This window comes from Pseudomonas sp. ASL9, assembly GCF_056680335.1.
The window spans coordinates 57672-115342 of sequence record NZ_CM155277.1; the positions used below are offsets into that span (position 1 = coordinate 57672).

Genomic DNA, 57671 nt, shown 5'->3' on the forward strand with positions numbered 1-57671 from the left:
GACTAAACCCCAGGGCGGTCAATTCTGCGCGCAAACGTGTTTCGAACACGGGCCAGGGACCGAACAGGCTGAGGCTGGACCCGACTTCCATCATCAGTACCCGGGGGTATTTCAAGCTCACCTGGGAACTGAATCGGTAAGCCCAGGCCGCCAATAAACGATGCCAGCGTTCGACTTCCGCCGGATCGTATTCGACCATCGCAAACTGGCGCACCAGCGCGTGTGCTGCCGTGAGCGATTGACCGGGACGCAGACCGAGGGCGCGTGCCGCCGGGTTGACTGTCTGCAGCACACGCCGTTGTGCCGTGCCCGTCAGCAACGCCAAGGGTTCATCGGAATCGGGGCGACGGCGCATGACGCCATCGAGCGCCAATTGCGGCAGAACTACACAGGCCCAGAGCATACGAACCTCACGACCATGATGAAAACGGGATCGGTGCCGACGGTGCCAGACCACCCCGGCACTTGAGCACGCGCAACTGGCGGGGGCGCATATCGATGGCGATACGCAGCGCCGCAGGTGAAGGATTGATCGCCGCTTGCGCGGGTCGGCAGGCGAAGGCCAGGGTCTGGCCGGTTTCGGCGGCCACTTGCAAACGACGCAAGGCGCGGTCATCCACGTGTTTTGGCCAGCACAGCACGGCGCCACAACTGCCTGAGCGCAAACACTGCTCGGTCGCCCACAACGCATCGCGAGCATTGGCATCGACCATCAACAGCCAACGCAGGTCGATACCCGCAGCCTGCCAGGCGTGCGGGTAAGGAATGTAAGGGGGTGCGACCAGAACGATGCGTTCACCCCTGTCAGCCAAACGCGCCAAGGTCGGCCAGAGCAATTGCAACTCACCACAGCCGTCGGCAGCCATCAGGATTTCACTCAATGCCGACGCCGGCCAGCCCCCGGTTGGAAGTACCGCATCCAGTGCCGCATGCCCGGTGGGTTGTGCGCTGACGGGCTGGGCCGCTGGCCGACCTTTCCAGACGCGCCGCTCGTTGAACAGCGCGTCCAGGCTGACGACCGCGCCCATCATCCGCGCCTGACCAAACCACAGAAGACACCTTCGATGGCAAAGTCCTGATCGGGATGAACGATGATCGGCGCATAAGCCGGATTGCGTGGCAACAGACGGAATTCGCCAGGCCGGGTTTCCAGACGCTTGATGGTGACCTCGCCGTCCAGGCGCGCGACGACGATTTGCCCGTCGTTGGCCTCGGCGCTGCGCAGTACACCCACCAGATCACCGTCGAGAATGCCGTCTTCGATCATTGAATCGCCCTGCACTCGCAGCAGGTAATCCGGCGCTCGGGAGAAAATTGCGCGGTCCAGTACCAAGGTGTCGTGCAGACCGATATCCGGACCAATCGGCGCACCCGCCGCAACGCGCCCCAGCACGGGGATTTCCAGCATCTCGGGACGTTGGCGGCTGCCATGGTAATGAGTGACCAGACGAATGCCACGCGCCTGATTCGGTGTCACCTCGATCAGACCGGCCTCGGTCAACGCCAGAATGTGTTTACGCGCCACACTGCGCGAAGCAAAACCAAAGGCCTCAGCGATTTCAGCCAGGCTTGGGGACAGCCCCTGCTGCACGATACGGTCGCGGATGAAGGTCAGGATAGCGGTACGTCGGGGGCTTAATGTGCTCATGGAGTACATTTGTACTCCTTTCGTGATTTCCTGACCAGAGCCTCTTATCGGGCTTGACTGATAGGAGGTGCCGCCCCGTCTTCGACGCCGCGCTGTCGCGCAGCAAACACGGCCTGTGTAGGAGCGCGTATTGGCCGTGTTGGGAAAATTAAGCGACGGTGTGCTGGCGGGTCTGGAAAGACGCTGCCTTGTCTGGCGCGACACGTTTACCGGTCAAGGTCGGGAAGAGTGAATGATGGCTGAACTGTCGTTGGATATTTACGTCGAGCGCAAGACGTTCGCCGCCACTACCGTGTTGCAAAACGTAAGGCTGCAACTGCATGCACGGGAAGTCGTCAGCCTGCTTGGCCCAAGCGGCTGCGGGAAAAGTACCTTGCTGCGAATCTTTGCGGGGCTGGAAAAGGATTTTCAAGGCACGTTGCAGCGCACGGCTGGTGACGTAGCGTTCGTGTTTCAGGAGCCGCGACTGATGCCTTGGCTGACCGTCGAGCAAAATATCGGCTTCAGCGACGACCGACATTACGATAAAGCCTGGGTCGCGCAATTAATTGAAGAAGTTGGCCTCAGCGGCTTTGCTCAGGCCTTGCCCAAAGCGCTGTCCGGCGGCATGGCGCAGCGGGTCGCTATCGCCCGAGGCCTGTACTCCCGGCCACAAACGTTGTTACTCGATGAGCCGTTCAGTGCGGTGGATGCTTTCACCCGCATGAAGCTGCAAGACCTGCTGCTGCAGTTGGCAGAACACCATGCCATTGCCTTGCTCCTGGTTACTCACGATGTCGACGAGGCGCTTTATCTGAGTGATCGAGTCACGGTGATGGACAATCGGCCGAGTAGCATTCGTCAGGAACTGCGTGTCGATATTGACCGTCCCCGAGACAGACGCGACCCCGCCTTGGCATTGCTGAAAGCCCAGGCATTAACCGAGCTGCATTTGGCTCACGTGATCTAACTGCTCAGCGTTCGCTACGACCTGCACCGACACTCATCTCCACCGCTCACGCCATCGGAGGTTGACGAATGCAACGTTTTGGTGTCTTCTGAAACCGATTTCAGAGTCTCCACCTCAGCACCTGCTGATAACCCCTATAACTATAATCAGGGTCCAGGTCGTGAATAGTTTCCCTACTCCTATGCGTCCCCGCGTGACGATGAATGATGTTGCCACACTGGCTAGAGTGTCCAAGGCCAGCGTATCGCGCTTCATTGGCGAAGATCGGCAACTGCTTTCGGACGCCATCGCACTGCGTATCGAACACGCCATCGACACCCTCGGTTATCGCCCCAATCAAATGGCGCGCGGGCTCAAGCGTGGTCGTACCCGCCTGATCGGCATGTTGGTCGCTGATATCCGTAACCCCTATTCAGTGGCGGTCATGCACGGCGTCGAAACCGCCTGCCGCCTGCATGGCTACAGCCTGGTGGTGTGCAACACTGATCGGGACGACGAGCAGGAACGCGTGCACCTGGCAGCGCTGCGCTCCTACAACATCGAAGGCCTGATTGTGAATACGCTAGGCCATCATCTGGATGAACTGCGCCAATTGCATCAAGAACTACCGATGGTGCTGGTCGATCGCAAGGTCGAACAGCTGCGCAGCGATCTGGTCGGATTGAACAATGCTGACGCGGTGCGGCAAGCCATCGATCACCTTGATGAGCGCGGCTATCGTGACATCCTGTTGGTCAGTGAACAGCAGGACGGCACCAGTTCTCGTCTCGAACGTGTAGCCGCGTTCAATAGCCTGATCGCCGAGCGCACGCATCTGCGAGGACAGGTTCTGGAAACCAGCGATCTGCTTGGCTCACAATTGCAGGCTTTTCTCGCCGCGCCCGGCCCTGGGCCCAAAGCGTTGTTCACCGGGAATGGCATAGCGACCCTGATCTGCACACGCTTGCTGCGTGAACTGGGCTGCCAGTTGTTCGATGATATAGGTCTGATCGCGCTCGATGAGCTGGACTGGTATCCCTTGGTGGGAAGCGGTATTACCTCACTCGCCCAACCCACCCATGACATCGGCGTCACCGCGTTCGAATGCCTGCTCAACCGCTTGCGCGGCGACCAGGAGCCGCCACGGTTGTTCGATTTTCCGGCGAAGCTGATCGTGCGTGGTTCGACCCGACCCCGATCCTGACACCCTCCTCTTGAATGGCTGGCACCACAGCCGTGATGGCTGCTCTTTTTGCATCAAAATGAAACCGGTTTCAGAGGATGATAATAATGAACCTTTACCCTGTATCCATCAGCCTTTCCAGCTACGGTGCCGACCTGGTCCGTGAGCGTGGCCAGGCCAGCTTTATTCCGTTGCTGGCCAGTGCCGGCGCTTCGCGCATTGAGTTGCGCGAAGAGTTGTTTACCGTAGAAAACCACGAGGCGTTGTCGCTGGCCATCGAGTCACAGGGCCTGGAGTGTTTGTACTCATCACCGCTGGAGCTGTGGAGTGAAGGCCAGACTCAACCGAACGCCAAACTTGAGGCCACGCTGCTGCGGGCTGCGGCCTGCGGTGCGATGTGGCTCAAAGTATCCCTTGGCCAGTTCAACCAAAACTGTGACATGAGCGCGCTTGCCAGTTGTCTGACGCGGCATGCGGTGCGTTTGCTGATCGAGAATGACCAGACCGTTCAGGGTGGCCGGATTGAGCCGCTGAGCCGCTTCTTCGCCCGCGTCCAGGCGTTGGGTTTGCCGGTGGGTATGACCTTCGATATCGGCAATTGGCAATGGCAGGAGCAATCGGCGATCAGCGCGGCCAAGCAATTGGGCCGTTATGTCGAGTACGTGCACTGCAAGGCGGTGGCACGCAATGCCCAGGGCAAGCTGATTGCAACGCCACCAGGGCTGAGCGACCTTCATCTGTGGGAACAGCTGTTGCGCCAGATCATGCCAGGGGTGCCGCGCGCCATTGAATACCCGCTGCAAGGTGATGATTTGCTGGCACTCAGTCAACAACACATCAGCACCCTCGCCCACCTCGGTCAGCCACGGGAGGCGCTCAGCCATGCGTAAGATCGACATCCTTTCGTTCGGTGAAACCATGGCGATGTTCGTCGCCGAACACCCTGGCGAGCTGGCGCAGGTCAGTCACTTTGAAAAACACATCGCGGGTGCCGACAGCAATGTCGCTATCGGCTTGGCGCGACTTGGCTTCAACGTTGCGTGGCTGAGTCGAGTCGGCGATGACTCGCTGGGGCGCTTCGTGATCGACAGCCTGCAACGCGAAGGCGTGGACTGCCGGCATGTGGCCGTCGATCCGGCGTATCCCACGGGTTTTCAGCTCAAGTCCCGCGAACTCGACGGCAGCGACCCCCGTGTGGAGTATTTTCGCCGCGGTTCGGCGGCCAGTCGCTTGTCGGTGGCCGACGTCAGTCCTGAATTGCTAAGCGCTCGTCATCTGCACGCCACAGGTATTCCGGCGGCGTTGTCGCTCAATGCCCGGGAGCTGTCCTGGCACCTGATGACGGCCATGCGTGAGGCGGGGCGCAGCGTGTCGTTCGACCCCAACTTGCGTCCGTCGCTATGGTCAAACCAGACGCAGATGATCAGTGAAATCAACCGCCTTGCCGTGCTTGCTCACTGGGTCATGCCGGGGCTGGCCGAAGGCGCGTTGCTCACCGGCTACGAAGACCCGGACGACATTGCCGCATTCTATCTGGACCAAGGTGTTGAAGCGGTGGTGATCAAGCTCGGTGCCAAGGGCGCGTATTACCGCACCCATCTGGATCAAGGGTTTATCGCGGGGGTGCCGGTCACCCACGTGGTCGATACCGTGGGTGCCGGAGATGGTTTTGCCGTCGGCGTGATCAGTGCGCTGTTGGAAAACCAGGGCTTTGCCCAAGCGGTGGCTCGCGGCAACTGGATCGGCAGCCGCGCCGTACAAAGCCGAGGTGACATGGAGGGCTTGCCGTTGCGTGCGCAGCTGCTTGCAGCGTTACCCATCGATGAGCAACGACGACAACCCGCCTGACTGTTTCATCCGAATGACACACCCGTTACCTGCTGCGACAAAAACAACAAGATCAGGAGCATCGATATGGAAAAGGCACTCGACATGACAAAGCGGCTCATCAACCGTCGCTGGCTGTACATCATGCCCATCGTTTTTATCACCTACAGCCTGGCCTACCTGGACCGCGCCAATTATGGATTCGCCGCCGCCGCGGGGATGGCTGAGGACTTGCACATCACACCGGGCCTGTCCTCATTGCTGGGCGCGCTGTTTTTCCTCGGTTACTTCTTCTTTCAGGTGCCGGGCGCGATCTATGCGCAGAAGAACAGTGTCAAAAAACTGATTTTCGTCAGCCTGATCCTATGGGGTGGGTTGGCGACGCTGACCGGGATAGTCTCCAACGCCTACATGCTGATCGGCATCCGCTTCATGTTGGGTGTGGTCGAAGCAGCGGTTATGCCCGCGATGCTGGTCTATCTGTGCCATTGGTTCACCCGTGCCGAACGCTCCCGGGCCAATACCTTCCTGATCCTCGGCAACCCGGTGACCATGCTCTGGATGTCCGTGGTGTCAGGCTATCTGGTGTCGCACTTTAGCTGGCGCTGGATGTTCATCATCGAAGGCCTGCCCGCAATCATCTGGGCGTTTATCTGGTGGCGGCTGGCCGATGAAAAACCGACACAGGCCACCTGGATGAGCGAAGAAGACAAAATCGACCTGCAAAGGACGCTGGATGCCGAGCAGGTAGGGATCAAACCGGTGAAGAACTACGCCGAAGCCTTCCGTTCACCCAAGGTGATCATCCTGGCGCTGCAGTTCTTCTGCTGGAGCATTGGTGTCTACGGCTTTGTGCTGTGGCTGCCGTCGATCCTCAAACAAGGTGCCCACCTGAACATGGTCGAGGCGGGTTGGTTGTCTGCGTTGCCCTATCTGGCCGCCGTGATCGCCATGCTGGCAGTGTCCTGGGGGTCTGACCGAATCCAGCGCCGCAAGCGCTTTGTCTGGCCGCCACTGCTGGTCGCCGCCCTGGCGTTCTATGGTTCCTATGCGTTGGGCAGCGAGCATTTCTGGTGGTCTTACTCCCTGCTGGTGCTGGCCGGGGCCTGCATGTATGCGCCTTACGGGCCGTTTTTTGCGATTGTTCCGGAGATCCTGCCGTCCAACGTTGCCGGTGGTGCGATGGCGTTGATCAATAGCATGGGTGCGCTGGGTTCTTTTGCCGGGTCGTATCTGGTCGGCTACCTCAATGGCGTCACGGGCAATCCCGGCGCGTCCTACTTGTTGATGAGCGGTGCGCTGTTGGTTTCGGTGGTACTGACGCTCTTTCTCAATCCACGCAACGATTCAATTCCCGCGCGTACTCCACGTCGCCTGCGCCGAGTCGCGGTGCACCATTGATCACTCAGGGTGAATACAATGAAAAAACAAGTCGTTTTGTATAAAAAGCTATCGCCAACGTTGATGAGCCGCTTGCAACAGCATACGGATGTCACGTTGATCGACGAACCGAACCGCGATGGCCTGGCGCGCTTGCGTGCCGCCCTGCCCCACGCCCATGGTTTGCTCGGGGCCAGCCTAAAACTGGATGCGCCGTTGCTGGATCTGGCGCCGCACCTTGAGGCGGTGTCGAGCGTCTCGGTGGGCGTCGATAACTATGATCTGGACTACCTTGATCGGCGCGGCATTCTATTGAGCAACACCCCCGACGTACTGACCGAAACCACGGCCGACACCGGTTTTGCGTTGATCCTTGCCACCGCACGGCGGGTGGTCGAGTTGGCCAATATGGTCCGCGCCGGGCAGTGGAAGAGCAGCCTCGGCCCGCTGCATTTTGGCAACGATGTGCATGGCAAAACCCTGGGTATTATCGGCATGGGCCGGATTGGTGAAGCGCTGGCACAACGCGGGCATTTTGGGTTTGGCATGCCCGTGCTGTATCACAGCCACTCGCCCAAGCCCGCCGTGGAGGCGCGTTTCAATGCGGGTTATCGAAGCCTTGAGGCACTGTTGCAGGAAGCTGACTTCATCTGCCTGACCTTACCGCTGACCGCCGAAACCCAAGGTTTGATCGGTGCCAGGCAGTTCGCGTTGATGCGTCCGCAGAGTATTTTCATCAACATTTCGCGAGGCAAGGTGGTCGATGAGTCGGCCCTGATTGACGCCTTGCAAAAGCACCAGATCCGCGCCGCGGGGCTGGATGTGTTCGAGCGCGAGCCGCTGGCCCATAACTCGCCGTTGCTGCACCTGAACAACGTGGTCGCCACCCCGCACATGGGTTCGGCAACCCACGAAACCCGCGAAGCCATGGCGCAATGCGCCGTCGATAACCTGCTGAGTGCGTTGGCGGGAGAGCGACCGGTGAATCTGGTGAATCCCAAGGCGTGGGGGGTGCGGGTGTCAGGTTGACCGCTTTGGTCCATTCGCGAATAAATTCGCACACACAGGCTGTGTGAAATGCCTGACACACCGCCTGGTGCTTAAATCACAAACCGCGCCACCATCGCGCTCAGGTCTACCGCCAGGCGTGACAATTCATGACTGGCAACGCTGGTCTGATTGGCGCCGGCAGCGGATTGGGTGGACAGGTCGCGGATGTTCACCAGATTACGATCCACCTCGCGAGATACCTGGGCCTGCTCTTCAGACGCGCTGGCAATGACGAGATTGCGCTCGTTGATTTTTGAAATAGCCGCCGTGATCTGTTCCAGCGCCACGCCTGCCGATCGAGCCAATTCCAGGGTGGTTTGTGTGCGGTTGGTGCTCAACTGCATCGACTGCACCGCTTCACCGGTACCGTTTTGAATGCCCGCGACCATTTGCTCGATCTCTTGTGTCGACTGCGCGGTGCGATGAGCTAACGCGCGCACTTCATCTGCGACCACAGCAAACCCTCTGCCAGCCTCGCCAGCACGTGCTGCTTCGATCGCCGCGTTCAAGGCCAACAAGTTGGTCTGTTCGGCGATGGAGCGAATAACGTCCAGCACTTTGCCAATATCACGACCTTGCACCGCCAGGCCTTCGACCAGCGTCGACGTGGTTTGCACGTCCTTAGTCATGGCCTGAATGGCCGAAACAGTCTCGACCACCCGATCACGCCCCTCACGCGCGGCCTGGTTGGATTGTTGCGACTCTTCGGAAGTGGACACTGCGTTACGCGCGACCTCTTCCACTGCAGCGGTCATTTCGTTGACTGCGGTGGCCGCCTGTTCGATTTCATTGTTCTGCTTTTGCAGACCGCTGGACGCTACTTCGGTGGCCACACTCAGCTCTTCCGCTGCGTAAGCCAACTGTGTAGCCGAGCCGGAGATCTGCTCGATAGTTTTGCGCAGGTTCTGCCGCATGACCGCGAGTGCTTCGAGCAGACGTGCCGGTTCGTCTTTGCCATCGACCTGGATGAGTTTGGTCAGATCGCCGCCCGAGATGTCTTGCGCGGCACGTAGCGCAAGGGCCAGTGGCGTGACAATACTGCGAATAAGCAGCCAGGCGAGTAGAACCGTGAGCAATACAGCACTTGCTGCCACGCCAATGATCATTATATTGGCGTTTTCATATTGATCCCCGGCAATTTTTGACGCGTCAGCTGCGCCCTTTTTGTTAATGGCAACCAGTTGCCTGAGTTGATCGCCCATTCGGTCTGAATCGGGCTTCATGCGCGAGTTGATCACGTTACGCATGTCTTCGACTTTATTTTGGCGTGACAGCTCAAGCATCTGGGTTTGAGCGCTCAGGTAACTTTCAAATGTGGCACTGAATGTTTTATAGACCTGCGCTTCTTCTGTGGTTGCCGGCAACGCAGCATAGCTGGCTCTTGCCTGTTGTACCTTGCCAAGCAGTTCCCGGATGCGCCTATCGCTTTCCTCCAGTTCTGCCGGTTCACGGTTGACCATCACGCGGAAAGAAAGAATACGCAAACGCAGGACATTCTCGGTCACGTCGCCTAGAAAGCCGACGCTTGGAAGCATGTGGGCGTCCACCTCGGTGGCAGCCTGGCGGATGATGGACATACGATTCAGGGCAAAGATACCCAAGCCAACAACCAGCAAGGCGATAAATGCAAAACCGAGAAAGGCGCGCGGCGCAATATTCATGTTTCTTAGCGACATGGAATGGCTCTCATCAGGTAGGGAACTGCAAACGTTCATGTAATCGGGCAGTGTGGTGAATGCGTACCCCCGTTGCCAGGTTTACGTACTTAATACCTATATCGGCAAAACTTCAGGTTTTACTTGTCCTGATGCGAAATATATTTAGGGATCATGAAATACGTCCCCATACGAAGCTAACCACAAAAATAAGAGACGTGACCTACATCAAGGAAACGTAAAAGTTTTGTCAGGTGGGCAGAAAGTCGTTCCTGCTGATCGCGACTGGGTGCTACTTTTAATGCCTCGAAGGGTCAATGCAACTGATCCGTCCCCTTCCCATTGGAGCTGATGCTAGCGCTCAATTGAATAAGGTGGCCGCATGAGTAAAGTCACGTTCCCCAACGCTTGCCAGCTGATGCGCTGGCACTTTCACCCCGTTGGTTTCGAAGCCAGCATGGACGCACCCTGCAGTATGATTGCCCGTCTGTTCGATCGAGCCAGTGGTGAAACGGTCATCGCTATCGCCGGTATCCCTTGCGCGACGGTAATGAATGCGACAGATGTCGAGCGAATCATCGAGGCGATCGAGGCTGAGCTGGAGTCGTTCATTCCACCGCGTGTGTTGGGCTTTTTGTAACACCTCGCCCGCGTCTATCTTCGAAAAATGGCTTGTCTCCTGCGATCCGGTCGGATGCCTTGGGAATCGTCGCGTTTTCGTTGCCATTGTTGTCGATGTACCAATAACAGTGACGCACCGCCCGGGTGATAGCCACATAAGCCAGGCGCAGGATTTCGTCTTTTTGTGCAGTGTCGAACGGGGCTGCATCACCCTCCTTGCCCAACCCGGCCATGCGATACACTTGGTTTTTATAGGGAGACTGGGTCAAGTGCTGGCAATCCCCAAGCAGAAACACTGCGTCGGCTTGCAAGCCTTTGGAGCTGTGATAGGTCAGTTGCTTGAAGCGTCTGGACTCGGGTGGCAGTCCAGAATCGTAATTAACCAACACCTGTAACTGCTCGGAAAATCTGGCTTTTTCACTGCTCTTGCGATACAGCAACAGGATGGAATCACCATCGTTGTAGTGCTGAATCAAGCGCTCGGTCAACTCATCATCGTCGCGATCCTGCACGGTGACCGGCAGCAGTTCTTGAACAGCCCCGGCAGCTTTGGCCTTCTTGCCCGCAATCGACGGCGCGGCGCGGACGATATGCTCGGCCGCATCAATGATGTGCTGATGGCTACGGAAGTTGTCGCTGAGCATCACCTTGGTGGTGGACGGCGATGAGAACTCTTTGGTGAACTCCATGAAGTATTTCGGTGAGCTACCGCGCCACCCATAGATGGACTGCCAATCATCACCGACACACAACAAGGAAGATCGCTGCGCGTTACGCCCGACGTGCATTGATGGGCCACGGCTGCGAATCTCCCGCAGACTGGCGCGAATCCAGGAGACGATTTGCGGAGAAACGTCCTGGAATTCGTCGATCATCAGGTGCGACAGCGGCCTGAGCAGTTCATCGCTGACGAGCTTGAGGTTCTCCGGTGAAGTCTCCCCAAACAGCGCAAACATCCTGTTGTACGTCATCACCGGTGGGGTCTGAGCGAGCAGGTGCGTTTCGAAGGCTTTCCAGAACAGACTCAAGGCTTCAAAGAAAAAGCGGTCAGGGTCGTTGTCGGCGAAACTCATCTGCGCGACGGCGGCAGGAACGTCCAGCCCCAGGTTTTCGATGAAGCTGGCAGCCGTAACGAAACCATCCAGCACAGGCGCGGCGCTCAGCTCGCCCTTCACCTTGTAATCGAAACCTGGGCCTGCGACCGCTGACCCTGCCAATGACTGTAAAACCCGTTTCGCGGCTTCATAGTTCTCCAGCCAAATCACAGGCTTGCGACAGAAAGCTTGAAACAGGGTGCGCTTGATCACCCATTCGGCCCAGATCGGCAACTTGGCCGCTGAACGCTTCATCTGTTGGTTTTCCGAGGGATCGAAACCCAGTACAACCCAGGCATCCAGCTCGGCAATGTAGCCATGAAAATGAAAGGGAAAACCATTGATTTCAACGGTTTGCCGCATGGGCTCAATGCCCTTTATAGGCCATGCTTTGGCACGAAACCACAGGTCCTCCAGGGTGTCGCACAGCTCTTCATCGCGCTTGGCCGACAACTCGGTCACAGTCATGCGTTTTTGCACGTCGGGATGATCGCGGTCCAGCTCTTTGAGCTGCAACGCATGGCGATACAACGGCGCCATGACCTCGCGAAACCGCTCGTTACTCGCATACAGATCGCGATAGCAGAGATTCAGTTGCTGACGTTGCGCGTCGTTGATTCGCAAATCGAACGGATTGCTGTCTGCGCCGTCTTCCACCCCACCCACTGCTGCTTGATTGCTCAGGTTCTCGAAGGCACGTAACTGGCTGAAACCCGGCAGGCTGCGTACCAGCGGCAGGATGCGCGAATGAAAGGTGCGCACCAGGTCGCGGCCTTCTTTGAGGCTCAGGCTATGGCCCCATAGCGCCATGATCTGGATGAGCTTGTTAATGAAGTCCTTGCGCGACTCGCGCGTGAACGTCACCACCGTCATGGAACTGAGTTCAAAACCAAGGTAATGGCTCAGCAGCAGAATACGCAGCACCAGCGATGTGGACTTACCCGCACCGGCTCCGGCGATGACATAAGTAGAGGGCGTGTCACTGAAAATCATCTTCCATTGTGCGGCGCTGGGCTGGGCGTGGCTGGGCAGTTTCAAAGCGACATCGGCTTTGATACGCTTTTTAAGGTCTGCAGTGAGCGCCAGGCGCCAGTCATCGAACAGATGATCGTCGATGCGCGGGCCACGGTGCTCGGTGGGGCGGGTGTCACGAATCAGCAACACCTGCTGACTGTCCTCTGCCGCGTCGAGCCGACCTTCTGCGTAACCTTCGTTCATGCCTTCAGCGTGACCAATGAGGTAGCCATCGGCATGCCCTTGTAACCAGGACGGCACGTGCTGCGAGCGCAAGCCCGTCAGACCGCGGCCAATGAGGCGTGCCAGCAGGCGTTTGAGAAAGGGTAATTGTTCCGGCGATGACAGATCGGCAGGCAGTTTATGCGGCACGCAGGCTCCAGGTGTCAGCTTGTGAGCGAAGAAGCACCTATGGTGGCCGGATTCGCTGGTGAGTTCTAGTGAAATGCTTTGCCATCAGCGCGTTAGCCGATCAACTGCAGGTGCAATCGAAATAAAAGCCAATGAAGCAGGGATTTTATTTATCTAATAAATAGATTGTTTTGGTGCGATTTTTCCGCTTATTTTCGATGAATAATTGATAGATGATGCTCGCCATCACCCATTGATCTATCGTTCAGCAGTACTGATGCGAACAGCCCGGTTCTGCTTTGGAGGCCACAATCATGCTCGAATTAAGACCCTTTGACACGTTGGGCGGCGCAAACCATGGCTGGCTGAACGCTCATCATCACTTCTCGTTCGCTGAGTATTACGACCCTAAACGGATGAACTGGGGTCAATTGCGGGTATGGAACGATGACGTGATCGCATCAGGGACCGGTTTTCCGAAGCACCCTCACCGAGACATGGAAATCATCACGTACGTTCGTGAAGGCGCAATCACCCACGAAGATAATCTGGGTAACAAAGGTCGCACTGAGGCGGGTGATGTTCAAGTCATGAGCGCCGGGACCGGTATCGCCCACAGTGAATACAACATGGAGTCGACCGAGACCAAGATCTTTCAGATCTGGATTGTGCCTGATGAGACTGGTTCTGCGCCTTCCTGGGGTGCCAAACCTTTCCCGAAAGGCCAGCGCGAAGGCTTTATCACCCTTGCCAGCGGCAAGGCCGACGATGACCAAAGCCTGCGAATCCGCACCAATGCACGTCTGGTAGCGGCCAATCTGAAGGCGGGTGAAACTGCGGAGTACCGTTTGGACGCGGGTCGCCGCGCCTATCTGGTTCCGGCCACCGGGGTCATTGAGGTCAACGGTTTACGTGCATCGGCGCGTGATGGCGTTGCTGTTGAGGATGAGCGCGTGCTGCGCGTTACGGCCATTGAGGACAGCGAAGTTATCCTGGTGGACGTGGCCTGATCTAATACAGCGGTAACAAAAAAGGGACGGCAAATGCCGTCCCTTTTTTTTGCGCGGTGGGTCGCCTATCCCTTTGGGAGGCCTCGCCCGCGTCTTCGACGCTGCGCTGTCGCGCAGAAAACCGGGTTGCGATTTGTGTGTGTCGTGATCAGTGATGGCGTGCCAGATAAGACGCCTTCGTGAATAAATTCACTCCCACGGGGATCTTGATTTACCTTTGGTTTTTGAGTGAATTGACTGCCGAATTACGGCAAGGCCCCTTTTCCAGAAGGCCGAGCGCAGGGGGTAACGAGGCAGGACGCCGAGTTAGCCGCACGGGGCCAGGGATGGCCCCTTGCGGCGACCCCCGGAGCAACGCCGGAGCGAGGGAAATCTGAGCTTTAGCGAGGATCCGTATGGTGGGGCAAGCGTTTTGGCGGGACCTTTTTGCGGTTCGGCGTCCCGACGTTTGAAAAAGGTTCCTCGCTGTAAGAGCGAAACCATAAGTCCAGCGACCATACATGCCGGATATTCACACGAAGCTATGCGCCAAATCATTGTTTTTAAATAATTAAAAAACAGTTGGGTGAGAGCAGGCTTGCAACTACGCGTCCCGCTGCGAAGGCGGTAGGTCAGACACAGGTGGGTTGAACTCAATGGCCTCTTCGCAGGCAAGCCTGCTCCCACAGTTACCTGTGGAAGCAGGCCATGCATCAGCGCGGTGCGATGGCCGCGTCTACCAACACTTGCGCTTCTGCCACCAGACGCTTGAGGTGGTCTTCACCGATAAAGCTCTCAGCGTAGATCTTGTAAATGTCTTCAGTGCCCGAAGGGCGTGCTGCGAACCAGCCGTTCTCGGTCATGACCTTCAAGCCACCAATGGCCTGATCGTTGCCCGGCGCATGGCTGAGAATGCTCTGGATCGTTTCACCCGCCAATTCAGTGGATTTCACTTGGTCGGGCGACAATTTGCTCAGCAGTGCTTTTTGCTCAGGGTTGGCTTTGGCTTCCACGCGGGTAGAGAACGGCTCGCCCAATTCCTGGGTCAGGGCTTGATAGATTTCGCTGGGGTCACGACCTTTACGGGCGGTGATCTCAGCGGCGAGCAAGGCAGGGATCAGGCCGTCCTTGTCGGTGGTCCAGACGCTGCCATCCCGACGCAGGAATGAGGCGCCGGCACTTTCTTCACCGCCAAACCCCAAGGAGCCATCGAACAAGCCGTCGGCGAACCACTTGAAACCCACGGGCACTTCATACAGACGTCGGCCCAGGCGTTTGGCCACGCGGTCGATCATGCCGCTGCTGACCACGGTTTTACCAATGGCGGCGTCAGCGCGCCAGTCGGGACGGTTCTGGAACAGGTAGTCGATGGACACTGCCAGATAGTTGTTGGGTGCCAGCAACCCACCCGTCGGCGTGACGATGCCATGGCGGTCGTGATCCGGGTCGCATGCGAACGCGACTTGGAAACGATCCTTAAGGCCAATCAGGCCCTGCATGGCGAAATTCGAGGACGGGTCCATGCGAATGCGACCATCCCAATCCACGCACATGAAGCGGAACGTTGGATCGACTTGCTGATTGACCACTTCCAGGTTCAGACCGTAGTGCTCGCCGATCGCCGACCAGTAGTGCACCCCTGCTCCGCCCAGCGGGTCCACGCCCAGCCGCAGGTTGGAATCACGGATAGCGTCCATGTCGATGACGTTTTTCAGGTCAGCGACATAGGTGTTGAGGTAGTCGTGGCGGTGAGTGGTGTCTGCACGCAGAGCTTTTTCGTAGCTCATGCGAGTGACGCCCAGCACCTTTTCGGCCAACAGTTCGTTGGCCTTGGCCTCGATCCATTTGGTGATGTGGGTATCTGCCGGACCACCATTGGGCGGGTTGTATTTAAAGCCGCCACTTTCCGGCGGGTTGTGCGATGGGGTGATGACGATACCGTCAGCCAGCCCTGAAGTACGGCCACGGTTGTAGCAAATAATGGCGTGGGAAATCGCCGGAGTCGGTGTGTATTCGTCATTTTCGGCGATCATGACCTGCACGCCGTTGGCCGCCAACACTTCCAGTGCGGTGACACTGGCCGGCGTCGACAAGGCATGGGTATCGGCGCCAAGGAACAGCGGACCATCGATGCCGTTGATTTGACGGTACAGGCAGATAGCCTGACTGATGGCCAGAACATGCCATTCGTTGAAGCTCAGTTCAAAAGAACTGCCGCGGTGGCCAGACGTGCCAAACGCAACGCGCTGGGTGGAAACCGATGCGTCAGGTTGGCCGGTGTAATAGGCCGTCACCAGTCGCGGAAGATCGACCAAGAGTTCTGCTGGCGCTGGTTTGCCGGCAAATGGACTGAGACTCATACGAAACCTCCATGGATGGAAGAAAACAAAAAAGGAACAGGTTCTGTGTGTAACACCCCCGACAGAGGCAGGGGCGCCATGAGGCGGCAGTTTACTGGCAGTTGGACCGCGACGCGATGCTATCTATCCGTAAGGCCTTGAACGTTTTAAAGCTGCCACCAGGTGGGTAGCAGGTTTTGTACCTTGCGCTCGGCGAAACGGTCATCGATCAGCATCACCACCCCACGATCGTCTTGACCACGAATCACCCGGCCAGCGGCTTGTACAACTTTTTGCAGACCGGGATATAGATAGGTGTAGTCGTATCCAGCACCGAACAGCGTGGCCATTCGCTGTTTGAGTTGTTCATTCACCGGGTTCATCTGGGCCAAACCCAGCGTGGCGATGAATGCACCGATCAATCGCGCGCCCGGCAGGTCAATGCCTTCGCCAAAAGCCCCGCCCAGCACCGCAAATCCGATGCCCTGGCTGCTCAAGGTGAATTGATCGAGGAACGCCTGCCGCTCGCTTTCAGGCATGCCGCGCGATTGCTGCCACAGCCGGATCTGCGGATGCCGTTTGTACATCAGCTCAGCAACCTGTTGCAGATAGTCGAAGCTGCTGAAGAAGGCCAGGTAATTGCCCGGCCGCGCCTGAAATTGCTCGGTCATCAACTCGACGATGGGCGCCAGTGACGCCTGTCGATGGGTGAATCGGGTGGATATCTGACTGACGATACGCACGTCCAGCTGTTCCCGGGAGAACGGCGACTCAACATCAACCCACGCGGTATTGCCTGGCAGACCGAGCAGGTCAGCGTAGTAACGGCGAGGATTCAAGGTCGCGGAAAACAGCACAGTGCTGCGCGCCGCCGTGAGACGCGGGCGAATGAAGCCTGCTGGCACTACGTTGCGCAGGCTAAGACACGACAGGCTGCGTTTGCCATCCCGTTCGCGCTTGCTGATATCGAACACAAAATGCTCATCAAACAACTCGGCTATCCGCGCAAACTGGATCGCGTCGAAATAAAAGCTCTGCAAGGCGCCATCGACGGCGTGGGGATGCTCATTGAAGTAGTCGCCTATAGCGGCCACACATAGGCTCAGACTTTGCAGAAACCGGGCGGGGGTAACGGGATAGGCCTGATAACCCAGCGTCTGATCCTTGTGCAACGCATTCCACTCTCGATTGAGCCGTTGCAGGGATTTCTTCAGCACCTCAGGTGCAGCGTTGCGAATAGCGTTCATGCTTTGTTGATCAAGGCTGGCGCTGTACATCTGTCGCGTGCGCTCGACCATGTTGTGCGCCTCGTCCACCAACACGGCCACGCGCCACTGGTTGAGCTGACTGAGGCCGAACAGCAAGGCGCTGAGATCGAAATAATAGTTGTAGTCTGCGACCACCACGTCTGCCCAGCGCGCCAGCTCCTGACTCAAGTAATACGGGCAAACCTGGTGCTGACGGGCGACTTCACGCACGCCGGCTTGATCGAACCATGGATTGTCCATTGCGGCGCTGCGTGCTGCCGGCAATCGATCATAGAAGCCCTTGGCCAGAGGACAGGAATCGCCGTTGCACGCCTTGTCCGGGTATTCACAGGCTTTTTCCCGGGCCACCATTTCCAGCACACGCAGCGTCAGAGTTGGCGCGCTGTGGCGAATGACGCTCAAGGCGTCCAATGCCAGCTTGCGCCCTGGGGTCTTGGCCGTCAGGAAGAACACTTTGTCGAGTTTTTGCCCGGGGGCCGCCTTGAGCATCGGAAACAAGGTACCTACCGTCTTGCCGATGCCAGTGGGTGCCTGGGCCATCAGACAACAGCCCGTGCTGACCGCTTTGTAGACCGACTCCGCCAACACCCGTTGGCCGGTACGAAAGCCCGCATGCGGGAACTGCAGCGCGTTCAAGGCTTTGTTGCGGGCGTGAGTATGGGTCATTTCCTGCTGGGCCCATTGCAGGAAAATCGCGCATTGCTCGTTGAAGAACCCTTGGAGCGTGGTCGCCGTATAGCGTTCGCGAAACAGGGTTTCCTGCTCGCTGACGATATTGAAATAGACCAACGCCAGCGTGACGTCACCCAGCTTCATCTGCTGGCAGAGTAGCCAGCCATAGATTTTTGCTTGCGCCCAGTGCAGTTGCCGGTGGTTCGCCGGCATGGCGCTCAAGTCACCTCGGTAGGTTTTTACTTCTTCAAGTTGATTGAGCAGCGGATCGTAACCGTCCGCCCTGCCCCGGACCTTCAGTCGTAGATAATCACCACTGAGTGCCACTTCAGCTTGATAAGCCTCACCGCGACGGGCAACCACCGTACGGTGACCGGCCATGCCTTCCAGTGCTGTGGGCGATGGCGTAAACCGCAAGTCGAGGTCGCCCACCTTGGCCGTGAACTCGCACAGGGCGCGCACGGCCACCCCGTAGCTTGGATCATCATGGAGAGAATCATGGACAGGATCGAGGGTCACTGGAGAGGCCAAGCCGTTTTAGCGCCGGTACTGGATGGGCGTACAGATACCAGCTATGGCCCAACTCTGGCAAACACAATTGGATCAGTGGCCCGCCCGACGGCTATAGGATTACAGCCGCTCTTGGCGTAACACGTCATCCAGCGTGTCCAGCGCCGTGCCAATATCCTGATTCCAATCAAAGGCGAAGCTGATCCGCAGGTTTTGCTGATGCAGGCCTTGCAGGCTGAATATCTCGCCAGGCGCGATAAATATCCGTTTTTTGAGCAGCCGGTCGAACACCCGGCGCATGTCCACCGGCCGCACGCATTCGGCCCAGATTGCAGCGCCGCCTCCGGGCAGGTTGAAACGCAGGCTTGCCCCCGCACGCTGCTGCAGCATACCGGCCAGGGTGAGCATGCGATCCTTCAAAAGGCGGCGCAGCCCGGTAATGTGTTGATCAATGCGTCCTGAGCTGTAAAGGCGCGCAATGGCTTTCTGGCGAATGGGCGGCAGGCAGAAGGAGCGCACCAGAAAATGTCGTTGCAACTCGGCACTGAAATGCTTGCACAGCAGATACCCATAAGGCGCTTCAGGGCCGATGATCTTGTCGAAGGCGGAAAACACCAACAAGCGTTCCGGGTCGATCCAGTCCCGCAATCGGCTCGCCGGTTGCTCGAAACACAGCTCGCCATGGGTGTCATTTTCCAGCACCCAGGTGCCGCCAAGGTTCAGTCGATCCGCCAGCCGCTTGCGGTTATCCAATTGCATCAGGCTGCCTTGCGTCGAGCTAACGACTGACGCCAGGACTGCCAGGCCGATGTCCTCCTGAAACAGTATTTGCTCGAGCCAAGGCAGATCCACGCAACCGTCATTGTCTAGCGGCATCTCGATCACGCGGATATCGAACGATTGCAGCAAGCGCAATATCGTCCAGGAGCAAGGCGATTCCACCAGCACCGTACCGCCCCGAAGCCCAAGTGCATCAAGGACTATTTTCAGCACCCCACGCAGATCCGCCCCGACATAGACGTTGTCTGGATGCCAGCAATGCTGTGCACACGTGGTGTAGCGCGCGGCCAATACCGTGCGTAACTCGAGTTCACCGAAGGGCTGGAACTGTAGATTTGGCTGGCGTGGGTAGTGACGAATCAATTCGCGTTCGAGCATCAACAATCGGTTCTCAAGCGACAACAGTATCGTCGGCTCATCATTGCTGAGTACGAACATGCCCGGGCGGTGGGCATTGGCGTAGAGCTTTTCAACCAGATCTTCATCATTGCAGGCCAGTTGTCCACTGGGGCATGACGTCAGACAGGGCAATGCGAAGTAGCCTGATTTGGGAACGGAGCGGACTCGGCCCTCTTTTTCCAACAAGCAATAGGCGTACTGAACGGTTGATATGGATACCTTCAAGCGCCTGGCCAAGTCCCGCAATGACGGTAGCTTGGTTGTGTACCCGCTGTGTACCTCGCCGATCAGCCGGTTGAGGTAGCGATACACTGCCTGATAAGCAAAGCTGGAGGTGCTGTCTTTCATAAGCTGTAACCCATCCATGCGTGAACGCCGACCCAGGGAATATGCGCGAGCCCATAGCAACTGCCGCTCAATCTCTGGCAGCAGCTATGAGCAGAAGGATCACGCTTAGCGCCCAGACACTATTTCGGCCATGGGCTGGCCCGTCATTGGGTCGATGGTCATGATGCGATGCTTGTCCGGGTCGCTGGCGCGAACCTTGGCGATCAGTGATGTCTGATCGTCGAAATTCACCCTTTTTTTGCGGTAAAGGTTTTGCAGCCCGACTTTGTTCAACCCACTGATATCGATCAACCATTGCATGACTTGTTCTGGGACTTGCAGCCCCATTAATGCCTTGTGCAGATCAGGCAGTGCGACCAGCATCCCAGGATGGCAACGGCGCAGGAACGCTTCCAGGCTACGGCCCGAATCCACGAATGGGGCGAACAACAGGCACACCAACTGCGTGTCGTTCAGACCAAATGCTTCCTGTGCGTACGCCGATGAAAGTACGCGACGCCTCTCGATGTTTTCGCTGCCGTCGTAGGCAGCCATGGCTCGTTCGATCAATCGTTCGGGCATTTTTTTCTTGTGCATCAACCCTTTTGCCAGCTCCAGATACTCGGTGATTCCTTCCTGGTAGCTACCACCGCGAACATAGTGGGCCTGTAAGCCACGCATGTGCGCCATCAACATGGGGTTGGCGCAATCAGACTCGCTGAAGCTGAACGCAAGATCATCGAACTGGAACCCCAGGAACTCGGTCAGCAAGGGCCAATGGGCATCAGCTGTGCAACTGACCAGATCGAAAATAGTGATGAACGCAGGGACGATGGATTTGTTGGGGTACGCAAGGGTGCGACCAACAGGTTCTTCGCCCTCTTCATAGAGCTCGCGATAATAAACGTGACCGATACTGTTCAGGGTCTTGAGCACGCCATTGAAGCTCTGATTGCGCAAGTCTGATGCAGGGACCTCTAATTTTTGGGCCAGGCGCATGATCCACGTCGCATATTGCTTTTGCTCCTTGCGCGAATCGCCGCTGACCACCGCGTCGATTCCAGTGCCCCAGCACGCAGCAAGCCCAAAAAAATCGGCCAACCCCAAATAACAGCTATTGCAGAAGGTCGAACGGGCATCGCCCGCGGTCATGTGGCCAGTCAATAACATGTCAGAACGATTGTGCTCGCGCCCCACCGTGGAAAACGGCAAGTCATAACGAAAGGGACGAATCTGCTGTTGGTCGACCATCAATACTTCGACGCGCGGGTCGTCATAGAGAAACAACGCCGAATAGCTGCGATGTATATTGCCCATCACTTCCGACGTTATGCCAGCGTGACGCATGGTGGCGATTCGCAGATTGAAGGTCGCGGGTGACCTGCCAGCGATACTCAACTGCGCAGCCCGCAGGAACGCAACGGTATAGGCGCTGTCTTTACCTCCGCTGAAAGCAATCATCACTTTGAAGCTTCCGATACGCTCGATGCCACCCGCCGCTACGATCAGACGCTGGATCAGCAGTTGCAACGCCGTCCGCTCAGCGCGGGTGAAGTAACTGAGCAACCGCTGCAATACCTGCTGGTACACATAGTTCATTGCCTGCTCATGAATCGAACTCATAACGCGACACCTGAAAAATGAAGGGTCACATAGCCGATATAACTGAGGGAACTGACGCCCCCGCCAATCATGATGTCAACCTGAGGTTTGTTAGTCGATGAAGAGCTGGAAAAATAGTGTTGTTCTACCATGACTCATTCCTTGAGCAATAATTACCGATGTATTATCAGTATCTTTTGATTAATTACAAGACACAGATCGACGGTAAAAAGCAGCGCAATTCAAAGGATGACAAGAGGGGCTAAGCAATAAACATGCACGTTTAAAATTGCAGTCTTATAACCATGACTTCATACGAAATGACAAAGCTTATGATCGTACGAAAGCAAGGGGAGGCAGGCGCTGAGACCCACGTAACCCGCGCCGCTCAGGGCGGTGATGGATGGCCGGAATCAGGCTTGATACGCTCTGAATGTTGTATCCCTGCGCGCATCAGGAAAGGCCACTTATCGCGCCCGTATTATAAATAAGAGTTACACCTTGCGGGGGGGGGGGGGGGGGGGGGGGGGGGGGGGGGGGGGGAGCTCAGCATTTAAACAGCTATAAACTGCACGCGTTCGTAGTAAACATTGTCCTACGCTGTCGCGCCAAGTTAATCGAGTCGAACGTATAATAACTGTCGCGCGGAAGCCCGCTTTTGGCCGGCGCCTTAACAGTGGCGCCGAAGTGACTAACACTAAACGTTTGTGTTTAAACAGGCTCGACTTTCAATACGGCCCGACCGCCGATTGGACAACCGTCCATATAGCGGTGAGCCTGAACGACTTCGGCGAAGGGGAATACCCGGGTCATCTGTGGCAACAAGACCCGATCAGCCGTCATCTGGTTTATATCACGCAGCGCACGTTGTACCGCTGCTTCGTCCTGAGTGATGCCCAGCTCCGGCTTGCCGGTGAAATTACCCAGGCAATGCACGAAGAACTGTATGTTTTTCTGGAACGCGGCGCACGCCGGAAACGGAGTCTGATTACCCCCTTGCAAGCCATAAAGCACAAGGCGGCCGCGCGGTGCCAGAACGTCGCCGAGAATCGACATCTGCGGACCACCCAAACCATCGAGGACCACATCAACACCGTGGTTACTGGTGTATTTGTTGATGGACATCAACAGGTCCTGCTCCTCAGTGACGATGACTTTATCAGCGCCCAGGGACAGCAGGTAATCGCGCTGTTCAGCGGATTTGGTCGCAGCGATGACCTTCACGCCCAAGGCTTTGCCCAACTGCACGAACGCAGGACCTGCACAGTGACTGGCATCCGTCACCAGCGCGGTCTGCCCTGGCTTGATATGTGCCAGATCGACATAAGCAAAGTACGCCATCAGCAGTGGCGTGTAATGCACGCTGGCTTCGATCGGGCTCAGCACCTCCGGATAGCGGGTCAAGGCCAGGCGTGGCAACACGATCGATTCGCCATAGACTGGATAATCGTTAGGGCTGACCGCAGGAAAGCTGGCGACCTTGTCTCCGACTGCCAGGTCATGAACGCCTTCACCGACAGCAGACACCACCCCCGCCATTTCATGACCAATGCCAGCAGGCAGCCGAGCGTGCGATGGCGCCAGATTTTGCCGCCAGAGAACGTCATACCAGCTGATACCAATCGCTTCGACGCGCACTTGCACCTCACCGGGTGCCGGTTGCGCAGCAGGATGCTCCTCAAGCTTGAGGACCTCGGCTGGACCAAACTGATGAAAACGGATCGTGCGGGACATTTCAAACCTCGCCTCATGGACCTTTAATGGCATGAACTCTATCCGGGCTTTACCCGGAACACTACCAGTGGCTATTGATAGTCGACATGCTTGCCATCGATTCTGCTGCTCCTCTGCGCCGCACATCCGTTAGCAGATAGCGGGCGAATACGCGTCCTTTCCGGGCGGCATTGTTCGCACCTGAGCGCGACATTGCAACCCACCCGCACACCTCGACTGCGCCGGCGCCGTTTTCCTTGGGTCGCCAATAGCGCCCGGCGTTCCACAATCGTTTTTTATCGTGACCCTCATGGATATCGATGATTAATGCACTGACGTTGAATTTACCGATGCAGAACGTTACTGATTCCCCGTACTATTCCTAGCGCGATTTCCCATTCGAACAGCGGTGCTTGAATGGACAGACCGCACGCCTCAGTGCTGGCATGGACCATCGCATCGACAAACGGCCCGAGATCATCTTTCATGAATCGCAATGACCTGCGTCGCGTCGACCTCAACCTGCTTATCGTCTTCGAAACATTGATGCATGAGCGAAGCGTCACTCGTGCTGCAGAAAAGCTGTTTCTGGGTCAACCGGCCATCAGTGCGGCGCTCTCACGCCTGCGCGGCCTGTTCGATGACCCTTTATTTGTGCGCACTGGCCGCAGCATGGAGCCAACAGCGCGCGCGGTAGATATTTTCGCCCTGCTCTCCCCTGCACTCGATTCGATTTCCACCGCCGTCAGCCGTGCTTCGGAATTCGACCCGGCGACCAGCACCGCCGTGTTTCGCATAGGCTTGTCCGACGAGGTGGAGTTTGCTCTGTTACCGTCCTTGCTCAAGCGCCTGCGTTCTGAAGCCCCAGGCATCGTGCTAGTGGTACGGCGGGTCAACTACATCCTCATGCCTGGACTGCTGACCTCCGGCGAAATCTCAATTGGCGTGAGCTACACCACGGATCTGCCCGCCAACGCCAAACGTAAAGTGCTACGCCTTAGCAAAGCGAAATTGTTACGTGCCGACACGGTGCCCGGCCCCCTCAGTCTGGATGACTTCTGTTCGCGTCCTCATGCGTTGGTATCGTTCGCTGGCGATTTGAGCGGCTTCATCGACGAGCATCTGGAGAAAATCGGGCGCAAACGTCATGTCGTGCTGGCAGTCCCGCAGTTCAACGGTCTGGCCTCGCTCTTGGCCGGCACTGACATCGTGGCGACTGTCCCTGACTACGCGGCGGATGTGCTGGCTGCTGCAGGCGGCGTACGCGCCGAAGACGTGCCGATTGAAACGCGCAGCTTCGAGCTGCACATGGCTTGGCGGGGTTCTCAGGACAATGACCCAGGGGAACGATGGCTGCGTTCGCGAATACAGATGTTCTTTGGTGACCCGGACAGCCTGAACTAGAGCCTTATCGCCGGTCTTATATCATTCCGAATGATATTTACCTTCGGCTCATTCGATTCGTGCAATACAACCCGTCAGAAGAGAATCCGCCAACTTAACGATTTGGCGGATTTTTTCCCATGGCACAGTCATTCAAACATTTGCGCTACCCCTTGGCTGTCCTGGCCGTGGTCGTCATCAGCGCCTGCGGGCGCAGCCCTGCAGCGACCGTGGCCCCGGCAGCAGCAAAAGTTACCGTGGCCAAGGTGCTGGAACAGCCCGTCAACGAATGGGATGAATTCACAGGACGTCTGGAAGCGCCAGAAACGGTTGAGATCCGCCCTCGGGTTTCTGGTCAGATTGATCAGGTCGTTTTCACCGAAGGCGCATTGGTCAAAAAAGGCGACCTGTTATTCCAGATAGATCCTCGTCCATTCCAGGCTGAAGTTCGTCGCCTCGAAGCCCAGCTGCAACAAGCTCGCGCCACCGCGACGCGCAGCGGCAATGAAGCACAGCGCGGTCAACGGCTGTTGACCAGCAATGCTATTTCCGCCGAGCTCGCCGACTCGCGCAGCAGTGCCGCCCAAGAAGCCAAAGCTGGCGTTGATGCCATTCAGGCGCAACTGGATCTGGCAAAACTTAACCTGAGCTTCACCCGCGTGACGTCGCCAATCAGTGGCCGCGTCAGCCGTGCCGAGATCACCGCTGGCAACATTGTTACTGCGGATGTCTCGCCGCTGACCAGCGTGGTGTCTACCGACAAGGTTTATGCGTACTTCGACGCCGATGAGCGGGTTTATCTGAAATACACTGAATTGGCTCGTAAAGGCCAACGCGGCCAGAGCACGCCGGTCTACCTCGGTTTGTCGAATGAAAGCGACAATCCACATCAGGGCCAAATGAATTTCGTAGACAACCAGGTCAACCCGAAAACCGGCACCATCCGTGGCCGTGCGGTCTTCGACAACACCGACGGCCAATTCACCCCTGGCCTGTACGCACGTCTCAAGCTGGTGGGTAGCGCTACTTACTCTGCCGTGCTGATCAATGACGAAGCGGTCGGCACCGACCTGGGCAAAAAATTCGTGTTGGTCATGGGGGCCGACAATAAGCCGGCATACCGCAACGTGGAGCTCGGTCCGAAACTCGAAGGTTTGCGCATCGTGCGTACCGGCCTGAGCAAGGACGACGCCATCGTGGTCAAGGGCCTGCAACGGGTACGTCCGGGGCAAGTGGTCGACCCTGAAACAGCCCCGATGGCCAGCGCCGACACCCTCGCCGCTTTGCAAAAACAACGCCAGGCACTCGAAGCCAGCAATCTGCAGCACGTCGAGCCCAAGCTTGCGGCCAAACTTGCCAGCACTGCTTCGCCACGCGGTTAAGGGACAACTCCAATGAATTTTTCTCAATTCTTTATTTCGCGACCGATCTTTGCGGCGGTGTTATCGCTGCTGATCCTGATCGCTGGCGCCATCTCACTGTTCCAGCTGCCGATCAGTGAGTACCCCGAAGTCGTGCCACCCACCGTCGTGGTACGTGCGAACTTCCCGGGCGCGAACCCCAAGGTCATCGGTGAAACCGTGGCTGCACCTCTTGAACAGGCCATTACCGGCGTCGAGAACATGCTCTACATGTCCTCGCAGTCCACGGCTGACGGCAAAATCACCCTGACCATCACCTTCGCGCTAGGCACTGACCTGGATAACGCTCAGGTGCAGGTGCAAAACCGTGTGACCCGGACCGAGCCCAAGCTGCCCGAAGAAGTGACGCGTATTGGTATCACCGTGGACAAGGCCTCTCCCGACCTGACCATGGTGGTGCATTTGACCTCACCGGACAAACGCTACGACATGCTCTACCTGTCCAACTACGCCTTGCTCAATATCAAGGATGAGCTGGCGCGTCTGGGCGGTGTCGGTGACGTGCAGTTGTTCGGTATGGGGGACTACTCGCTGCGGGTTTGGCTCGATCCGAACAAGGTCGCTTCTCGCAACCTGACTGCGACTGACGTCGTGAATGCGATTCGTGAACAAAACCGTCAGGTCGCTGCAGGCTCTTTAGGCTCGCCACCTGCGCCAGGTGCCACCAGTTTCCAGATGTCGGTGAACACTCAAGGTCGCCTGGTCAGTGAGGAAGAGTTCGAAAACATCATCATTCGTTCCGGCGCCAATGGTGAAATCACTCGCCTCAAGGACATCGCCCGGATCGAGCTCGGCTCCAGCCAGTACGCATTGCGTTCCCTGTTGAACAACCAGCCTGCGGTGGCGATTCCGATCTTCCAGCGCCCTGGTTCCAATGCCATCGATATCTCCAACGAAGTTCGCGCCAAAATGGCCGAGCTGAAGAAGAGTTTCCCTGAAGGCATGGACTTCTCGATTGTCTATGACCCGACGATTTTCGTGCGCGGCTCCATCGAAGCAGTGGTTCACACGCTGTTCGAAGCGCTGATCCTGGTCGTCTTGGTGGTGATCCTGTTCCTGCAGACCTGGCGCGCTTCGATCATCCCCCTGGTGGCCGTTCCGGTTTCGCTGATCGGTACGTTTGCCGTTATGCACCTGTTCGGTTTCTCGCTCAACGCACTGTCACTGTTCGGCCTGGTACTGGCCATCGGTATCGTGGTGGATGACGCCATCGTGGTGGTGGAGAACGTCGAGCGAAACATTGGGCTAGGGTTGACCCCCGTCGAGGCCACCAAACGGGCCATGCGCGAAGTTACCGGACCGATCATTGCCACCGCGCTGGTGCTGTGTGCAGTGTTCGTCCCGGCGGGATTCATCTCTGGCTTGACCGGGCAGTTCTATAAACAGTTCGCCCTGACAATTGCGATCTCCACAGTGATCTCGGCGTTCAACTCCCTGACCTTGTCGCCTGCCCTGTCGGCAGTGTTGCTGAGAAGTCACGATGCACCGAAGGATGCTTTTTCCAGATTCCTCGACAAATTGTTTGGTGGCTGGTTGTTTCGTCCGTTCAACCGCTTCTTCGAAAAAGCCAGTCACGGCTATGTAGGTACCGTAGGCCGGGTTATCCGTGGCAGCGGCATCGCCCTGTTTGTCTACGCGGGCTTGATCGTGATGACCTGGTTCGGTTTTGCCAACACGCCGACCGGCTTCGTCCCTGCGCAAGACAAGCAATACCTGGTGGCCTTCGCTCAACTGCCTGATGCATCAAGCCTGGACCGGACCGAAGATGTGATCAAACGCATGTCTGACATCGCGCTCAAACAACCGGGAGTAGAAAGCGCCGTGGCCTTCCCTGGTCTGTCGATCAACGGTTTCACCAACAGCCCTAACGCCGGCATCGTCTTCGTGACCTTGAAGCCATTCGACGAGCGTAAGGATAAGAGCGAGTCCGCAGGTGCGATTGCCGGTGCCTTGAACGGCAAGTTCAGCGCTATCCAGGAAGCCTATATGGCGATCTTCCCGCCGCCGCCTGTACAAGGACTCGGCACCATCGGTGGCTTCCGCCTGCAAATTGAAGACCGTGGCAACCTGGGTTACGAAGAGCTGTACAAAGAAACCCAGAACATCATCAACAAAAGCCACAGCGTGCCGGAACTGGCCGGGTTGTTCACCAGCTACACGGTCAACGTGCCACAGGTCGATGCCGCTATCGACCGTGAAAAAGCCAAAACTCACGGTGTAGCGATCTCGGACATCTTCGACACCCTGCAGATCTACCTGGGCTCGCTGTATGCCAACGACTTCAACCGTTTTGGCCGTACCTATCAAGTCAACGTTCAGGCTGAACAGCAGTTCCGCCTGGAGGCTGAGCAGATTGGCCAACTCAAAGTGCGCAACAACCTGGGCGAGATGATCCCGTTGGCGACGTTCATCAAGGTCAGCGATACCTCGGGGCCTGATCGTGTCATGCACTACAACGGCTTCATCACCGCTGAAATCAACGGCGCAGCTGCGCCTGGCTACAGCTCTGGGCAAGCGCAGAGCGCGGTTGAAAAGCTGCTCAAGGACGAGTTGCCTAATGGCATGACCTACGAGTGGACCGACCTGACTTATCAGCAGATTTTGTCCGGCAACACTGCACTGTTGGTCTTCCCGCTCTGTGTGCTGCTGGCGTTCCTGGTGTTGGCCGCGCTGTATGAAAGCTGGAGCCTGCCCCTGGCGGTGATCCTGATCGTACCCATGACGCTGCTGTCAGCCATCGTCGGGGTGATCATTGCCGGTAGCGACAACAACATCTTCACCCAGATTGGCTTGATCGTATTGGTGGGCCTGGCCTGCAAGAACGCGATCCTGATCGTCGAGTTCGCCAAGGACAAGCAGGACGAAGGCATGACGCCGTTGGCTGCAGTACTGGAAGCCTGTCGTCTGCGTCTGCGTCCGATTCTGATGACCTCCTTCGCCTTCATCATGGGTGTTGTGCCTCTGGTCTTGTCGAGTGGTGCCGGTGCCGAAATGCGTCATGCCATGGGCGTGGCGGTGTTCTCCGGGATGCTCGGGGTGACGTTCTTCGGCCTGCTACTGACACCGGTGTTCTACGTGCTGATCCGTAACTATGTGGGACGCAAACAGGCTCTCAAAGCTGACAAGGCCCTGACGCTGGAGGCGCAACAATGAGCGTGAAACTCTTTCTCCCAAGCCTTCTGGTGCTTGCCCTTTCGGCGTGCGCTGTTGGCCCGGACTATAAAGCCCCCGACACCGCACCGGCCAAGGTCGAGTCAGCAGCACAAGGCAACTACGACCGCAGCCACGTTGAAACCCTGTGGTGGCAACAGTTCGATGATCCGATCCTCAACCAACTGGTGGCTCAGTCGTTGACCGGCAACCGTGAGTTGCGCGTGGCTTTCGCCCGTTTGAAGGCTGCACGAGCCATTCGTGATGAGACCAGCGTCAAAGAAATGCCGGTGATCACCAGCCGCGCCAGCAGCGACTTGGGCAAGGGGCAGATTCCCGGTCAAACCACACAGCGAGTCAACACCGAGCGTTATGACCTCGGGCTGGACATGGCCTGGGAAATAGACCTGTTCGGTCGTATCCAGCGCGAACTGGAGGCCAGCACCGCCGATCAGGATGTAGCCGAAGCCAATCTTTATCAGCTTCAGGTCACCATGACCGCAGAGCTGGTCGATGCTTACGGGCAGCTGCGCGGCGCGCAACTGCGCGAAGGCATCGCCAGGGCCAACCTGAAGAACCAGCAGGATTCACGCACCGTTACGGTGAATTTGCGTGAAGCCGGCGTCGGTAACGAGCTGGACGTGGTGCGGGCCGATGCCCGACTGGCCGCAGTCGAAGCCACTGTGCCGCAACTGCAAGCGGAGCAAGTGCGCCAGCGCAATCGCATCGCCACGCTGCTGGGCGAACGTCCAGAGGCGCTGACCATCGACCTGAGCCCGGCTAAATTACCGGCCATTGCCAAAGCGTTGCCGATTGGTGATCCGACTGAGCTGCTGCGCCATCGTCCCGACGTGCGCAGCGCCGAGCGCCAATTAGCGGCTGCCACCGCGCGCATAGGGGTCGCGACTGCGGACCTGTTCCCACGGGTCAGCCTCAGTGGGTTCCTGGGTTTCACCGCCGGGCGCGGCTCTCAACTAGGCTCGTCGGCAGCGCAAGCCTGGTCGCTTGGCCCAAGCATTACTTGGGCGGCGTTTGACTTGGGCAGCGTGCGGGCGCGGATTCGTGGTGCCGATGCCCAAGCCGACGGCGCCCTGGCCAACTATGAACAGCAGGTGCTGTTAGCCCTGGAAGAGTCGGAAAACGCCTTCAGCGATTATGGCAAACGCCAGCAACGCTTGATCTCGTTGCTACGTCAAAGCGAAGCCAGTCGCTCGGCTGCGAATTTGGCGTCTATCCAGTACCGCGAGGGCACAGTGGACTTCCTCATACTGCTCGATGCCGAGCGGGAGCGGCTGGCGGCCGAAGATTCTCAGGCCCAGGCCGAGGTCGATATGTACCGTGGGATTGTTGCCATTTACAAAGCATTGGGGGGTGGCTGGCAGCCACAGGCCTGATGCCCTAACCTCTCCATTGGCTGGCGTTCACCGTTAACCTTCAAGCCCCGCTTCCTCTAGTCGCGGGGCTTTTTTGGCGCCTGAAAAACACGTCATCGGCGCTGTCGGGACGATTGCCGTTTGACAGCTGCCAGTCACTCCGTGAAGCTGAAAGCCGTCATGAACTGGATATTGGTATGCCCAAACCGCCTTTGAAAGGTTCTTCCACTGAGCCAACAGCCCGCCGTCAGTGGCCCTTCGGTTACACGATCACGCTACTGATCATCGTTTTTGGTGTCGGCCTGCTGTTGTTCCGTACCCCCTCTTCCACCCCGCCTACCCTTGCCCCTCCGCACAGTTACTCCCAAGCCCTGGAGCAAGCACGCAACGGTAAGCCGGGGGCAGCTCGCGTTCTTTATCAGCAACTGGCGCGCACAGACCTGTCGGACATCCGTCGCGCCGGCCTGCTCGTTGAACTGGGCAATTACCCAAGCCCACGGGCATTGAAGCTATCGGGAGCTGATTTGCACAGTCACGCGCCGCTGGTCCAGCAGGCGGCGATCGATACCCTCGTCAAGCTGGTTTCCGGCAGCCAACGCAGTGTATTGCTGGGCCCCTTGCTTGATGAGACCGACCAGGACACACGGTTCAGGGCGGCGAAGGCCTTGCTGGGGCTCACGCCAGACGAGTTGGGGCTGTACTTCGGCCCGCTAGAGCAGGTCGTCGAAGAGTATGAGAACGTTCTCATTGCCCAGCCCCCGACCAGCCCGAGCCAGCTGCAATTGGCCACCCTTTATCTGCATGCAAATGATCAGGTCCGGGCCATGAAAGCACTGGAGCAGGCAATCGCGCTCGACCCGAACAATCTGGAGGCCGGGCTAGCCCAGATCGCGGCGCTCGACAAGCAGGGTCAGGTCGACAAGGCCCGGCAATTGCTGGGTAAACAACTAGAGCGCAACCCCAAATCTGCAGTTCTGCAACACGCGCTGGGCATGTGGCTGCTGCAGCATGGGCAAAACGAATACGCGCTGCTGGCGTTGGCCAAAGCGCTGGAGCTGGAGCCGGAGAACAGTGGCTACCGCTATGACCTGGCCGTGGCCTTGCATGGCCTCGATCAACTGGAAGCGGCGCAGAAGCAGCTCGAAGAAATCTTGCAGCGCCAGCCCGCCAATCGAGGCGCCCGGGGGCTATTGATTCGTTACTGGCAAGAAAGTGGTCAACTGCAAAAGGTGCAGGTACTACTGGCAGAACTGGAGCAGCAGAATCCGGACGATCCAGCGCTTCAGCAAGGCCTCTAGCACGTCAAAACACACGCCTGGCGCGGACACGCCTGGTTTCCCGACGTGCGGCTAATATCGGAAATTACTTACAACGTGCTTCATCTGATACCACAGAGAATGAGGACGTTGGCCAAGTAAAATTTCGCCCTCACTATAGTTAATTGCATAAAGACTGTTTTCTAACTCGAAAAAAAAGTGCATGATTTACCTGCAACTGGTTAACAACTACCCCTTTTTTCACTTGAGTGTGACTGACACCCACCGTTAGTTTCTTCGCAGAAGGAAAGCGCTCAGGGTGCGGAATGAAGGATTGAACGAAGGAATCGGCCAGAAGCTCTTGCCTTATAGGTTTGTCGGGCTGACAACAGCCTACTACACTGTCGGAGTACTATATTTGTCTAGACTTGCCGAGTTTCGCGCAGCAGAAAAAGCCCTTCAAGAACAGCTGGCACAGCTGGAGACTTTGAAGAATGACGCCGGACTAAAGAAGGAGATCGAATTCGAACAGAAGCTTAAGGGCTTGATGAGCAGCTACGACAAGAGCCTACGCGATGTCGTCGCCATCCTGGACCCCAACAGCTCATCCAGTGCCATCCCTACAGGTCCAAAGCGCCGCAGGGCACGTATCGTCAAGGTTTATCAGAATCCGCACACTGGCGAGCTGATTGAAACCAAGGGCGGCAATCACCGCGGCCTGAAGTCCTGGAAAGAGCAATACGGTGTCGATACCGTAGATTCATGGCTTCGTGCTTGATCGAAACTATCGAACTTAAAAGCCCTGCCATGCAGGGCTTTCTATTGCCTGTCAACTTAACCGCCGCGACAATATGTAACTTGTTCAGCATCCCGACAGGAAAGTAGTCACTGTGAGTGTTGGAAGTAGGAAATTTCTTCATTGGGTACACACTCATACCGCTATTTCAGACTGTTCCTTCCGCACACTGTTTGACCATTCTCGCCTGTTGCGCTAGTCGCGAATATAACCAAACCCACGTGCACTTCATCGCCTGATACTTGAAAGCAAACTATCTAGTGGCCCTTTAATGTTGCACGCTAGCTGCAATCCATGATTGCAAGATCAGTGATATGCGGAGGGGCCGGCCTCAGGTGAGGGGCCGCATCCATTCCCCGCTTAACCGAATTTGTGAGTCAGGCAGGGCTGCCCTTCACACATTTTTCACACCGTGTCTTACAGGATGAAGGTCGCTAAAGGACTAGCGCCCCAATGCCCGCTTCGGCGGGCTTCTTTTTGCCTGTTATTTGTCACCCGCACCCTCCCACTCCTGCGCTTATTGCGTAACCACCAAGCGCAGATTGTCCCGAATACCCTGAACCTCATCCTTGGTAGTGGCATAGCCGTCGGCAGAACCTGCGTAGGAAAGTGACCAGGCCTTGTCGTGATTTGCGGCTGCAACCAGCGTCTGGGTCATCACATGCCCACCATTTTGAGTGATGGTGCAGGTCGTTTCGAGGGCTGGAAGATCGCTCAGCGTACTGTCGTGAATTTTGCTGCAGACGCTCTGAAATCCGCCACGGGCAAAATTGATCTGAACCGCTTTGCGCATTTCCAGTAATACGCCCTGGACGTTGACGTCATGCCCCGGCTGAAGCTGCGTTTGAGTCAGCTCCACGACCATTATCGGGTCGCCATTCTGATCATTCTTCACGGCACGCTGTCTCATCTGCACAGAGGGCTGACCTGCAGCATCAGCAACGGGTGGCAAAGACTCGACTTCCCAGCCGCCTGGCCAGGTGATCATTGTGTCAGCAGCATGGGCACTGCTCATGGCGAGCAGCAGGTACAGGCCTATCAACGATGATCTGCGTTGCGGGTAAACCATGATCGGTACCATCAGGACAGTGAGCCGGAAAGTTTGAGCCTCTCGCTGCCAATGAACAAGGCTTTGCAGTCTTTTTCCAGTCACCTGGGTTTGGCGCTGACGGCCCCGACCCGTATCATTTGGCAATTACACGTTTTTTTGAATGGGAGACTTCCATGAGTTTGCACGAACTGAACACCTTTCCCGGCGTCACCGCCATCCCGGATGTCACGACTCAAGGCTTTGTGTTCAACCACACCATGCTGCGGGTCAAGGACATTACTGCGTCCCTGGACTTCTACACTCGCGTGCTGGGCTTCAGCCTGGTTGAAAAGCGTGATTTTCCGGAAGCCGAATTCAGCCTGTACTTTCTGGCACTGGTAGACAAAACTATGGTCCCTGCTGATGACGCAGCTCGCAACCAATGGATGAAGTCCATTCCCGGGATTCTCGAACTGACCCACAACCACGGCACGGAAAACGACCCTGCCTTTGCTTACCACAATGGCAACACCGACCCGCGCGGTTTTGGTCATATCTGCCTTTCAGTCCCGGATGTGCACGTGGCCTGTGAACGTTTCGAAACCCTGAACGTACCGTTTCAGAAGCGCTTGGCCGATGGCCGCATGAACAGCCTGGCCTTCATCAAGGACCCGGATGGCTATTGGGTCGAAATCATTCAACCGACGCCACTGTGATTTGACTGCGCAACAGGTTGTTGAGTCGGTCGCGTAAGCGACCGAAGCTCACCGCTACAAAGAAACACCCTGCGTGCAGGAGGCTTTTTACTGCCGGGCCAGATTATTCCGGCGCAGACGTGCGGATCAAGTGATCGAATGCACTCAGCGAAGCTTTGGCGCCCTCGCCCAGCGCGATGATGATCTGTTTGTAGGGTGCGGTGGTGACGTCGCCAGCAGCGAAAATGCCGGGGATCGAGGTCTCGCCACGGGAGTCGACGACGATCTCGCCGCGCGGTGACAACTCGAGGGTGCCTTTGAGCCAGTCGGTGTTAGGCAGCAAGCCGATCTGGACGAAGATCCCTTCAAGCTCGACCGTCAACGTTTCGCCGGATTGGCGATTTTTGTAGAGCAAGCCGTCGACCTTCTGACCGTCACCGGTCACTTCCGTCGTCTGTGCGTGAGTGATCACGGTCACGTTCGGCAGGCTGTTGAGCTTGCGCTGCAACACGGCATCGGCGCGTAGCTGGACATCGAACTCCAGCAAGGTGACATGGCTGACGATACCTGCCAGATCAATGGCTGCTTCTACGCCAGAGTTACCACCGCCGATCACGGCGACGCGCTTGCCTTTGAACAACGGCCCGTCGCAGTGCGGGCAGTACGCCACGCCACGGTTGCGGTATTGCTGCTCGCCGGGGACGTTCATTTCTCGCCATCTTGCGCCGGTCGCGAGGATCACGGTCCTGGATTTGAGTGAAGCGCCGCTGGCGAACTTCACTTCGTGCAATGCGCCTGCTTTACCCGGAATCAATTGGTCCGCGCGCTGCAGGTTCATGATGTCGACGTCGTATTGCTTGACGTGTTCTTCCAGCGCGACGGCCAGTTTAGGCCCCTCGGTGTGCTGGACGGAGATGAAATTCTCGATGGCCATGGTATCAAGCACCTGACCACCGAAGCGTTCAGCCGCGACACCGGTACGAATGCCTTTACGTGCAGCGTAAATCGCCGCCGCCGCACCGGCGGGACCACCACCGACGATCAGAACATCAAACGCTTCTTTGGCGTTGAGCTTTTCAGCCTGGCGATCGCCGGTGCTGGTGTCTACCTTTGCCAGAATTTCTTCCAGGCCCATGCGGCCCTGACCAAACAGTTCCCCGTTCAGGTAAATGCTCGGCACCGACATGACCTTGCGGTCAGTGACTTCTGTCTGGAACAACGCACCGTCGATGGCGACGTGGCGGATGTTGGGGTTGAGCACGGCCATGAGGTTCAGGGCCTGAACAACGTCCGGGCAGTTCTGGCACGATTGGGAAAAATAGGTTTCGAAATTGAATTCGCCTTTGAGCGAGCGAACCTGTTCGATAACGTCCGCGCTGGCTTTGGAAGGATGGCCGCCGACTTGCAGCAGCGCCAACACCAGCGAGGTGAATTCGTGGCCCATGGGGATGCCGGCAAAGCGCACGCTGATGTCAGCTCCCGGGCGGTTCAACGAGAACGAAGGCTTGCGCGCATCGGTGCCATTGTCGAGCAACGTGATGTGGGGCGTAAGGCTGACAATGTCTTTGAGTAACGCGAGCACTTCTTCGGATTTCGCGCCGTCATCAAGGGACGCGACGATCTCGAACGGCAAGGTGACCCGTTCCAGGTATGACTTCAGCTGGGCTTTAAGAGTGGCGTCCAACATGAGGGCGATTTCCTTTTTCGTGCGGTAGAAAAAACAACGCCCAGACGATGGTCGCCCGGGCGTTTTTTGGGGGCGATGCGGTTTACGTGCTCAAGAGCTCATGGCCCCCAGCTGATTCACAGCGACTTAGATCTTGCCAACCAGATCCAGAGACGGGGCCAACGTGGCTTCGCCTTCTTTCCATTTAGCGGGGCAAACTTCACCTGGGTGCGCAGCAACGTATTGAGCGGCTTTCACTTTGCGCAGCAGCTCGGAAGCATCACGGCCTACGCCGCCATCGTTGAGTTCAACGATTTTGATCTGGCCTTCTGGGTTGATCACGAAGGTGCCTCGGTCTGCTAGGCCCACTTCTTCGATCAGTACGTCGAAGTTGCGCGAGATCAGGTGGGTCGGGTCACCGATCAGCGGAAACTGGATTTTGCTGATAGTGTCGGACGTGTCGTGCCAGGCTTTGTGAGCGAAATGGGTGTCAGTGGACACGCCGTAGATTTCGACGCCGAGCTTCTGGAATTCAGCGTAATTGTCAGCCAGGTCGCCCAGTTCGGTTGGGCAGACAAACGTGAAGTCAGCCGGGTAGAAGAACACGACAGACCATTTGCCTTTCAAGTTGGCTTCGGAAACGTCCACGAATGCGCCGTTATGGAACGCGGTCGCTTTAAACGGTTTTACTTGGCTGTTGATGATAGGCATCGGTGAATCTCCTGATGGTTGGAAAAGTCTATGAGGTGGATCTTACGCACAGGCAATCGCGCGGGCCCATTGGCAAACCTCATGCGGCTGATTGGTTTTCACTATGAGCGAGGCTTATTAATAGAAGAAATCACTGGTACCTCTGCCCCGCCACTCATGGACATGAAAGGCGTGGCTTCGATGTAGCGCAATGCTGACTTCATGTCCTTCCAGCCGACGTAGCTCATCAGCGACTTCAAGTCCCAGCCGCTGCGGTGCGCCCAGGTGGCAAAACCCCGGCGTAACGAGTGGCTGGTGTACTGCTCGGCGGGAATCCCTGCACGCTCGAGCGCCTGACGCAACAACGGGATGATGCTGTTGGCGTGCAAACCCTCTTCACTCAGATTGCCCCAGCGATCAATCGCTCTGAACACTGGCCCGCGCACCAGCGCTGCGCAATTGATCCACTCGATGTAGGCCTGTACCGGGCACAAGCGCTGAAGCGCCGGGGTCTGGTAGGTTTTGCCCAGGTTGTCCCGATCACTTTTGCTGCGCGGCAGATACAAACTGATTCCCGAGCCCGCGACGGCTTGAACATGCTCGATGTCCAGACGGCACAGTTCGTCGCTGCGAAAACCTCGCCAGAACCCGAGCAGGATCAGAGCCGCATCGCGACGGCAACGCAACAGCCCAGGCTGATCGCCGTCGGCCAATGCCTGCACCGCTTCTTTGTCGAGCCAGGCTACCACCTGTTCCAGGTGTTGCAGCTGCAGCGGTTCGGCTTGTTTCTCCTGAGCCGGATGCAGCGCGCGAATGCCTTTGAACACCTTGCGCACCACAGGCGCTTTGGTCGGATCAGCAAACCCCTGACTGTTGTGCCATTGCGCCAACGCTGACAAGCGCAACTTCAGGGTGTTGATCGACAACGCGCCCGCATAAGCCACCAGGTAGCGCGCCACGCTGTCACTGGTCGCTGGTAGAAACCCGCCCCACGTCACTTCGAAATGCTCGACGGCCGCACGATAGCTGCGCCGCGTGTTGTCGCGCGTCGCGGCTGAGAGGTAGCGATCGAGATCATTCATGGCTGGGGATTCCGTTTGTGTACTGAAAAGCGGCGTTGAAACACGTTTTTGGCGTCTTGCATTGGATAATACCTTAATATCCCGTGTGTTTTATCATAAACAAGGCAGCTATATTTGTATTAATATAGTATGTAATTACAGGGTACATACCACAGTACGAAATCGTAGGAGCACGACATGGCACGCGGCGGTGTAAACAAGGCAGTTGTTCAAATGGCACGCACGGCGCTGCTTGCCCGCGGCGAGCATCCGAGCATCGACGCGGTCCGTATCGAAATGGGGAACACCGGCTCGAAGACGACCATTCACCGGTATTTGAAGGAGTTGGACGAAACTGATACCCGCAGCAGTACGCCGCAGGCCGAGATTGGGGACGAGCTTACTGAACTAGTGAGTCGACTGGCGCAGCGATTACAGGAGCAGGCGCAAGCACTTGTCGACCAGGCGCAGACTGCCTTCACGTCTAAACAGGATGAGCTGCGACAGGCGTTGACGACAGCACAGCACCAGCTAGGCGAGCTGCAAAAACAGTTCACCGCCCAGGGTGATGATCTTCGTGTGCAAACCGCAGCCCTGGATGCCACGCGGCTGTTATTGCAGACCGAGCAGACGACAACTGCCCACCTCCTTCAGGCCCATCAGGATCTTGAGCTTCGCGTGCAGGACAAAGAGGGGCAAATACGGTCACTGGAAGAAAAACACCTGCATGCGCGTGATGCCCTCGAACACTATCGCAACTCGGTCAAGGAACAGCGCGAGCAGGAGCAGCGTCGTCACGAGGGGCAATTGCAACAGGTGCAGATGGAACTGCGCCAGGCACAACAAAACGCCATGGTGCGTCAGGACGAGATCACCCAATTGAACCGCGACAACGAACGCTTGCTGGCCGAAACCCGCAGTACGCTACGCGAGCTGAGCGCGCGTCAAGAACAACTGAATAAGGCTACCAGTCAGTCGGCGAGCCTGAGCGAGCAATACCAACACGCGCATACCCACTGTGCATTACTGCAAGAACGCTTGGGTGCCGCGCAAAGCGAAAGCAGCCAGTTCAAGCAGACCCTGACCGAGCAACAGCAGTCACACCAAACACTTCAGCTCGAGCTGATCAAGGTGCAGTTGGCCCTCGAAAACCTGCGCGCAGCCCATGCAGCCATCAACAAAGCGCCCGAAACGCCACTACCCTGATCCTCGGCCAGCCCCTGCGCTCAGGACGGTGCGCTCTCGATCAGTTGGCGCACCTTGAGCGCTAAATCATCGATGCTGAATGGCTTGATCAGCATGTCCATGCCTTGATCAAGAAAATCAGCGGGCACTTCAGCGTCGCGCGCATAACCGGTCATGAACAGCACGCGCAGATCTGGACGATGTTGACGGGCAATTTCTGCCAGCTGTTGGCCGTTAAGCCCCGGCAACCCGACATCACTGACCAGTAGATCAATACGTTCCGAGCTTTGCAGCAACGGCAACGCAGTCTCACTGTCACCGGCCTCAAGCGTCGAGTAACCGAGGTCACGTAATACATCGATCACCAGCGTGCGCACAGCGACTTCGTCTTCGACCACCAGCACTTGCTCGCCTTGCTGCGCCCGAGGAGGGCTGGCGTTATCAAGTTCGGCGATGTGGCGTTCGCCCCGCTCCAGATGGCAAGGCAAATACAAGTGGATATGCGTACCTTGCTGCTCGACGCTGTCAATTTGCACATGACCACCGGTTTGTTTGATAAAACCGTAAACCATGGACAACCCCAGCCCCGTACCCTGCCCGATCGGTTTGGTGGTAAAAAAGGGATCGAATGCACGACCGAGCACCTCGGCCGACATTCCGCTGCCGCTGTCTCCGACAGTCAGCAAAATGTATTCCCCGGGTGCCAGGGTGTCCTGCTGGGTATTGATGCGCGCGATTGCCGTACTGATTGTCAGCCGTCCACCATTGGGCATGGCGTCGCGAGCATTGATCACCAGGTTCAACAAGGCATTTTCCAGTTGATGTTCGTCAGTGTTGGCTTGCCACAACCGTGCCTGAAGATCGATGTGCAATTCGATACTTTCGCCGAGGGTACGCCGCAACAGCTCCTCCATGGAGTTCACCATCCGATTCACGTTCACGGCCTTTGGGTTCAGTGACTGGCGCCTGGCAAACGCCAGTAGCCGATGAGTCAACGAAGCTGCCCGATTGGCCGAGGTTATCGCGGCATTGATGTAGCGATCGATCTCCCCCACGCGTCCGGCTGCGACACGCCGCTGAATCAAGTCAAGGGCCCCGAGGACGCCTGTCAGCATGTTGTTGAAGTCGTGGGCGATACCGCCAGTGAGTTGCCCGATGGCGTCCATTTTCTGCGCATGGCGCAATGCCTCTTCCGCGTTTTCACGCTCACTCATTTCGACTTGCAACAACTCGTTGATCCTCACCATTTCCCGGGTGCGCTCCGTCACCCGTCGCTCCAGGCTTTCGTTGAGATCACGCAGTGCCTCTTCTGCGTTGACCTGAGCGGTAATGTCCGTGTGGGTTCCCAGCCAATGGGTCACACGCCCTAGCCCATCACGGATTGGCAAGGCACGGGACAGAAACCAGCTGTAGCTTCCGTCCTTGCCGCGCAATGGGAAGGTATCCTCCCAGACCGAACCGGTTGCGAAGCACTGCTTGACCCGTGCTGTCACCCGCTGGAAATGCTCGGGGTGATGCACCGAACGCCAGCCCAGGGCTTTCATCGTTTCAAGCGAGGTCCCGGTGTAGTCATACCAGCGTTTGTTGTACCAATAAATGTTGCCCCTCGGCTCGGCCGTCCATGCAAGCTGGCTCATGTTGTCGGCCAGAGTACGGAACTGCAACTCGCTTTCCCGCAGCGCCTGCTCGGCGCGCGCGCGGTCCATGGCGGCCCAGCTACGCTCAGCGATATCGCGGATAAAACTGATTTCTTCGTCGCTCCAGACCCGCGGTACCGCGCTATGCAACAGCAACAACGTGGTGATCCGCCCTTGCTCCATCAGAGGAATATTGACCAGCGCACGAACGTCTTGCGCCTGACAGCTGCAATCGTTCTGCGCTGTACGCGAATCGAGTTGGGTGTCGTTGATCACGACGCCTTCGCCACGCCGCAACGTATCGATCAACGGGCCGAAGCTATTCAAGCTGTAGGTGCCGACAATACTGGGGGTGGTTCCTCGCAACCAATCCCCGTCTATGGTGAGACTGTCCGACCCACTGTTTATACTGGCGAACGCGACGCGATCGACACCCAGGGTCATACCCAGAACTCTTGTTGCTACCCGGCGAATATCTATGCCTTTGGTTTTTTCGCGCAGCAGATCTCCAAGGACCAACAATGCGGCCTGCAAACGCTCAGCCCGTGCGCGCTCGATAATCTGGCTTTCCAGCACCGCATTGACCCGGCGCTGGCTGTCTTCGCCGTTACGCTCGACGGTAATATCCTTCGACGTACCGATCAAACGTACAGTGCCATCGCTTCCGTGGATACTTCGTCCGCAGACAGTGATCCAACTTGGCAACCCCCCAGCACGTGGCTGGACGCGGAAATCCAGACTGACGTCACCATTGGAGCCTTGGCCCAACGCCTCGGCAACCGCCTGCACCAGGGCACCTCGATCATCGGTATGCACCACCGCCAGGAAGTCTTCGACGGTCGGGGCGATCAGCTCCGCCGCAAAACCGGCGATGGCGCGCGCCTGATCATCGAAGTGCAGTTGGTTGCTACTGACGTTGTATTCCCAAACACCCACGGCAGCGATGGAATTGGCCAGATTGACTCGCCGTTCGGCTTCCAGCAATGCATCACGAGCGCTGACTCGTGCTTCCGCCGCCCGAGTGCGATCAGCCACTTCACGAACCAACGCGATGTCGTCATATGACCACTGACGCGGTCGCTCGGCGCTTATATAAAACAAAGAATTGAAGTGCCCATCCTCGGCAAGCGGGACTATCAACACACTGCGCACAGAATAGTCGGCATAGCGCCAGGCCTCTTTGGCCGTCCGCGGATCGCTGGCAATATCCTCGATAGCAACCAGTTCACCCCGGCTCAAGCTGCCGAGCAGCCCTTCGCCGCACTCACTTATTCGATGCATGCCACGGCTGCTTCGTGTCGGCTTTTCCAGCCATTCGCTTTCTATGGTCAGCAGACCCTTCAGGTCAAAACGGCCATAGCCGATGCGTTGGATTTCCAGGGACGAACCCAGGTTTTTGCCTAGACTCAAGACCACTTCGTCGGCGTCGATCGTGTCATGCAAGCGATCACTAAGCTGCAGAAGAAAAGCTTGGCGATGATTGGCGCGATTACGCTCGTCCGCCCGCTGCATGGTATGGCGGGCCTCGCTTTCGCGCTGATCGTACAATGCCCGATGCAGCTCCAGTTGGCTGACCACCTGGCGCGCCAAGGCAGCCAGTGCGGCCAACTTCGACTCAGGCAAATGCTGAGGCTGTACATCGAAAACACACAGCGTACCCAGCGGCAGCCCTTGAGCGGTAAGTAGCACGGCCCCGGCATAAAACCGCAGCTCAGGAGCATTGGCGACCAGTGGGTTATCGGCAAAGCGTGGATCAGCTCGCAGATCGTCGACCATCATCCCATCGGGCTGGAAAATTGTCTGGGCGCATATGGAGTGTGCGATGAGCACATCCGGTAACGCCAAACCAATCTGAGCCTTGGACCATTGGCGCTCATCATTGATGAAATTGATCTGCGCCATTGGCATCCCGCACAGCTGAGCGGCGAGACCGGCAATCTCATCGAATGCCGGTTCCGGTGGGGTGTCAAGGATGCGGAAGTGAGCAAGCGCGGCCAGCCGCGCGTCCTCACTCCAGGGCGCTGCGGCCCAAAAATTGTGACTGTTCAAGAAATTGATCCACGCCCTGACGCTTGACTGATGCCTGACGACCTCTAAACAGCTTAGCTGGCAACGGGTGTGCGCAACGTAACGAACTCCTCGGCTGCGGTGGGATGTACGCCAATCGTTTCATCGAAAATCTGCTTGGTTGCGCCGGCCCTCAAGGCGATGGCCAAGCCCTGGATAATCTCGCCTGCATCCGGCCCGACCATGTGGCAACCGAGTACCCGATCCGTTTTAGCGTCGACCACCAGCTTCATCAACGTGCGCTCCTGATTGTCGGTGAGCGACAGCTTCATCGGTCGGAAGCGGCTTTCGAATACCTGAATATCATGGCCAGCTTTTTTTGCATCTTCCTCGGTCAGGCCCACGGTACCAATATTCGGCAAGCTGAAAACCGCCGTTGGAATATGGGTGTAATCAACCGGGCGATACTGATCAGGCTTGAAAAGGCGCCGAGCAACAGCCATGCCTTCGGCCAGCGCTACCGGTGTCAACTGCACCCCGCCGATGACGTCGCCAATCGCCAGAATCGATGGCTCGCTGCTTTGATAGCGCGCGTCGACGTCGATATAGCCGTCCTTGTCGAGTTTGACCTGGGTGTTTTCCAGCCCCAGATTATCCAGCATCGGCCGGCGTCCAGTGGCATAGAACACGCAATCGGCAATTATCTGGCGGCCATCCTTGAGGGACAACAGCAAGCTACCGTCGTCTTGTTTGTCGATACGCTTGATATCAGAATTGAACTGCAGATCAATGTCGCGCTTGGTCAGCTCTTGCTGCAGATGGGTCCGTACGGCGCCATCAAAACCGCGCAGGAACAATTCGCCGCGATAAAGCTGAGTGACCTCGGCGCCCAGACCATTGAAGATCGACGCGAACTCCACGGCGATATAACCACCGCCGACAACCACGATGCGTTTGGGCAGTTGCTTGAGGAAGAAAGCCTCTTGAGAGGTGATCGCGTGTTCGCTCCCCGGGAAATCCGGGACCTGCGGCCAACCGCCGGTGGCGATCAGAATATGTTCGGCACTGTAAGTCTGGCCGTTGATTTCAATCTGATGCGGGTCGCGCAATTTGGCGTGACCCTCGAACAGGCTTACACCACTGTTGACCAACAGGTTGCGATAGACATCGTTAAGACGGTGGATCTCACGGTCTTTGTTGGCGATCAACGTCGGCCAATCGAACTTAGCCTCACCGGCAGACCATCCAAAGCCTTTGGCTTGCTCAAAGTCTTCAGAGTAATGAGCACCGTAGACCAGCAGCTTTTTCGGCACACAGCCGACGTTGACGCAAGTGCCACCCAGATAGCGGCTCTCCGCAATGGCTACGCGAGCACCAAAACCGGCGGCAAAACGTGCCGCACGCACGCCACCAGAACCGGCACCAATCACAAAAAGGTCGAAATCGTAGGCCATTACTGTCTCCTTAGCAGGACAACAGCATAACCGCTTGGGCATTTTTGGTCAGCGCTGTCGACCACAAACGACAAAGCCACCCGAAGGTGGCTTTGCGTTACGAGCCCGTCTTACGAAGGATCAGTAAGCCTTGCCTGTCTTGTAGAAGTTCTCGAAGCAGAAGTTGGTAGCCGCAATGTAACCTTCGGCGCCACCGCAGTCGAAACGCTCGCCTTTGAACTTGTAAGCCAAAACGCAGCCATCTTTAGCTTGCTTCATCAAGGCATCGGTAATCTGGATCTCGCCGCCTTTGCCTGGCTCGGTTTCTTCGATCAATTTGAAGATGTCCGGCGTCAGGATGTAACGGCCGATAATCGCAAGGTTGGACGGAGCATCCTCGGGCAGAGGTTTTTCGACCATGTTGCTGACGCGGAACAGGCCTGGCGCAATTTCTTCGCCGGCGATCACGCCGTACTTGTTGGTTTCTTGTGGATCGACTTCTTGAATGGCAACGATGGAGCAGCGGTATTTGTTGTACAGCTTGACCATCTGGGTCAGCACGCCGTCGCCGTCAAGGTTGACGCAAAGGTCATCCGCCAGTACCACGGCAAAGGGTTCGTCGCCGATCAGTGGGCGGCCGCTGAGAATCGCATGGCCCAAGCCCTTCATTTCAGTCTGACGCGTGTAGGAGAAGCTGCAGTTGTCGAGCAGACGACGAATACCGACCAAATATTTTTCTTTGTCGGTGTTCTTGATCTGGTGCTCCAGCTCATAGCTGATGTCGAAATGGTCTTCCAGCGCGCGCTTGCCGCGACCTGTAACGATGGAGATTTCGGTCAGGCCCGCGTCTAGTGCTTCTTCCACGCCGTATTGGATCAGTGGCTTGTTGACCACCGGCAGCATTTCCTTGGGCATGGCTTTTGTCGCTGGCAGAAAGCGAGTGCCGTAACCGGCTGCTGGGAACAAGCATTTCTTGATCATATAAGTCCCTAATAAAAAAGGCTGTGACTGTTTGCGGCGCAGTCTAATCAGGCAGCGATCACCTTACAATGCCCCATCACTGGCCGCCCTGTGGTTTTGTAGAGGAATTTTCATCTGTATAGTTCCGCACTATCGCAGATATTGCACCCCTCAAGGGACCATCGGCACGCGGGTCACATCACTCATACGATTAAAATCTGACGGCCGATACGGTATACGGTGTTCATTCAATCGTTTGAATTAGGGCGTCTGGACCTTGAGCGCAGGTGTACATTGACGTGCTCAAGCGTAGCTGACCACCTTTAACTGCGCGGGAATAATGTGCAGCCTGTGGACAGGCTGCTTTATCATGCGCAGCTTGAATCATTCAAAGAGATAGATGATGTCAGAACCAAAGAGCATTAACGGATACCTGATCAACAAACTGCAAGACGGCCAATGGTGGGTGTCCGATGCCAGCGGTGAAGCCATTGCCGGCCCGTTTGCTTCGGAAGGCTCGGCCATCGAAGTTGCGGCAGTTCTGCAAGATCAACCCAAAGCTCAACCCCGCCGCTCAGCGCCCAAACGCTGATCTGTGGGCCGTGAATAGCGCATGACCTGTGCGCGACTATTGCACCATCAGTCGGTCGAAAAAAGTGCAGTTACTCCCCGACAGTCCTCATCACGAAGCATGAAACCATGAACAAACTTTTGGCGGTTATTACTGTACTGGGGCTCACCGGATGCGCGACCGCGTCTAATACCTACTTGAACAACGGCCAGCAGGGCCTGAGCATCGATTGCTCAGGCGAAGCCATGTCCTGGGATAGCTGCTACGAGAAAGCGGATGCCTCCTGCGCAGGCACGGGCTATAACATCATCGCGACAAAAGGGACCGATCAAGCAAAAGAGAGCGACAAAACGCTGGGGGTCGATGTAGGCAACTACAAAAGCCGCAGCGTGATCGTGGTCTGCAAATAACGCATGATGTCATGCGGGCGATGCAAAGCCCTGTCCAGTGACGGGGTTTTTACAGGTGAATTTCCGCAGATTTGATACCCAATCCGCGGACGGTGACCACCAGTTCGTCCAATTGAGTGAAGGACTCCACTTCGTCGTTGTCATCGACCAGGAAGTAGCTCGTACCCGCGTCTTTCTTGAAAAATACTATCCACTCCCCAGCCGTGGCCGGGTTTTGAATAATGTGGGTGGCTGAAATACTGCCTTCGCAGTGCCGCTTTTTTACCAATTCGCGCTTCATACACCGCTCCAACAATCGAAATTTGTCACTCTTCAGGGCCCGCGTTCGCGCATCAACCGGAGATGCAAGCCGTAGCGGCTGCTTGTACATCCATGGGCCGTAGCGGCATGTTCGAGATACGTTCGTAGACCTTGATAGAGCTGCCATTGGAGCGGTTTTCGATCATCACCACCGCAGCAGGGTCCGAGTTGAATTTTTGCGCAATGATGACGCGCAAACCATCATGAATTGTCTCGACCGTTGGCGGTTTACGGCTGCTGGCGAGCTTGCTCACCAGACAATCGGCATAGCCTTTAGGGTTCTTGCCGGAAATCACGCTCATGGTGGGTGGGGTATGCTCAATCTCCTCGAGGGTCGCGCAGCCGGTCATCGCGAGAGCCAAAATAACTACTGCCAATTTCATACAATCCCTCCAGTTAGAATCCTACGACAAGCCTATGACCGATTAAATCCCTGTTTAGGCACTTTTATCGAGCATTAGCGTAATAAAACCGTTACTAATAACTAAATGCTAGCGCGCCCATGCTATCGTTTTGATTTTGCAGAAAAAGCCTTTTCGGAGACACCATGAAATTTGTACACCAGCGCGAGCATCTCAACGAAGACGACATCGTCGTCATCGAGTGTTCCCAGCTCTGCAACATCCGCCTGATGAACGACGCGAATTTCCGCAGTTTCAAGAATGGCGGCCGTCACACCTACCATGGCGGTGCTTTCGATCGATTCCCGGCGAAAATCGTGGCTCCCAGCACCGGTTTCTGGAACATAACCATCGATACCGCTGGACGTAAAGTCGATACAGGCGGCGGCCGCAAGCCCTCGTTCACGCACACCATCAAGATTGTGCGTCGCTCGGCAACGCGGCTGAGCTGATAACGCTCGAATCGTATCTGAAAAGGAGCCCCTTGTGAGCACGCCCATCGCTACCACCAAATACGCTATCAGCTACAAGCTCAATGGCGAACGCAGGTTTGAGTTCGCTCAGCTGCAATCAGCCTCCTCCGAGGAAGCCTTGGCGACTCTCGAGAAAATGCACAGTGGCAGCGACGATAAAATTACCGACGTCAAAGTCAGCAAGTCGCTCTAAGGCGCGTGAGCAGCGGGCATAGATCCTGAATCAGGAGAGACTTCCCATGATTCGACGTGAGCGTTCGGCGCCCGCCACCCTCGACCTGTTCGCCGATGACACACCGCAAGCGCCCTGCACCGAGCAGATCGGCCCTCGCTCGTTTGTCCTCAGAAGATTCGCTCTGCCGCAGGTCGAGCAACTGCTGCCCGCGCTACAGCACATCCTCAGCGAAGCCCCTTTCAGGCATATGGTCACCCCCGGCGGTTTCACGATGTCGGTTGCCCTGAGCAATTGCGGCAATCTTGGCTGGGTCACTGACCGCACGGGCTATCGCTACACCCAGACCGATCCATGCACCGGCAAGCCATGGCCAGACTTGCCCGATATATTTATGCAACTGGCCCAGGCAGCGGCCATCAAAAGTGGGTTTGCAGGTTTCATACCCGATGCCTGCCTGATCAACCGCTATGAACCTGGCGCGAAAATGTCCTTGCATCAGGACAAAAACGAAAGCAGTTTCGAATGGCCGGTGGTATCGGTGTCGCTGGGGATCCCAGCCATGTTCCTGTTCGGCGGCATGGAACGCAGTGACAGGGCCCAACGCGTGCCGCTGTTTCATGGCGACGTGGTGGTCTGGGGCGCAGAAGACCGTTTGCGTTATCACGGTGTCTTACCGCTCAAACGCGCTGAACATCCGTTGCTGGGTGAGCAACGCATCAACTTTACCTTTCGCAAGGCCGGGTGAGTCGGGCCTCCCGCCAGAGATAGAGATCGACCCCACGTTTGATCTTCATCACCGCATACAGCATTTTTCCAGCATGCCTCACCTGAAGGATTTTCCATGCCTCGCTCTTTGGCCAGCGCCTTCGCGCACAACTTTCTCGGACATTCACCGCGCGGGTACAAGCTTTGTTTGCTGCTGTTTTTAGTCATCAACCCGCTGTTACTGTGGGCTGCTGGCCCGGTCGCAGCGGGATGGCTGCTGGTGGGTGAGTTTATTTTCACCCTGGCGATGGCACTCAAATGCTACCCGCTGCTGCCTGGTGGGTTATTGATAGTCGAAGCCTTGCTGCTAAAAATGACCACTCCACAGGCACTGTATGACGAGCTATTGCACAACTTTCCGGTGATTTTGCTGCTGATGTTTATGGTCGCAGGCATCTACTTCATGAAAGACCTGCTGCTGTTTCTTTTCTCCCGTCTGTTGCTCGGCGTGCGCTCGAAAAGCATGCTCTCGTTGATGTTCTGTTTTCTGTCGGCATTTCTCTCGGCATTTCTCGATGCGTTGACCGTAACGGCGGTCATCATCAGCGCAGGGGTTGGTTTCTACTCGGTCTATCACCGAGTTGCCTCGGGCAACAACCCTCGCGAAGAGACGGCGTTCCACAATGATCAGAGCCTGCGTGCAGAGCATCATGCCGACCTGGATCAGTTTCGCTCGTTTCTGCGCAGCCTATTGATGCATGGCGCCGTAGGCACGGCGCTGGGCGGGGTCTGCACGTTAGTTGGTGAGCCACAGAATCTATTGATTGGGCATGACATGGGCTGGAATTTCAGTCAGTTTTTCCTGCGTATCGCGCCGGTTTCGCTGCCGGTGTTAGTGGCCGGGCTCGTGACCTGCGTGCTGCTCGAGAAACTGGCTTGGTTCGGTTACGGCACCCTGTTGCCCGTCAACGTGCGCAAGGTGCTGGCCGACTATGCAGCTCAAGATAACGCCGAACGGACCAACAGCCAGCGCGCAGCCTTGATTGTGCAGGGGGTATCAGCGCTGATTCTGGTTGCTGGCCTGGCGTTCCATGTCGCTGAAGTGGGGCTGATCGGCCTGCTGGTGATTGTGTTGATCACAGTTTTTACCGGGATCACCGAAGACAGCCGCATCGGCGAGGCATTCAAGGATGCAATGCCCTTCACTGCCCTGCTCGTCACATTCTTTGCAGTCGTTGCGGTGATTCACGACCAGCAACTGTTCACGCCGCTCATTCACTGGGTATTGAGCCTGCCGCCAGACCAGCAGCCCGGCATGTTGTTTATCGCCAACGGGCTGTTGTCAGCCATCAGCGATAACGTCTTTGTTGCCACCGTCTATATCACCGAAGTGAAGCAGGCTTTTATTTCCGGGCACATGAGCCGCGAGCATTTCGAGGCCTTGGCCATTGCGATCAACACTGGCACTAACCTGCCCAGCGTTGCCACGCCGAACGGTCAGGCAGCGTTTCTGTTTTTGCTGACCTCGGCGATTGCGCCACTGATACGCCTGTCCTACGGGCGTATGGTCTGGATGGCCCTGCCCTACACCGTGGTCATGGGCCTGCTGGGCTGGTACGCGGTCAGCTATTGGTTGTAGCGCTATGGCCGCTGGCGCGAGCCTTTGCCGGACACACCGTGCGGTGAAGGTTGAGCGCAGTGTTGATGATGCCGATATGACTGAACGCCTGGGGGAAGTTGCCCAGCATGCGCTTGCCCCGAACGTCGTATTGTTCGGCCAGTAGCCCGACGTCGTTACACAAACCACACAAGCGATCGAACAGTGTGCGGGCCTCGGCATGACGCCCCAGCAGCACATACACATCGGCGAGCCAGAACGAACACACCAGAAACGTGCCCTCCCGCCCCGAGACACCATCCTCCGTCCGGTCACTGTCGTAGCGCAGCAACAAACCATCTTGCATCAGGGCTTTTTCTATCTCGGCTACAGTACCGATCACCCGGGGGTCATCTGCCGGTAAAAAGCCAGTCAAAGCGATCTGCAACAGGCTGGCGTCCAATGCGGTCGAACCGTAGGTCTGCACAAAACTGCCCAGTTGAGGGTTGAAGCCATTGCGGCACACGTCTGCATGAATCTCATCGGCAACCGCACGATAATGGCGCGCCAATGCGTGGTCCTCCTCGGTTTCAGCCACCTGGACAGCAGAGTGTGCGTTGCGGTCGAAGGCAACCCAGGCCATAACTTTGGAGTGAGTGAAGTGCTGTGCTTCGGAACGAATTTCCCAGATGCCCTTGTCAGGCAAGTGCCACACTTTTTCCAGAAACGGCATGATCACTTTAGTGATTGCCACGCTGCGGGGAAGCCTGGACAAGCCGCCCTTACTGGCCTGGGTCATGGCGTCAGCGACTTCGCCGTAAACATCCAGCTGCACTTGCGTAGCCGCTGCGTTGCCGATCCGCACCGGCCGCGAGTTTTCGTAGCCGCTGAGCCAGGGCAATTCGTACTCCGGCAAACGTCGTTCGCCGCCTAGCCCGTACATGATCTGTATCTGCTCCGGGTTGCCGGCAACCGAGCGCAACAGCCATTCTCGCCAGGCAGAGGCCTCCTCGTAATAACCCAGATGCATAAAGGCCAGCAGGGTCATGGTCGCGTCTCGCAACCAGCAATAACGGTAATCCCAGTTTCGCTCTCCTCCCAAGTGCTCTGGCAATGAAGTAGTCACTGCCGCGACGATACCGCCGGTGGGCTCGTAGGTAAGTGCTTTCAGGGTGATCAGCGAACGCTTGACCTGCGCTGACCAAGGGCCGACGTCCGGGCACCGATCTGAAAATTTCCGCCAAAACTGCTCGGTTCTCTTCAGTTCTTTTTCGCCGTCAATACCTGCATACACGGGATGATTTGACGCCTGATGACTGAGGACAAATACCTTGCGCTGTCCGGTCTCCACCAGAAAATCGCTGCCGGTGTGATGATCCAGTGCGTGCAATACTGTGGGCGTGCGCAGCACCAGCATCTCAGGGCCGGCGACGGCCGTCAGGGTGTGCGGGTCCCTCATTTCAACCCATGGCACGCTGCTGCCATAATCGAAGCGCATGGCCAGGTCCACTTCGAACGCCGTACTCCCTTCGAGGCCGACCACAATGCGCACCACGCTGCTGGCCGTTTCCGTGGGCATGAAATCAATCAGCATGGCGCGCCCCGTGTCAGTCTCAAAAACGGTTTCGAGAATCAACGTGCCCTCGCGGTAGCGTCTTTCGATGTGTTTGATCGGGTCTTTCGGGCTGATTTTCCAGCGGCCGTTGTTGCTATCACCCAGCAAGGCGGCGAAGCAGGCAGGCGCATCGAACCTGGGAAAACATAGCCAATCCAGTGAACCGTCCTTGGCGACCAGCGCGGCAGTCCTGCAGTTGCCGAGCAATGCGTAGTCTTCAATCAATGCGGCCATGGGCAGGTATCCGAAAGTGTCAGTGAATGACTTGACTCAGATGCAGGGCCCCTATTCAGTGGGGCCTTGATACGACTCGAAGGTCTGGAGAGTCAATTTTTGACAGTTCAGGCTGGTAAAATGTAACGCTTGATCGCCGTTGCCACGCCGTCCTCCAGGTTGCTACCGGTGACATAATCAGCCTGGCTGCGCACGCTCTCCTCGCCCTGGCCCATGGCAATCGACAGGCCAGCTTTGTGGAACATTGCGACATCGTTGCCTCCGTCGCCGATGACCGCGGTGTGTGCCAGCGATACGCCCAAATGCTCAGCCAATGTCACCAGTGCCGTGCCTTTGTTAGCGGATACCGCGTTGACGTCCAGATAATACACTTGTGATCTGGACGCCTGCGCCAGCCCGGCGATGTGTGGATTCAACTGCGCTTCGAGGCGCTTGAGCAACGCGAGATCGGCGCTGGCTGCGACTATTTTGTCGACCCTGTCCAGATAGGGATCGAAGCTGACTACCTGGATCGGGTCGTAACCCAAGGTATGGCGCTCGTGATCGACATAGGCGCCATTGGGGTCGAGCAAGAACCATTGGTCATCGGCAAATACCCAAACGGCGCAATCGTGATCGGCGAACATCGCCAGGCTAGTGACAGCGGCCGCCTCCGGAATGCGATGGGCCGACAGCACGCTGCCGTCGGGGTTGGTGATCAAGCCTCCATTGAATGCAACGGTCGGCAGATCGATACCCAGGGCTTCGATCTGCTGGCGCATCGCCCGAGGAGGACGGCTACTGGCCAGGGTGAAATGAATACCGGCGGCTCGTAATTGCCCAATCGCCTCGATATTCGCCTGGCTCAAGCTATGGTCGGGGCGCAACAAGGTGCCGTCGATGTCGGACAACAGAAACTGGATGAGGGGCCGCTTTTGACTATTCATCCGATGCTGTGCCACTCACGTCCGTCACGTTCCAGCAACTCATCGGCACCAGAGGGTCCATTCTCACCCGACTTGTACAGCTCGACGCTGGTGTTTTTGCTCCATGCATCCAGAAACGGCTGCACTGCACGCCAGCCATTTTCAATGTTGTCGGCGCGTTGGAACAGCGTTTGGTCGCCAGCAAGGCAATCAAAAATCAGCGTTTCATACCCCGTGGAGGGCTGCATTTCGAAGAAATCCTTGTAGGCAAAGCCCAGTTGGATACTTTCCAATTCCAGCGTCGGCCCCGGGCGTTTGGCCAGTAAGTCGAAACCCATACCTTCGTTAGGCTGGATCTGGATTATCAGGTAATTGGGTTTGAGTCTTTCGACTTCAGTGTGACGAAATTGTGCATAGGGCGCCGCCTTGAAGCAGATGGCTATTTCGGTGTCACGAACGCTCATGCGCTTGCCTGAACGCAGGTAAAACGGCACACCCACCCAGCGCCAGTTGTCGATCATGACCTTCAGCGCGACGAAGGTTTCCGTGGTGCTTTCAGGCGACACGTTGGGCTCTTCCCGGTAGCCGGCAATGCTTTGACCGTCGACTGTGTTCTGGGCGTACTGGCCGCGCACCGAGTTGGCCAATGCCTCCTCCTCTGACCATGGACGAATCGCACCAATGACCTTGGCTTTCTCCCCACGCACTGCGTCGGCACCGAAGGCTGCCGGTGGTTCCATGGCGATCATCGCCAGTAGCTGGAACAAGTGGTTGGGCACCATGTCTCGCAGCGCGCCGGTATGTTCATAAAAACTGCCCCGGGTTTCCACGCCCACGGTTTCAGCAGCGGTAATCTGCACGTGGTCGATATAGTGGTTATTCCAGAAGGATTCGAACAGCCCGTTGGAAAAACGGCTGACCAGAATGTTCTGCACTGTTTCCTTGCCAAGGTAATGGTCAATCCGATAGAGCTGCTTTTCCGTCATAACCTTGAGCAAGCAGGCGTTCAGGGCTTCTGCGCTGGGCAGATCCGAGCCAAATGGCTTTTCGACCACCACACGCCGAAAGGAGTCATCGGTTTCCTCCAGCAGCCCAGATGAGCCCAAGCGCTTGGCGACTTCGCTAAAAAAACGTGGCGCCGTCGCCAGGTAGAACACCGCATTGCTGGTGCCGGTGGTTTTGATCTTCTCGGCCAGGTCGCTGTAGGTGGCATCATCGAGGAAATCACCCTGCACGTAGCTGATTCGCGAGGCAAGTTGGCGCCACAGTTCAGGGTCTAGTGGTTCAGCCCCACCCTCGCTGACCTTGCCTGCCGCATCCTCGCGAATGAAGTCTTCAAGCTTTTTGGCGAAGTCGACGTCACTGATTGCGTTGTGGTCCACGCCGACAATGTGAACGTTACTGCCGAGTAACCCGTCCCGGCTCAGGTTGTAGAGCGCAGGCATCAACAGACGCTTGACCAGATCGCCATGAGCGCCGAACAAAAATAAGGTTGTAGGCGGCGCAACCGCCGGCTTTTGCTTCGACTTCGTGTGCATTGGCCCCATTATTTTGGTCCTTCTTTGTGTCCGCCAAAACCGAAACGCATGGCAGAAAGCAGTTTGTCACCGTAAGTGCTCTGCTGGCGTGAACGAAAACGTGCAAACAGCGCACTGGAAAGTACCGGCACAGGCACTGACTGCTCCATGGCCGCATCAATGGTCCAACGCCCTTCGCCGCTGTCAGCCACTGAACCGGAATAGGCGTCGAGTTGCGGATCGCTGACCAGCGCATCGGCGGTCAGGTCCAGCAACCAGGAGGACACAACGCTGCCTCGGCGCCAGACTTCGGCGATATCAGCCACATTCAGGTCAAAGCGCTGTTCAGGCGCAAGGTTGTCCGAGCCTTTCGTTTTGAGGATGTCAAAACCTTCGGCGAGCGCCTGCATCATTCCGTACTCGATGCCGTTGTGAACCATCTTCACGAAATGCCCGGAACCGGCAGGACCCGCGTGGATATAGCCACGTTCAGCGCGATCATCGGCAGCATCACGGCCCTTGGTCCGCTCCACCGAGCCATAGCCGGGAGCGAGACTGTCAAATATCGGATCGAGACGCTGCACCACGGCATTGTCGCCGCCGATCATCATGCAGTAACCACGCTCCAGGCCCCAGACACCGCCGGACGTCCCGACGTCGACATAGTGCAATTGCTTTTCCGTGAGCGCCTGGGCCCTGCGGATATCGTCTTTATAGAACGTGTTGCCACCGTCGATGATTACGTCGCCAGCGTCGAGCAGTTCGCTAAGGGACTCGATGGTCTCTTCCGTCGGCGCACCCGCAGGCAGCATGACCCACACTGCGCGCGGCTTCTCCAGAGCGGCCACCAATGCAGCAATGTCTGCTACGGCGGTTGCGCCTTCTTTGCCGAGGGTGGTACGGGATGCTTCATCTCGGTCGTAGACCACAGTCGAATGCCCCTTGAGCATCAACCGTCTTGCAATATTGCCGCCCATGCGGCCCAGTCCAATAATCCCAAGTTGCATGTGGGGGTGCTCCTTAATACAAAGAAAAGGGGATGCCTCACCTTATAACCCGGCAGCACACAAAGGGTTAGTCCAGAGAGCTCCGACATAGTTCGCATCAGGGCGGGACGATGAAATGAGCCTGCTTCCCAGCCCGCGCTTCCGAGGACATTGAAACGGCGGAGACCATAAAAAATAAAAAGTTCCCTTGTCGAGAAAAAGAAATCAGAATTGGCGTCGATAGCGGTTGGCAAAGGTGGTTCAGGCTTCCATAAGGCTGCCCCCGCGCTGAAAGCCGGGTTGAAACATACCATTTGCGAGGTGAGCAATGGGCACATTACTAGCAGCACGTCCACCCCAGACCCTGTATGTCAGTATCCGTCGTGATGAGCTGAAACAACTCAAGGACGAGCGCGAGCAACTGCAGAACAAAGTCGCCCATCTGATCTTGCTGCTGCAAGAGTCCCAGTCTCAATTGACCGGCTCGACCTACGCCCTGCAAGCGCTCAACTGACACAATCTTCAAGCTCTCTTTGCAAGCCAAACCCTCCTTGGCAGGGCGTTGGCTTGCTCGGCTGCGCCTCAACATTGAATGCATCCATCCTCCGCGCACCGTCCGTTTTACGGTATTCCTTGAAGTCCTGAGGCTCAGAAAATTCTGATGCAATTATCTGCATTTATTCTGATTCGTCGCGCTAGACACACCCTGCAATACCCCACGCCCCTGTACCCGTCTTCTTCAAAAAAAACCTAATCCCGCCCCAAAAAAACAGCAGCGCGCACCAAAAAATGGCACAGGCAGTCCTGGCCCCCCATTTTCAAAGCTCCTGATACCGAGTGGTTTTATCGCTCCCGATGTACCAAGCGGGTAAATTGTCGAACAATCCGACGAACGGTAAGGGCGCTTTTGTACGTTTGGGTGCCTCATAAAACCTCAAATGGAGTGGTAAATACGTGGTCGTCTGTCATTTTTTGAGGGATCACTTGCCGCCAGTCCGCCAGCTAGACGGGTTCGTAAAAATAAAGTAGAAACTTTGTCCTATACCCGTAGGTCATCATAAAAGAGAGCCTAAGCTATTGGCTTAACCCGAGTTAGGGCTCTATAACCTCGTCCTATCACCGTAAGATCGGTAAATGGGTACTGATCTTGCGTAGTGGTTGTGTGACCGGCCATAGGACATGGCCCATAACAACTCGAGTGCTGCACCAATACTGAATTGAATGGGAGAAAAAGATGATTAGCGCCGCTGTCAAAACCCAGAAGGGAGAGAGTTTTAACCAGCCGGCCAGCGAGCTGACCCATCTGCCGGTCTTCGCTTCGACTAGCGTTCCAATGCTGCAACTGCCGACTTCACAGCCAAGTATTAACCTGTCGAACAGAAGAAAAATTCTGTTTGTGACATCGGAGTTGGCTGATCTGGTGAAAACCGGAGGTCTGGGCGATGTGTCTGCCGCACTGCCGCGAGCCATGCGCCACCTGCACGATGTACGCGTGCTGATTCCCGGCTACCCCCAAGTGCTGAATAGTGGCAATCCGATCCATATCATCAGTGAGCTGGGTGGCTACGCGGCCCTGCCGCCGTGCAAGATCGGCCGAATGGACATGAAAGACGGTCTGGTGATCTACGTTCTGATCTGCCCTGAACTGTATGAACGCGCAGGCACACCTTACGGCGATAACAATGGCCGTGATTGGTCTGACAACCATATCCGCTTCGCCCGACTGGGCCTTGCGGCAGCCGATTTCGCTGCAGGCGCAGTGAAAACCCAGTGGTGCCCTGAACTGGTTCATGCCCACGATTGGCCTGCCGGTTTGGCGCCAGCGTATATGCGCTGGCGTGGTCAGACGACGCCCAGTATCTTCACCATCCATAACCTGGCGTATCAAGGCACTGTCAGCACCGGCTCCAGTCGCGAATTGGGTATTCCCGATCAGGCTCTGGGCGCCGACGGGATGGAGTTTTACGGCAAGCTCTCGTTCATAAAGGCCGGTATGGCGTATGCCAGCCATATCACCACCGTAAGCGCAACCTATGCCAAGGAAATCACCACGCCAGCGTTTGGCTGTGGCCTGGAAGGTTTTCTGCAAAGCAAGGCTAACCAAGGGCTACTCAGCGGGATCCCGAACGGCATCGACGCCAGTTGGGATTCGACAACCGATGAACACTTGATTTGCCGATTTGCCCCAAACGAGTGGCAGCGCAAGGAAATCAATGCCGATCACGTTCGAGAGCTGTTTGAACTTGATCCATCCCAAGGCCCCCTGTTTGCCGTGGTCTCGCGATTGGTCTTCCAGAAAGGTTTGGACCTGACCATTGGCGTTGCCGAGCACATCGTCAATCAGGGCGGACAAATTGCAATCATTGGACGCGGTGAACCGGAGGAAGAGCAGGCTATGCGTGAACTGGCCCTGCGTTTCCCAGGTCAAATCGGTGTGCGCATCGGGTTCAACGAAACGGATGCCCGACGCATGTTTGCAGGCAGCGATTTCTTGCTAATGCCTTCGCGTTATGAGCCTTGCGGCTTGAGCCAGATGTACGCCCAGCGTTTTGGCTCCCTGCCAGTGGCGCGTAAAACCGGCGGTCTGGCCGACACCATCGAAGATGGTGTGACCGGTTTTCTGTTCGAAGAATCAACTGTGGAAAGCTACGCCGAGGCACTGACACGGGCGATCAAGGTTTTCGCCAAT

Annotated in this window: 48 protein-coding genes and 1 pseudogene (2 of these 49 cut by a window edge); 25 read left to right on the top strand and 24 right to left on the bottom strand. The window is 56.9% G+C overall.

Annotation, left to right across the window (positions count from 1 at the left end; all coding sequences use genetic code 11):
• The 3 genes in view from AC1ME2_RS00280 to lexA are tightly spaced (at most 7 nt apart) and all read right to left on the bottom strand, a layout consistent with a single transcriptional unit that may run on beyond the window.
• A protein-coding gene (locus AC1ME2_RS00280; RefSeq protein WP_480438573.1) for a Y-family DNA polymerase crosses the window boundary here: on the bottom strand, positions 1 to 403 show its beginning. It extends 1013 nt beyond the left edge of the window; only the first 403 of its 1416 coding nucleotides appear in the window; it begins with the start codon at positions 401 to 403; the stop codon falls past the left edge of the window.
• A 7-nt stretch (positions 404 to 410) separates the two neighbouring features.
• Positions 411 to 1028 (bottom strand): translesion DNA synthesis-associated protein ImuA, encoded by a 618-nt coding sequence (imuA, locus tag AC1ME2_RS00285; RefSeq protein ID WP_480438575.1) that lies wholly within the window; start codon positions 1026 to 1028, stop codon positions 411 to 413.
• Positions 1028 to 1657 carry a transcriptional repressor LexA gene (lexA, locus tag AC1ME2_RS00290; protein ID WP_480438577.1) on the bottom strand — a complete coding sequence of 210 codons (630 nt, stop codon included), beginning with the start codon at positions 1655 to 1657 and terminating at the stop codon, positions 1028 to 1030. Before lexA ends, imuA begins: the two co-directional genes overlap by 1 nt.
• Before the next feature lie 118 nt (positions 1658 to 1775).
• Between lexA and AC1ME2_RS00295 the strand changes: the two are divergent.
• The 7 genes and pseudogenes from AC1ME2_RS00295 to AC1ME2_RS00325 all read left to right on the top strand — a co-directional run.
• Positions 1776 to 1880 (top strand): annotated as a pseudogene (locus AC1ME2_RS00295) (ABC transporter permease); the annotation flags it as partial.
• Positions 1881 to 1883: 3 nt separating this feature from the next.
• Positions 1884 to 2597 carry an ABC transporter ATP-binding protein gene (locus AC1ME2_RS00300; protein ID WP_480442384.1) on the top strand — a complete coding sequence of 238 codons (714 nt, stop codon included), beginning with the start codon at positions 1884 to 1886 and terminating at the stop codon, positions 2595 to 2597.
• Between the two features lie 181 nt (positions 2598 to 2778).
• Positions 2779 to 3780, top strand: a complete 1002-nt coding sequence (locus AC1ME2_RS00305; protein WP_480442386.1) for a LacI family DNA-binding transcriptional regulator — start codon at positions 2779 to 2781, stop codon at positions 3778 to 3780.
• Between the two features lie 86 nt (positions 3781 to 3866).
• Positions 3867 to 4649: a sugar phosphate isomerase/epimerase family protein gene (locus AC1ME2_RS00310; protein ID WP_480438578.1), complete on the top strand. Its 783-nt coding sequence runs from the start codon at positions 3867 to 3869 to the stop codon at positions 4647 to 4649.
• A complete protein-coding gene (locus tag AC1ME2_RS00315; RefSeq protein WP_480438580.1) occupies positions 4642 to 5607 on the top strand; it encodes a sugar kinase in 966 nt (321 codons plus the stop codon). Before AC1ME2_RS00310 ends, AC1ME2_RS00315 begins: the two co-directional genes overlap by 8 nt.
• 84 nt (positions 5608 to 5691) lie before the next feature.
• Positions 5692 to 6987 (top strand): MFS transporter, encoded by a 1296-nt coding sequence (locus AC1ME2_RS00320; RefSeq protein WP_480442388.1) that lies wholly within the window; start codon positions 5692 to 5694, stop codon positions 6985 to 6987.
• 18 nt (positions 6988 to 7005) lie between these two features.
• A complete protein-coding gene (locus tag AC1ME2_RS00325) occupies positions 7006 to 7995 on the top strand; it encodes a 2-hydroxyacid dehydrogenase (protein ID WP_480438581.1) in 990 nt (329 codons plus the stop codon).
• A gap of 71 nt (positions 7996 to 8066) precedes the next feature.
• Here the strand turns inward: AC1ME2_RS00325 and AC1ME2_RS00330 are convergent, their stop codons facing one another.
• The gene (locus tag AC1ME2_RS00330; protein ID WP_480438583.1) at positions 8067 to 9692 is read right to left on the bottom strand and encodes a methyl-accepting chemotaxis protein; all 1626 of its coding nucleotides are present in this window, start codon (positions 9690 to 9692) and stop codon (positions 8067 to 8069) included.
• 361 nt (positions 9693 to 10053) lie between these two features.
• Between AC1ME2_RS00330 and AC1ME2_RS00335 the strand changes: the two genes are divergently transcribed.
• Positions 10054 to 10311: a DUF1652 domain-containing protein gene (locus tag AC1ME2_RS00335; protein WP_480438586.1), complete on the top strand. Its 258-nt coding sequence runs from the start codon at positions 10054 to 10056 to the stop codon at positions 10309 to 10311.
• Here the strand turns inward: AC1ME2_RS00335 and AC1ME2_RS00340 are convergent.
• Entirely contained in the window at positions 10280 to 12604 is a 2325-nt protein-coding gene (locus AC1ME2_RS00340) for a UvrD-helicase domain-containing protein (RefSeq protein WP_480442390.1), read from the bottom strand. The genes AC1ME2_RS00335 and AC1ME2_RS00340 overlap by 32 nt on opposite strands.
• Positions 12605 to 13065: 461 nt before the next feature.
• Between AC1ME2_RS00340 and AC1ME2_RS00345 the strand changes: the two genes are divergently transcribed.
• Complete coding sequence (locus tag AC1ME2_RS00345) at positions 13066 to 13761, top strand: pirin family protein (RefSeq protein WP_480438588.1); 696 nt, start codon at positions 13066 to 13068, stop codon at positions 13759 to 13761.
• Positions 13762 to 14453: 692 nt separating this feature from the next.
• Here the strand turns inward: AC1ME2_RS00345 and pgm are convergent.
• The 6 genes from pgm to AC1ME2_RS00375 form a co-directional block, all read right to left on the bottom strand.
• On the bottom strand, positions 14454 to 16100 hold the full coding sequence (pgm, locus tag AC1ME2_RS00350; RefSeq protein ID WP_480438590.1) for a phosphoglucomutase (alpha-D-glucose-1,6-bisphosphate-dependent): 1647 nt from the start codon (positions 16098 to 16100) through the stop codon (positions 14454 to 14456).
• 146 nt (positions 16101 to 16246) lie between these two features.
• On the bottom strand, positions 16247 to 18487 hold the full coding sequence (locus AC1ME2_RS00355; RefSeq protein ID WP_480442392.1) for an ATP-dependent DNA helicase: 2241 nt from the start codon (positions 18485 to 18487) through the stop codon (positions 16247 to 16249).
• A gap of 162 nt (positions 18488 to 18649) precedes the next feature.
• On the bottom strand, positions 18650 to 20056 hold the full coding sequence (locus AC1ME2_RS00360) for an aminotransferase-like domain-containing protein (RefSeq protein ID WP_480438591.1): 1407 nt from the start codon (positions 20054 to 20056) through the stop codon (positions 18650 to 18652).
• 105 nt (positions 20057 to 20161) lie between these two features.
• Complete coding sequence (locus AC1ME2_RS00365) at positions 20162 to 21658, bottom strand: hypothetical protein (RefSeq protein ID WP_480438594.1); 1497 nt, start codon at positions 21656 to 21658, stop codon at positions 20162 to 20164.
• Positions 21659 to 22348: 690 nt separating this feature from the next.
• Complete coding sequence (locus AC1ME2_RS00370; RefSeq protein ID WP_480438596.1) at positions 22349 to 23371, bottom strand: zinc-dependent alcohol dehydrogenase family protein; 1023 nt, start codon at positions 23369 to 23371, stop codon at positions 22349 to 22351.
• A gap of 323 nt (positions 23372 to 23694) precedes the next feature.
• A complete protein-coding gene (locus AC1ME2_RS00375; RefSeq protein ID WP_480438597.1) occupies positions 23695 to 23838 on the bottom strand; it encodes a hypothetical protein in 144 nt (47 codons plus the stop codon).
• Between AC1ME2_RS00375 and AC1ME2_RS00380 the strand changes: the two genes are divergently transcribed.
• From AC1ME2_RS00380 to AC1ME2_RS00405, 6 genes are all read left to right on the top strand, one after another.
• Positions 23837 to 24754: a LysR family transcriptional regulator gene (locus AC1ME2_RS00380; protein ID WP_480438599.1), complete on the top strand. Its 918-nt coding sequence runs from the start codon at positions 23837 to 23839 to the stop codon at positions 24752 to 24754. The genes AC1ME2_RS00375 and AC1ME2_RS00380 overlap by 2 nt on opposite strands.
• Before the next feature lie 119 nt (positions 24755 to 24873).
• Entirely contained in the window at positions 24874 to 26115 is a 1242-nt protein-coding gene (gene mexE / locus AC1ME2_RS00385; protein WP_480438600.1) for a multidrug efflux RND transporter periplasmic adaptor subunit MexE, read from the top strand.
• A 12-nt stretch (positions 26116 to 26127) separates the two neighbouring features.
• Complete coding sequence (locus AC1ME2_RS00390; RefSeq protein WP_480438601.1) at positions 26128 to 29307, top strand: efflux RND transporter permease subunit; 3180 nt, start codon at positions 26128 to 26130, stop codon at positions 29305 to 29307.
• Positions 29304 to 30698, top strand: coding sequence for an efflux transporter outer membrane subunit (locus AC1ME2_RS00395; RefSeq protein ID WP_480438603.1), 1395 nt, complete (start codon positions 29304 to 29306; stop codon positions 30696 to 30698). Before AC1ME2_RS00390 ends, AC1ME2_RS00395 begins: the two co-directional genes overlap by 4 nt.
• 176 nt (positions 30699 to 30874) lie before the next feature.
• On the top strand, positions 30875 to 31975 hold the full coding sequence (locus tag AC1ME2_RS00400) for a tetratricopeptide repeat protein (RefSeq protein WP_480438604.1): 1101 nt from the start codon (positions 30875 to 30877) through the stop codon (positions 31973 to 31975).
• 376 nt (positions 31976 to 32351) lie between these two features.
• Complete coding sequence (locus AC1ME2_RS00405) at positions 32352 to 32711, top strand: histone-like nucleoid-structuring protein, MvaT/MvaU family (protein WP_480442393.1); 360 nt, start codon at positions 32352 to 32354, stop codon at positions 32709 to 32711.
• Between the two features lie 535 nt (positions 32712 to 33246).
• On the opposite strand, the gene AC1ME2_RS00410 is transcribed toward AC1ME2_RS00405, so the two are convergent.
• Entirely contained in the window at positions 33247 to 33798 is a 552-nt protein-coding gene (locus tag AC1ME2_RS00410) for a DUF4946 domain-containing protein (protein WP_480438605.1), read from the bottom strand.
• 155 nt (positions 33799 to 33953) lie between these two features.
• Here AC1ME2_RS00410 and gloA point away from each other — a divergent pair, with 155 nt between their 5' ends.
• Positions 33954 to 34475, top strand: coding sequence for a lactoylglutathione lyase (gene gloA, locus AC1ME2_RS00415; protein ID WP_480438607.1), 522 nt, complete (start codon positions 33954 to 33956; stop codon positions 34473 to 34475).
• Between the two features lie 103 nt (positions 34476 to 34578).
• Here the strand turns inward: gloA and ahpF are convergent, their stop codons facing one another.
• The 3 genes from ahpF to AC1ME2_RS00430 form a co-directional block, all read right to left on the bottom strand.
• Positions 34579 to 36141: an alkyl hydroperoxide reductase subunit F gene (gene ahpF / locus AC1ME2_RS00420; RefSeq protein ID WP_480438608.1), complete on the bottom strand. Its 1563-nt coding sequence runs from the start codon at positions 36139 to 36141 to the stop codon at positions 34579 to 34581.
• Positions 36142 to 36267: 126 nt separating this feature from the next.
• Complete coding sequence (ahpC, locus tag AC1ME2_RS00425) at positions 36268 to 36831, bottom strand: alkyl hydroperoxide reductase subunit C (RefSeq protein WP_480438610.1); 564 nt, start codon at positions 36829 to 36831, stop codon at positions 36268 to 36270.
• Between the two features lie 101 nt (positions 36832 to 36932).
• The gene (locus tag AC1ME2_RS00430) at positions 36933 to 37892 is read right to left on the bottom strand and encodes a site-specific integrase (protein WP_480438611.1); all 960 of its coding nucleotides are present in this window, start codon (positions 37890 to 37892) and stop codon (positions 36933 to 36935) included.
• A gap of 177 nt (positions 37893 to 38069) precedes the next feature.
• On the opposite strand from AC1ME2_RS00430, the gene AC1ME2_RS00435 reads away from it, so the two are divergent.
• Positions 38070 to 39077: a DNA-binding protein gene (locus AC1ME2_RS00435; protein ID WP_480438613.1), complete on the top strand. Its 1008-nt coding sequence runs from the start codon at positions 38070 to 38072 to the stop codon at positions 39075 to 39077.
• Positions 39078 to 39097: 20 nt separating this feature from the next.
• Here AC1ME2_RS00435 and AC1ME2_RS00440 read toward each other — a convergent pair whose 3' ends face one another.
• The 3 genes from AC1ME2_RS00440 to galU all read right to left on the bottom strand — a co-directional run bounded on the left by AC1ME2_RS00440 (position 39098) and on the right by galU (position 45114).
• Positions 39098 to 42742 (bottom strand): GAF domain-containing protein, encoded by a 3645-nt coding sequence (locus AC1ME2_RS00440; protein WP_480438614.1) that lies wholly within the window; start codon positions 42740 to 42742, stop codon positions 39098 to 39100.
• A gap of 53 nt (positions 42743 to 42795) precedes the next feature.
• The gene (gorA, locus tag AC1ME2_RS00445; protein WP_480438617.1) at positions 42796 to 44154 is read right to left on the bottom strand and encodes a glutathione-disulfide reductase; all 1359 of its coding nucleotides are present in this window, start codon (positions 44152 to 44154) and stop codon (positions 42796 to 42798) included.
• A gap of 120 nt (positions 44155 to 44274) precedes the next feature.
• Positions 44275 to 45114, bottom strand: a complete 840-nt coding sequence (galU, locus tag AC1ME2_RS00450; RefSeq protein WP_480438619.1) for a UTP--glucose-1-phosphate uridylyltransferase GalU — start codon at positions 45112 to 45114, stop codon at positions 44275 to 44277.
• Between the two features lie 382 nt (positions 45115 to 45496).
• Between galU and AC1ME2_RS00455 the strand changes: the two genes are divergently transcribed.
• Together AC1ME2_RS00455 and AC1ME2_RS00460 are read left to right on the top strand one after the other, a co-directional pair.
• Positions 45497 to 45685 carry a hypothetical protein gene (locus tag AC1ME2_RS00455; protein WP_480442395.1) on the top strand — a complete coding sequence of 63 codons (189 nt, stop codon included), beginning with the start codon at positions 45497 to 45499 and terminating at the stop codon, positions 45683 to 45685.
• A 107-nt stretch (positions 45686 to 45792) separates the two neighbouring features.
• Positions 45793 to 46074, top strand: coding sequence for a hypothetical protein (locus tag AC1ME2_RS00460; protein WP_480438621.1), 282 nt, complete (start codon positions 45793 to 45795; stop codon positions 46072 to 46074).
• A gap of 49 nt (positions 46075 to 46123) precedes the next feature.
• Here the strand turns inward: AC1ME2_RS00460 and AC1ME2_RS00465 are convergent, their stop codons facing one another.
• Positions 46124 to 46354 carry a hypothetical protein gene (locus AC1ME2_RS00465; RefSeq protein WP_480438623.1) on the bottom strand — a complete coding sequence of 77 codons (231 nt, stop codon included), beginning with the start codon at positions 46352 to 46354 and terminating at the stop codon, positions 46124 to 46126.
• Between the two features lie 52 nt (positions 46355 to 46406).
• Entirely contained in the window at positions 46407 to 46757 is a 351-nt protein-coding gene (locus AC1ME2_RS00470) for a hypothetical protein (protein ID WP_480438625.1), read from the bottom strand.
• 164 nt (positions 46758 to 46921) lie between these two features.
• On the opposite strand from AC1ME2_RS00470, the gene AC1ME2_RS00475 reads away from it, so the two are divergent.
• From AC1ME2_RS00475 to nhaB, 4 genes are all read left to right on the top strand, one after another.
• Positions 46922 to 47227: a DUF1883 domain-containing protein gene (locus tag AC1ME2_RS00475; RefSeq protein WP_322179209.1), complete on the top strand. Its 306-nt coding sequence runs from the start codon at positions 46922 to 46924 to the stop codon at positions 47225 to 47227.
• Positions 47228 to 47261: 34 nt separating this feature from the next.
• Positions 47262 to 47441 carry a hypothetical protein gene (locus tag AC1ME2_RS00480; RefSeq protein ID WP_480438627.1) on the top strand — a complete coding sequence of 60 codons (180 nt, stop codon included), beginning with the start codon at positions 47262 to 47264 and terminating at the stop codon, positions 47439 to 47441.
• Between the two features lie 46 nt (positions 47442 to 47487).
• Positions 47488 to 48168: a DNA oxidative demethylase AlkB gene (gene alkB, locus AC1ME2_RS00485; RefSeq protein ID WP_480438630.1), complete on the top strand. Its 681-nt coding sequence runs from the start codon at positions 47488 to 47490 to the stop codon at positions 48166 to 48168.
• 96 nt (positions 48169 to 48264) lie between these two features.
• Positions 48265 to 49767, top strand: coding sequence for a sodium/proton antiporter NhaB (nhaB, locus tag AC1ME2_RS00490; RefSeq protein WP_480438632.1), 1503 nt, complete (start codon positions 48265 to 48267; stop codon positions 49765 to 49767).
• Here nhaB and AC1ME2_RS00495 read toward each other — a convergent pair.
• The 4 genes from AC1ME2_RS00495 to gnd all read right to left on the bottom strand — a co-directional run bounded on the left by AC1ME2_RS00495 (position 49751) and on the right by gnd (position 55021).
• On the bottom strand, positions 49751 to 51574 hold the full coding sequence (locus AC1ME2_RS00495; protein WP_480438634.1) for a glycoside hydrolase family 15 protein: 1824 nt from the start codon (positions 51572 to 51574) through the stop codon (positions 49751 to 49753). The genes nhaB and AC1ME2_RS00495 overlap by 17 nt on opposite strands.
• Before the next feature lie 107 nt (positions 51575 to 51681).
• Positions 51682 to 52500 carry an HAD family hydrolase gene (locus AC1ME2_RS00500; RefSeq protein WP_480438636.1) on the bottom strand — a complete coding sequence of 273 codons (819 nt, stop codon included), beginning with the start codon at positions 52498 to 52500 and terminating at the stop codon, positions 51682 to 51684.
• Positions 52497 to 54026: a glucose-6-phosphate dehydrogenase gene (gene zwf / locus AC1ME2_RS00505; protein ID WP_480438639.1), complete on the bottom strand. Its 1530-nt coding sequence runs from the start codon at positions 54024 to 54026 to the stop codon at positions 52497 to 52499. The genes AC1ME2_RS00500 and zwf overlap by 4 nt, the downstream gene beginning before the upstream one ends.
• The gene (gnd, locus tag AC1ME2_RS00510; protein ID WP_480442396.1) at positions 54026 to 55021 is read right to left on the bottom strand and encodes a phosphogluconate dehydrogenase (NAD(+)-dependent, decarboxylating); all 996 of its coding nucleotides are present in this window, start codon (positions 55019 to 55021) and stop codon (positions 54026 to 54028) included. The genes zwf and gnd overlap by 1 nt, the downstream gene beginning before the upstream one ends.
• A gap of 289 nt (positions 55022 to 55310) precedes the next feature.
• On the opposite strand from gnd, the gene AC1ME2_RS00515 reads away from it, so the two are divergent.
• A complete protein-coding gene (locus tag AC1ME2_RS00515) occupies positions 55311 to 55496 on the top strand; it encodes a DUF6026 family protein (RefSeq protein ID WP_480438640.1) in 186 nt (61 codons plus the stop codon).
• Positions 55497 to 56216: 720 nt separating this feature from the next.
• Positions 56217 to 57671 carry the 5' portion of a glycogen synthase GlgA gene (gene glgA / locus AC1ME2_RS00520; protein WP_480438643.1) on the top strand. The gene runs 132 nt beyond the window's last position, so the window shows 1455 of its 1587 coding nt (coding positions 1–1455); its start codon is at positions 56217 to 56219; its stop codon lies off the right edge, out of view.

Coding starts and splice junctions, on each gene's coding strand:
- AC1ME2_RS00300 (WP_480442384.1), top strand. CDS start 1,884: ATGGCTGAACTGTCGTTGGATATTTACGTCGAGCGCAAGACGTTCGCC.
- AC1ME2_RS00310 (WP_480438578.1), top strand. CDS start 3,867: ATGAACCTTTACCCTGTATCCATCAGCCTTTCCAGCTACGGTGCCGAC.
- ahpC (WP_480438610.1), bottom strand. CDS start 36,831: ATGCCTATCATCAACAGCCAAGTAAAACCGTTTAAAGCGACCGCGTTC.
- AC1ME2_RS00325 (WP_480438581.1), top strand. CDS start 7,006: ATGAAAAAACAAGTCGTTTTGTATAAAAAGCTATCGCCAACGTTGATG.
- pgm (WP_480438590.1), bottom strand. CDS start 16,100: ATGAGTCTCAGTCCATTTGCCGGCAAACCAGCGCCAGCAGAACTCTTG.
- AC1ME2_RS00305 (WP_480442386.1), top strand. CDS start 2,779: ATGCGTCCCCGCGTGACGATGAATGATGTTGCCACACTGGCTAGAGTG.
- AC1ME2_RS00390 (WP_480438601.1), top strand. CDS start 26,128: ATGAATTTTTCTCAATTCTTTATTTCGCGACCGATCTTTGCGGCGGTG.
- alkB (WP_480438630.1), top strand. CDS start 47,488: ATGATTCGACGTGAGCGTTCGGCGCCCGCCACCCTCGACCTGTTCGCC.
- AC1ME2_RS00370 (WP_480438596.1), bottom strand. CDS start 23,371: ATGTCCCGCACGATCCGTTTTCATCAGTTTGGTCCAGCCGAGGTCCTC.
- AC1ME2_RS00320 (WP_480442388.1), top strand. CDS start 5,692: ATGACAAAGCGGCTCATCAACCGTCGCTGGCTGTACATCATGCCCATC.
- AC1ME2_RS00475 (WP_322179209.1), top strand. CDS start 46,922: ATGAAATTTGTACACCAGCGCGAGCATCTCAACGAAGACGACATCGTC.
- AC1ME2_RS00495 (WP_480438634.1), bottom strand. CDS start 51,574: ATGGCCGCATTGATTGAAGACTACGCATTGCTCGGCAACTGCAGGACT.
- ahpF (WP_480438608.1), bottom strand. CDS start 36,141: ATGTTGGACGCCACTCTTAAAGCCCAGCTGAAGTCATACCTGGAACGG.
- AC1ME2_RS00315 (WP_480438580.1), top strand. CDS start 4,642: ATGCGTAAGATCGACATCCTTTCGTTCGGTGAAACCATGGCGATGTTC.
- AC1ME2_RS00500 (WP_480438636.1), bottom strand. CDS start 52,500: ATGAATAGTCAAAAGCGGCCCCTCATCCAGTTTCTGTTGTCCGACATC.
- AC1ME2_RS00410 (WP_480438605.1), bottom strand. CDS start 33,798: ATGGTTTACCCGCAACGCAGATCATCGTTGATAGGCCTGTACCTGCTG.
- mexE (WP_480438600.1), top strand. CDS start 24,874: ATGGCACAGTCATTCAAACATTTGCGCTACCCCTTGGCTGTCCTGGCC.
- galU (WP_480438619.1), bottom strand. CDS start 45,114: ATGATCAAGAAATGCTTGTTCCCAGCAGCCGGTTACGGCACTCGCTTT.
- lexA (WP_480438577.1), bottom strand. CDS start 1,657: ATGTACTCCATGAGCACATTAAGCCCCCGACGTACCGCTATCCTGACC.
- AC1ME2_RS00400 (WP_480438604.1), top strand. CDS start 30,875: ATGCCCAAACCGCCTTTGAAAGGTTCTTCCACTGAGCCAACAGCCCGC.
- AC1ME2_RS00460 (WP_480438621.1), top strand. CDS start 45,793: ATGAACAAACTTTTGGCGGTTATTACTGTACTGGGGCTCACCGGATGC.
- AC1ME2_RS00340 (WP_480442390.1), bottom strand. CDS start 12,604: ATGAACGAAGGTTACGCAGAAGGTCGGCTCGACGCGGCAGAGGACAGT.
- gloA (WP_480438607.1), top strand. CDS start 33,954: ATGAGTTTGCACGAACTGAACACCTTTCCCGGCGTCACCGCCATCCCG.
- AC1ME2_RS00430 (WP_480438611.1), bottom strand. CDS start 37,892: ATGAATGATCTCGATCGCTACCTCTCAGCCGCGACGCGCGACAACACG.
- AC1ME2_RS00380 (WP_480438599.1), top strand. CDS start 23,837: ATGAATCGCAATGACCTGCGTCGCGTCGACCTCAACCTGCTTATCGTC.
- AC1ME2_RS00360 (WP_480438591.1), bottom strand. CDS start 20,056: ATGAAAGACAGCACCTCCAGCTTTGCTTATCAGGCAGTGTATCGCTAC.
- AC1ME2_RS00515 (WP_480438640.1), top strand. CDS start 55,311: ATGGGCACATTACTAGCAGCACGTCCACCCCAGACCCTGTATGTCAGT.
- nhaB (WP_480438632.1), top strand. CDS start 48,265: ATGCCTCGCTCTTTGGCCAGCGCCTTCGCGCACAACTTTCTCGGACAT.
- AC1ME2_RS00375 (WP_480438597.1), bottom strand. CDS start 23,838: ATGAAAGATGATCTCGGGCCGTTTGTCGATGCGATGGTCCATGCCAGC.
- AC1ME2_RS00435 (WP_480438613.1), top strand. CDS start 38,070: ATGGCACGCGGCGGTGTAAACAAGGCAGTTGTTCAAATGGCACGCACG.
- AC1ME2_RS00365 (WP_480438594.1), bottom strand. CDS start 21,658: ATGAGTTCGATTCATGAGCAGGCAATGAACTATGTGTACCAGCAGGTA.
- AC1ME2_RS00455 (WP_480442395.1), top strand. CDS start 45,497: ATGTCAGAACCAAAGAGCATTAACGGATACCTGATCAACAAACTGCAA.
- AC1ME2_RS00335 (WP_480438586.1), top strand. CDS start 10,054: ATGAGTAAAGTCACGTTCCCCAACGCTTGCCAGCTGATGCGCTGGCAC.
- AC1ME2_RS00330 (WP_480438583.1), bottom strand. CDS start 9,692: ATGTCGCTAAGAAACATGAATATTGCGCCGCGCGCCTTTCTCGGTTTT.
- AC1ME2_RS00470 (WP_480438625.1), bottom strand. CDS start 46,757: ATGAAATTGGCAGTAGTTATTTTGGCTCTCGCGATGACCGGCTGCGCG.
- AC1ME2_RS00345 (WP_480438588.1), top strand. CDS start 13,066: ATGCTCGAATTAAGACCCTTTGACACGTTGGGCGGCGCAAACCATGGC.
- AC1ME2_RS00465 (WP_480438623.1), bottom strand. CDS start 46,354: ATGAAGCGCGAATTGGTAAAAAAGCGGCACTGCGAAGGCAGTATTTCA.
- zwf (WP_480438639.1), bottom strand. CDS start 54,026: ATGGGGCCAATGCACACGAAGTCGAAGCAAAAGCCGGCGGTTGCGCCG.
- gorA (WP_480438617.1), bottom strand. CDS start 44,154: ATGGCCTACGATTTCGACCTTTTTGTGATTGGTGCCGGTTCTGGTGGC.
- AC1ME2_RS00395 (WP_480438603.1), top strand. CDS start 29,304: ATGAGCGTGAAACTCTTTCTCCCAAGCCTTCTGGTGCTTGCCCTTTCG.
- imuA (WP_480438575.1), bottom strand. CDS start 1,028: ATGGGCGCGGTCGTCAGCCTGGACGCGCTGTTCAACGAGCGGCGCGTC.